This window comes from Pseudomonas sp. LB1P83 (assembly GCF_054897885.1).
The window spans coordinates 3693818-3751488 of record NZ_CM142709.1 but is presented as its reverse complement, the minus strand read 5'-3'; the positions used below and the strand labels follow the sequence as shown (position 1 = coordinate 3751488).

The 57671-nt window shown below is 60.1% G+C and carries 49 protein-coding genes and 4 pseudogenes (2 of these 53 running past the window's edge); 31 read left to right on the top strand and 22 right to left on the bottom strand.

Annotation, left to right across the window (positions count from 1 at the left end; translation table 11 throughout):
- Positions 1–7636: the 3' portion of a peroxidase family protein gene (locus tag ACYZTY_RS17355; RefSeq protein ID WP_461954744.1), read on the top strand. The gene continues 4247 nt to the left of window position 1, outside the view; only the last 7636 of its 11883 coding nucleotides appear in the window; its start codon lies beyond the left edge, outside the window; it ends in the stop codon at positions 7634–7636.
- A gap of 144 nt (positions 7637–7780) precedes the next feature.
- On the opposite strand, the gene ACYZTY_RS17350 is transcribed toward ACYZTY_RS17355, so the two are convergent.
- Positions 7781–8233: a winged helix-turn-helix transcriptional regulator gene (locus ACYZTY_RS17350; protein ID WP_461954743.1), complete on the bottom strand. Its 453-nt coding sequence runs from the start codon at positions 8231–8233 to the stop codon at positions 7781–7783.
- Positions 8234–8392: 159 nt separating this feature from the next.
- On the opposite strand from ACYZTY_RS17350, the gene ACYZTY_RS17345 reads away from it, so the two are divergent.
- From ACYZTY_RS17345 to ACYZTY_RS17310, 8 genes are all read left to right on the top strand, one after another.
- Positions 8393–9028: an NADPH-dependent F420 reductase gene (locus ACYZTY_RS17345; RefSeq protein WP_461954742.1), complete on the top strand. Its 636-nt coding sequence runs from the start codon at positions 8393–8395 to the stop codon at positions 9026–9028.
- Positions 9029–9080: 52 nt separating this feature from the next.
- Positions 9081–10019, top strand: a complete 939-nt coding sequence (locus tag ACYZTY_RS17340) for an SDR family oxidoreductase (RefSeq protein WP_461954741.1) — start codon at positions 9081–9083, stop codon at positions 10017–10019.
- 91 nt (positions 10020–10110) lie between these two features.
- Positions 10111–10731, top strand: a complete 621-nt coding sequence (locus tag ACYZTY_RS17335) for an NADPH-dependent F420 reductase (protein ID WP_461954740.1) — start codon at positions 10111–10113, stop codon at positions 10729–10731.
- A 63-nt stretch (positions 10732–10794) separates the two neighbouring features.
- Positions 10795–11211 (top strand): nuclear transport factor 2 family protein, encoded by a 417-nt coding sequence (locus ACYZTY_RS17330; RefSeq protein WP_461954739.1) that lies wholly within the window; start codon positions 10795–10797, stop codon positions 11209–11211.
- A gap of 187 nt (positions 11212–11398) precedes the next feature.
- Positions 11399–12412 carry an IS110 family RNA-guided transposase gene (locus tag ACYZTY_RS17325; protein WP_461954738.1) on the top strand — a complete coding sequence of 338 codons (1014 nt, stop codon included), beginning with the start codon at positions 11399–11401 and terminating at the stop codon, positions 12410–12412.
- Between the two features lie 594 nt (positions 12413–13006).
- Positions 13007–13444: a hypothetical protein gene (locus ACYZTY_RS17320; RefSeq protein ID WP_461954737.1), complete on the top strand. Its 438-nt coding sequence runs from the start codon at positions 13007–13009 to the stop codon at positions 13442–13444.
- 457 nt (positions 13445–13901) lie between these two features.
- The gene (locus tag ACYZTY_RS17315; RefSeq protein ID WP_461959343.1) at positions 13902–14954 is read left to right on the top strand and encodes an alpha/beta hydrolase family protein; all 1053 of its coding nucleotides are present in this window, start codon (positions 13902–13904) and stop codon (positions 14952–14954) included.
- Between the two features lie 242 nt (positions 14955–15196).
- Positions 15197–16552 (top strand): HEAT repeat domain-containing protein, encoded by a 1356-nt coding sequence (locus ACYZTY_RS17310; protein WP_461954736.1) that lies wholly within the window; start codon positions 15197–15199, stop codon positions 16550–16552.
- A gap of 93 nt (positions 16553–16645) precedes the next feature.
- Here ACYZTY_RS17310 and ACYZTY_RS17305 read toward each other — a convergent pair whose 3' ends face one another.
- Positions 16646–17242, bottom strand: a complete 597-nt coding sequence (locus tag ACYZTY_RS17305; protein ID WP_415760612.1) for a hypothetical protein — start codon at positions 17240–17242, stop codon at positions 16646–16648.
- Between the two features lie 584 nt (positions 17243–17826).
- Here ACYZTY_RS17305 and ACYZTY_RS17300 point away from each other — a divergent pair.
- On the top strand, positions 17827–18729 hold the full coding sequence (locus tag ACYZTY_RS17300) for a universal stress protein (RefSeq protein ID WP_461954735.1): 903 nt from the start codon (positions 17827–17829) through the stop codon (positions 18727–18729).
- A 597-nt stretch (positions 18730–19326) separates the two neighbouring features.
- The gene (locus tag ACYZTY_RS17295) at positions 19327–19686 is read left to right on the top strand and encodes a DUF6124 family protein (RefSeq protein WP_461954734.1); all 360 of its coding nucleotides are present in this window, start codon (positions 19327–19329) and stop codon (positions 19684–19686) included.
- Positions 19687–20035: 349 nt separating this feature from the next.
- On the opposite strand, the gene ACYZTY_RS17290 is transcribed toward ACYZTY_RS17295, so the two are convergent.
- The 5 genes and pseudogenes from ACYZTY_RS17290 to ACYZTY_RS17270 form a co-directional block, all read right to left on the bottom strand.
- Entirely contained in the window at positions 20036–21601 is a 1566-nt protein-coding gene (locus ACYZTY_RS17290; protein WP_461954733.1) for an amino acid permease, read from the bottom strand.
- 126 nt (positions 21602–21727) lie between these two features.
- Positions 21728–22888: an iron-containing alcohol dehydrogenase gene (locus ACYZTY_RS17285; RefSeq protein ID WP_461954732.1), complete on the bottom strand. Its 1161-nt coding sequence runs from the start codon at positions 22886–22888 to the stop codon at positions 21728–21730.
- A gap of 3 nt (positions 22889–22891) precedes the next feature.
- Entirely contained in the window at positions 22892–24283 is a 1392-nt protein-coding gene (locus tag ACYZTY_RS17280; RefSeq protein WP_461954731.1) for an aldehyde dehydrogenase family protein, read from the bottom strand.
- A gap of 10 nt (positions 24284–24293) precedes the next feature.
- Positions 24294–25667, bottom strand: coding sequence for a glutamine synthetase family protein (locus tag ACYZTY_RS17275; protein ID WP_461954730.1), 1374 nt, complete (start codon positions 25665–25667; stop codon positions 24294–24296).
- Positions 25668–25786: 119 nt separating this feature from the next.
- Positions 25787–25993: pseudogene (locus ACYZTY_RS17270) on the bottom strand (hypothetical protein); the annotation flags it as partial.
- Between the two features lie 13 nt (positions 25994–26006).
- Here ACYZTY_RS17270 and ACYZTY_RS17265 point away from each other — a divergent pair.
- From ACYZTY_RS17265 to ACYZTY_RS17255, 3 genes and pseudogenes are all read left to right on the top strand, one after another.
- Positions 26007–26354, top strand: a pseudogene (locus tag ACYZTY_RS17265) (cytosine permease); the annotation flags it as partial.
- 160 nt (positions 26355–26514) lie between these two features.
- On the top strand, positions 26515–27168 hold the full coding sequence (locus ACYZTY_RS17260; RefSeq protein WP_461954729.1) for a peroxiredoxin: 654 nt from the start codon (positions 26515–26517) through the stop codon (positions 27166–27168).
- Between the two features lie 20 nt (positions 27169–27188).
- Complete coding sequence (locus ACYZTY_RS17255; protein WP_461954728.1) at positions 27189–27647, top strand: GNAT family N-acetyltransferase; 459 nt, start codon at positions 27189–27191, stop codon at positions 27645–27647.
- A 218-nt stretch (positions 27648–27865) separates the two neighbouring features.
- Here ACYZTY_RS17255 and ACYZTY_RS17250 read toward each other — a convergent pair whose 3' ends face one another.
- Both ACYZTY_RS17250 and ACYZTY_RS17245 read right to left on the bottom strand, forming a co-directional pair.
- Entirely contained in the window at positions 27866–29326 is a 1461-nt protein-coding gene (locus ACYZTY_RS17250; RefSeq protein ID WP_461954727.1) for a M15 family metallopeptidase, read from the bottom strand.
- Between the two features lie 184 nt (positions 29327–29510).
- A pseudogene (locus tag ACYZTY_RS17245) lies at positions 29511–29954 on the bottom strand (FAD-dependent oxidoreductase); the annotation flags it as partial.
- Between the two features lie 149 nt (positions 29955–30103).
- Between ACYZTY_RS17245 and ACYZTY_RS17240 the strand changes: the two are divergent.
- Positions 30104–30439, top strand: coding sequence for a hypothetical protein (locus tag ACYZTY_RS17240; RefSeq protein ID WP_461954726.1), 336 nt, complete (start codon positions 30104–30106; stop codon positions 30437–30439).
- A 206-nt stretch (positions 30440–30645) separates the two neighbouring features.
- Here the strand turns inward: ACYZTY_RS17240 and ACYZTY_RS17235 are convergent, their stop codons facing one another.
- Genes ACYZTY_RS17235 through glcD form a run of 4 tightly spaced genes read right to left on the bottom strand, consistent with a single transcriptional unit; the run spans position 30646 to position 34852 of the window.
- Positions 30646–31047, bottom strand: a complete 402-nt coding sequence (locus tag ACYZTY_RS17235; RefSeq protein WP_461954725.1) for a heme-binding protein — start codon at positions 31045–31047, stop codon at positions 30646–30648.
- A complete protein-coding gene (gene glcF / locus ACYZTY_RS17230; RefSeq protein ID WP_461954724.1) occupies positions 31044–32285 on the bottom strand; it encodes a glycolate oxidase subunit GlcF in 1242 nt (413 codons plus the stop codon). The genes ACYZTY_RS17235 and glcF overlap by 4 nt, the downstream gene beginning before the upstream one ends.
- A 3-nt stretch (positions 32286–32288) precedes the next feature.
- On the bottom strand, positions 32289–33353 hold the full coding sequence (gene glcE / locus ACYZTY_RS17225) for a glycolate oxidase subunit GlcE (RefSeq protein ID WP_461954723.1): 1065 nt from the start codon (positions 33351–33353) through the stop codon (positions 32289–32291).
- Positions 33353–34852, bottom strand: coding sequence for a glycolate oxidase subunit GlcD (glcD, locus tag ACYZTY_RS17220; RefSeq protein WP_461954722.1), 1500 nt, complete (start codon positions 34850–34852; stop codon positions 33353–33355). Before glcD ends, glcE begins: the two co-directional genes overlap by 1 nt.
- A 234-nt stretch (positions 34853–35086) precedes the next feature.
- Here glcD and glcC point away from each other — a divergent pair, with 234 nt between their 5' ends.
- On the top strand, positions 35087–35854 hold the full coding sequence (gene glcC / locus ACYZTY_RS17215) for a transcriptional regulator GlcC (protein WP_461954721.1): 768 nt from the start codon (positions 35087–35089) through the stop codon (positions 35852–35854).
- 48 nt (positions 35855–35902) lie between these two features.
- Here the strand turns inward: glcC and ACYZTY_RS17210 are convergent, their stop codons facing one another.
- A complete protein-coding gene (locus ACYZTY_RS17210) occupies positions 35903–37663 on the bottom strand; it encodes a caspase family protein (RefSeq protein WP_461954720.1) in 1761 nt (586 codons plus the stop codon).
- 676 nt (positions 37664–38339) lie between these two features.
- Between ACYZTY_RS17210 and ACYZTY_RS17205 the strand changes: the two genes are divergently transcribed.
- From ACYZTY_RS17205 to ACYZTY_RS17185, 5 genes are all read left to right on the top strand, one after another.
- The gene (locus tag ACYZTY_RS17205; protein ID WP_461954719.1) at positions 38340–40343 is read left to right on the top strand and encodes an aminotransferase class I/II-fold pyridoxal phosphate-dependent enzyme; all 2004 of its coding nucleotides are present in this window, start codon (positions 38340–38342) and stop codon (positions 40341–40343) included.
- A gap of 29 nt (positions 40344–40372) precedes the next feature.
- Complete coding sequence (locus tag ACYZTY_RS17200; RefSeq protein WP_461954718.1) at positions 40373–41155, top strand: transporter substrate-binding domain-containing protein; 783 nt, start codon at positions 40373–40375, stop codon at positions 41153–41155.
- Positions 41156–41334: 179 nt separating this feature from the next.
- Positions 41335–42048, top strand: a complete 714-nt coding sequence (locus ACYZTY_RS17195; protein WP_461954717.1) for an ABC transporter permease — start codon at positions 41335–41337, stop codon at positions 42046–42048.
- Positions 42049–42053: 5 nt separating this feature from the next.
- The gene (locus ACYZTY_RS17190; protein ID WP_461959342.1) at positions 42054–42752 is read left to right on the top strand and encodes an ABC transporter permease; all 699 of its coding nucleotides are present in this window, start codon (positions 42054–42056) and stop codon (positions 42750–42752) included.
- Positions 42752–43759 (top strand): DMT family transporter, encoded by a 1008-nt coding sequence (locus tag ACYZTY_RS17185; protein WP_461954716.1) that lies wholly within the window; start codon positions 42752–42754, stop codon positions 43757–43759. The genes ACYZTY_RS17190 and ACYZTY_RS17185 overlap by 1 nt, the downstream gene beginning before the upstream one ends.
- On the opposite strand, the pseudogene ACYZTY_RS17180 reads toward ACYZTY_RS17185, so the two are convergent.
- Positions 43715–44200 (bottom strand): annotated as a pseudogene (locus ACYZTY_RS17180) (TetR family transcriptional regulator C-terminal domain-containing protein); the annotation flags it as partial. The gene ACYZTY_RS17185 and the pseudogene ACYZTY_RS17180 sit on opposite strands and share 45 nt — an antisense overlap.
- A gap of 173 nt (positions 44201–44373) precedes the next feature.
- Here ACYZTY_RS17180 and ACYZTY_RS17175 point away from each other — a divergent pair.
- Positions 44374–45390, top strand: a complete 1017-nt coding sequence (locus tag ACYZTY_RS17175) for a M14 family metallopeptidase (RefSeq protein ID WP_461959341.1) — start codon at positions 44374–44376, stop codon at positions 45388–45390.
- Between the two features lie 51 nt (positions 45391–45441).
- On the opposite strand, the gene ACYZTY_RS17170 is transcribed toward ACYZTY_RS17175, so the two are convergent.
- Entirely contained in the window at positions 45442–45624 is a 183-nt protein-coding gene (locus tag ACYZTY_RS17170) for a hypothetical protein (protein ID WP_461959340.1), read from the bottom strand.
- Positions 45625–45759: 135 nt separating this feature from the next.
- Here ACYZTY_RS17170 and ACYZTY_RS17165 point away from each other — a divergent pair, with 135 nt between their 5' ends.
- The 5 genes from ACYZTY_RS17165 (at position 45760) to ACYZTY_RS17145 (ending at position 49886) form a co-directional block, all read left to right on the top strand.
- Positions 45760–46140, top strand: a complete 381-nt coding sequence (locus tag ACYZTY_RS17165) for a RidA family protein (RefSeq protein WP_222587533.1) — start codon at positions 45760–45762, stop codon at positions 46138–46140.
- Positions 46141–46545: 405 nt separating this feature from the next.
- Positions 46546–47184, top strand: a complete 639-nt coding sequence (locus ACYZTY_RS17160) for a hypothetical protein (protein ID WP_461954715.1) — start codon at positions 46546–46548, stop codon at positions 47182–47184.
- Positions 47184–47615: a phage holin family protein gene (locus ACYZTY_RS17155; protein WP_461954714.1), complete on the top strand. Its 432-nt coding sequence runs from the start codon at positions 47184–47186 to the stop codon at positions 47613–47615. Before ACYZTY_RS17160 ends, ACYZTY_RS17155 begins: the two co-directional genes overlap by 1 nt.
- Positions 47612–48433, top strand: a complete 822-nt coding sequence (locus ACYZTY_RS17150; RefSeq protein WP_461954713.1) for a DUF3618 domain-containing protein — start codon at positions 47612–47614, stop codon at positions 48431–48433. The genes ACYZTY_RS17155 and ACYZTY_RS17150 overlap by 4 nt, the downstream gene beginning before the upstream one ends.
- Positions 48434–48734: 301 nt before the next feature.
- Entirely contained in the window at positions 48735–49886 is a 1152-nt protein-coding gene (locus ACYZTY_RS17145; protein ID WP_461954712.1) for a carboxylate-amine ligase, read from the top strand.
- Positions 49887–49977: 91 nt separating this feature from the next.
- On the opposite strand, the gene ACYZTY_RS17140 is transcribed toward ACYZTY_RS17145, so the two are convergent.
- Together ACYZTY_RS17140 and ACYZTY_RS17135 are read right to left on the bottom strand one after the other, a co-directional pair.
- The gene (locus ACYZTY_RS17140; RefSeq protein ID WP_461954711.1) at positions 49978–51684 is read right to left on the bottom strand and encodes an amidase; all 1707 of its coding nucleotides are present in this window, start codon (positions 51682–51684) and stop codon (positions 49978–49980) included.
- Between the two features lie 128 nt (positions 51685–51812).
- Positions 51813–52028: a hypothetical protein gene (locus ACYZTY_RS17135; RefSeq protein WP_461954710.1), complete on the bottom strand. Its 216-nt coding sequence runs from the start codon at positions 52026–52028 to the stop codon at positions 51813–51815.
- Between the two features lie 163 nt (positions 52029–52191).
- On the opposite strand from ACYZTY_RS17135, the gene ACYZTY_RS17130 reads away from it, so the two are divergent.
- The 4 genes from ACYZTY_RS17130 (at position 52192) to ACYZTY_RS17115 (ending at position 54568) form a co-directional block, all read left to right on the top strand.
- Positions 52192–52380 (top strand): hypothetical protein, encoded by a 189-nt coding sequence (locus ACYZTY_RS17130; RefSeq protein WP_461954709.1) that lies wholly within the window; start codon positions 52192–52194, stop codon positions 52378–52380.
- A gap of 48 nt (positions 52381–52428) precedes the next feature.
- Complete coding sequence (locus ACYZTY_RS17125; protein WP_461959339.1) at positions 52429–53145, top strand: NAD(P)/FAD-dependent oxidoreductase; 717 nt, start codon at positions 52429–52431, stop codon at positions 53143–53145.
- A 68-nt stretch (positions 53146–53213) separates the two neighbouring features.
- Positions 53214–54011 (top strand): transporter substrate-binding domain-containing protein, encoded by a 798-nt coding sequence (locus ACYZTY_RS17120; RefSeq protein WP_461954708.1) that lies wholly within the window; start codon positions 53214–53216, stop codon positions 54009–54011.
- Between the two features lie 164 nt (positions 54012–54175).
- Positions 54176–54568 (top strand): GFA family protein, encoded by a 393-nt coding sequence (locus ACYZTY_RS17115; RefSeq protein WP_461954707.1) that lies wholly within the window; start codon positions 54176–54178, stop codon positions 54566–54568.
- A 3-nt stretch (positions 54569–54571) separates the two neighbouring features.
- On the opposite strand, the gene phnE is transcribed toward ACYZTY_RS17115, so the two are convergent.
- The 4 genes in view from phnE to ACYZTY_RS17095 are tightly spaced (each overlapping or abutting the next) and all read right to left on the bottom strand, a layout consistent with a single transcriptional unit that may run on beyond the window.
- A complete protein-coding gene (gene phnE, locus ACYZTY_RS17110) occupies positions 54572–55339 on the bottom strand; it encodes a phosphonate ABC transporter, permease protein PhnE (RefSeq protein WP_461954706.1) in 768 nt (255 codons plus the stop codon).
- The gene (locus ACYZTY_RS17105) at positions 55336–56163 is read right to left on the bottom strand and encodes a PhnE/PtxC family ABC transporter permease (RefSeq protein ID WP_461954705.1); all 828 of its coding nucleotides are present in this window, start codon (positions 56161–56163) and stop codon (positions 55336–55338) included. Before ACYZTY_RS17105 ends, phnE begins: the two co-directional genes overlap by 4 nt.
- The gene (locus ACYZTY_RS17100; RefSeq protein ID WP_461954704.1) at positions 56157–56954 is read right to left on the bottom strand and encodes a phosphonate ABC transporter ATP-binding protein; all 798 of its coding nucleotides are present in this window, start codon (positions 56952–56954) and stop codon (positions 56157–56159) included. Before ACYZTY_RS17100 ends, ACYZTY_RS17105 begins: the two co-directional genes overlap by 7 nt.
- On the bottom strand, positions 56951–57671 hold the 3' portion of the coding sequence (locus ACYZTY_RS17095; RefSeq protein WP_461954703.1) for a putative selenate ABC transporter substrate-binding protein. The gene runs 131 nt beyond the window's last position; the window shows 721 of its 852 coding nt (coding positions 132–852); its start codon lies beyond the right edge, outside the window; its stop codon occupies positions 56951–56953. The genes ACYZTY_RS17100 and ACYZTY_RS17095 overlap by 4 nt, the downstream gene beginning before the upstream one ends.

Here is a 57671-nt window from a genome sequence, read left to right as displayed (position 1 = left end):
GCTACCTGCCGGTGACCTGGCGTTCCAGAGTGCCGACGGCACCTCGTTCAAGGTCTCTCCTGATCTCGCCGGGTTGTCGTTGCGGGTCAAGGCAATCTACCAGGATGGTCATGGCACCACTGAAGTAGTGTTCTCGCAACCGACAGCCGTGGTGGCTCCCGGCGCACCGGTTGTGCCGACGGCCCCGACACCCGTCGTCAATGCCACCGAGGGCGGCGAGGGCCTTCACATGGTCCGCTCCGACCTCAACTTCATTCTTGATCAGATCAAGATTGCCGAGGCTGACGCGGCCGGTCAGGACATCCTTTCGTTGATCCCGAATATCCGCGCACCCTTGGGCTTGCGTGCGGTCGATGGATCGAACAACAACCTGATGAACCTCAATGGCATCAATAACACCCAGTATGGTGCTGCCGATAACGTCTTTCCGCGGCTGACCGATCCGGTCTTCAATCCGGCCGAAGGTGCTCCTGCAGGATTCTTCGGCCCCGGCTCGCCGGCCATCCCGGGATCGTCCTATCAGCAAACCAGCGGGGCTGTGTTTGACTCGCAGCCGCGTACCATCAGTAATCTGATCGTCGACCAGACGTCGAACAACCCGGCGGCGTATGCCACGGCTTACGACCCGGGGGCGAACGGTCATCTCGACTTCGGCGTAGCGGGTAGCGGTAACGATGACGTGCTCAAGGATGGCGTACGGATCGTCGCCAGCCCCGGCATGGATGGTCAGTTCGGTACGGGCGACGACCACGATGTGTATCTGTTCGAGAACACCACCGCGGATGCGGGGTTGTCCGCGCCGTTCAATGCCTGGATGACCTTCTTCGGGCAGTTCTTCGACCATGGTCTGGACCTGCTCACCAAGGGCGGTTCGGGCACCGTCTACATTCCGCTGCAACCGGATGATCCGCTGTATGTACCAGGCGGCCACACCAACTTTATGGTGCTGACCCGCGCGACCAACCAGCCCGGGGCGGATGGCGTGCTCGGCACGGCCGACGATGTCCGTGAGCACACTAATACCACCTCACCGTTCGTGGACCAGAACCAGACCTACAGCTCGCACCCCTCGCACCAGGTGTTCCTGCGCGGTTATGAGATGACCGGTGACGGACCCATCGCGACCGGCAGACTGATCACTAACCGTGACCTGGGGGCGGATGGCAAGTTTGGCACCGCAGACGACACCGAAATCGGAGGCATGGCGACCTGGAAGGTGGTCAAGGCGCAGGCCAATGACATCCTGGGTATCCGCCTGACCGATGCCGACGTCAGTAACTCGCCACTGTTGGCGACCGACGACTATGGCAATTTCATCAAGGGGCCGAACGGCTTCCCGATGGTCGTGATGAAAGGGGCTGACGGTCTTGGCGGCACGGCTGATGACGTTCTGGTCGAAGGCAATCCGCTTGCTCCCGTCGACCTGACCAATGCGGTGCGCACCGGTCACCAGTTCCTCGCCGACATTGCCCACAATGCAGCGCCGGTGTTCAGCGGTGGCGTGCTCGTGCCTGACGCAGATTCCAACATAGGCAACGCAGTGCCGGTCAATCCGCAGACCGGGGCCAACCAGGCTTACGACAACGAACTGCTGGATGCTCACTACATCGCCGGCGACGGCCGGGTCAACGAGAACATCGGCCTGACCGCAGTGCATGCGATCTTCCACGCCGAGCACAATCGGCTGGTTGCGCAGACGATGGACACCGTCCTCGACTCGGCTGACCTGACCTTCCTCAACGAGTGGCTGCTGGCTCCGGTAAGCGGGTTGCCCGCCAACCAGGCCGAGATCGATGCACTGGTGTGGAATGGCGAGCGCCTGTTCCAGGCGGCCAAGTTCGGCACCGAGATGCAGTATCAACACCTGGTGTTCGAGGAGTTTGCACGGACCATCAACCCCCGAGTCGACCTGTTCTTCGCACCGACCCAAGTCTATGACGTCGACCTCGATGCCTCGATCGTTGCCGAGTTCGCTCACACCGTGTACCGGTTTGGCCACTCGATGCTGACCGAGACCGTCGATCGCTACGACGGCAATTTCAACGTGGTGGGCGATCCGAACAGCGCTGATCCCGATCAGCAACTGGGCTTGATCGCGGCGTTCCTCAACCCGTTGGCGTACGCCGCCAGTGGCGTGACGCCAGAGGACGCGACCAGTGCGATCATTCGCGGGGTGACCCGGCAAGCCGGTAACGAAATCGACGAGTTCGTTACCGAGGCGCTACGCAGTAACCTGCTTGGCCTGCCGCTCGACCTGCCGGCGATCAACATCGCCCGCGGCCGTGACGTGGGGATCCCCTCGCTCAACGCAATCCGCCGCGACATCTACAGCCAGACTGGCGATACCCAACTCAAGCCTTACACCAGCTGGGTCGACCTGGTGCAGCACCTCAAACATCCGGAGTCGTTGATCAACTTCATCGCGGCCTATGGCACGCATAGCACGATCACGGCGGCGACCACGCTGGAAGCCAAACGCGCCGCGGCGATGTTGCTGGTATTTGGCGATGGGGGTGTTAACGAGCCATCCGATCGCCTGGACTTCCTCAACGGCACGGGCACTTGGGCCAACGTGACGCGGGCCGGCAAGGACGGGGTACTGGGGACTGCCGACGATCTGAAAGGTGTGACTATTACGGGCGTCGATGCCATCGATCTATGGATCGGCGGCCTGGCCGAAGAGAAAACACCGTTCGGCGGCATGCTGGGCTCGACCTTCAACTTCGTGTTCGAGAACCAGCTGGAAAAACTGCAGGACGGCGACCGCTTCTATTATCTGGAGCGTACCGCTGGCCTGTCGATGAATGCCGAACTGGAAAGCAACTCGTTCGCCAAGCTGATCATGGCCAACACCTCGGCCACGCACCTGCCAGGTCTGGTGTTCTCGGACCCGGGCTTCTATCTGGAGAGGGACCAGTCCAAGCAATACAATGATGGCCTGGGCAATGCCGATCCACTTGGCGAGAACGGTGAGCAGGTGGTGTTCCGCGACAACCCGCTGACCGCAGGGCCGGACACCAACTACATCAAATACACCGGTGACGAGCACATCGTGCTGGGCGGTACCAACAACGCAGACATCCTCATCGCAAGTGAAGGCGATGACACCGTCTGGGGCGACGGCGGCAACGACCGCATCGAAGGCGGTGACGGCAATGACCAACTGCGCGGTGGCGCCGGCGACGACATCATCAGCGACCGCGGCGGCGACGATAACATCCAGGGTGGCGACGGCAACGACGTGCTGCACGGTGGCAACGGTGTCAACCTGATCATTGGCGGGTTCGGCAATGACTTCATCGTCACCGGTGAAGACGCCTCCGAGGCCATTGGTGGCCACGGCAACGACTTCATTCTGGGCAGTAAAGCCAACGAACAAGACATGGGTAACGAAGGCGACGACTGGATCGAGAAGGGCACCTCGGACGGTGCACCTGGCGACAATTTCGACCCGCTCGGCAACGATCCTATAATTGGCCACGATGTGTTCATCGGCGCTGGCGAAAACGACAAGTTCAACGGCGAGGGCGGCGACGACATCATGGTCGGCAGTCTCGGCTTCGGGGACCGCTATATCGGCGGCTCGGGCTATGACTGGGCAACCTTCAAGGACCTCGCCCAAGGCGTGTCCATCGATTTCACCGACCGCTTTTTCGATGTACCTCCGGTGCCGGGCTCGGGTGCCTCGGCGCTCGTGCGTTTCGACATTATGGAAGGGCTGTCGGGTTCGGCGCACGGTGACTTTCTGCGCGGTGATAACGAAGACGCAACTTCGCTACCCAGCGCAGGAGCGACCGGCAGTGTGCTGACCAACATCAACCTGATCGACGGCCTGGCGGATGTGCTGCCGGCCGGAGCGACATTCTTCGACGGCGGCAACATCATCCTCGGTGGCAGCGGCAGCGACCTTATCGAAGGCCGCGGTGGTGACGACATCATCGATGGTGACAAGTGGCTGAACGTACGCATCAGCGTACGGGCGAACGCTGATGGCACTGGCCCGGAAATCGCCACGTTCGACAGCATGGAACCACTGGTGCCGTTCATGCTCAACGGTACTTACAACCCGGGTCAGTTGATCATCAAGCGGGAGATTCTGACCGGCAATGACCGCTTCGACACCGCGGTGTTCTCCGGTAATTCGACGGAATACCTCGTCGAGGTCCAGGGCAATACTGTCATCGTGACCGACCTGGTGGCGGGGCGTGATGGTGTCGATCGCCTGACAGGCATCGAGCGTCTGCAGTTCTCTGACCTGGCGCAGTCGTCCGGCGTTGGCACTGCTTTGAACGAGGGCCCAGCGGGTCATCTGGCGATCCTCGATGATGCTACCGGTCTGCGTGACGATACGCCTGTGGCCGGCCAGTTGCTGCGCGTCAGTAATCGAGCGGTACACGACGTGGACAACGTAAGCGGGGTCAATACGACCGGCGCGGTGACCGGTGCGGTGGCTTACTACTGGCAGGTGGAAAACATTCCTGGCACGGGCATCTATGAAGACATCACCGTTATCGCCGCCGGCGAAGCTTCGCGGGCGACCGGCACCACCTACCGGGTGGCGGACGATGTGGCGGGTCTGAACATCCGCGTCCGGGCGGTGTATCAGGATACCAAGGGCACGCTGGAGATCGTCGACTCGTCGGGGAACAGCACACCGACCGCAGGGCCGACCGTAAACGGACTTTTAGTGCAGAACCAACTGTTGACCGCTGACCCGTCGAGCATCATTGACCTTGATGGTCTCAACAATCCGCAGTTCACCTACCAGTGGCAGGCGACCAATGGGGTGAGCTTCGTCAACATCGTCGGCGCCACCGGGAGCACCTTCACGCTGACTCAGGATCAGGTCGGCGATCAGGTGCGAGTGGTGGTCAGTTACGTGGATGACTTCGGTGTGGCCGAAAGCGTGGCGTCCGACCCTTCGGACCCGGTGGCCAACGTCAACGATGCACCGACAGGCGCGTTGCTGATCAGCGATACGACACCGGAACAAGGGCAGGTGCTGACCGCGCTGACGGCCGGGATTGCCGATGTGGATGGGCTGGGCACCTTCAGCTACCAATGGCAGCAAGGTACCGGCACTTCCTTCACCGACATTAACGGGGCGACCGCTGCGACTTTCACCCCTGGTGGGGCGCAGGGCAATCTGCAACTGCGGGTGATCGTGAGCTACACCGATGGCTTCGGCACGCTGGAGTCGGTGACCTCTGCGGCGACGGCAGTGGTACCGCCCGGCGTGGTGCTTACGGGGGACGCTGGGGCGAACATCCTCACAGGTGGCACGGGTGACGATGTGCTGAATGGCCTGGGCGGGAACGATACGCTCAATGGCCTGGCGGGTGCTGACCTGTTGTTGGGCGGCACTGGCAATGACATTCTCAACGGCGGAGACGACAACGACATCCTCAATGGCGAGGACGGCAACGACACCCTCAACGGCGGGCTCGGCGCGGATGCCATGAATGGTGGTGCCGGCAACGACACCTTTGTGGTCGACAACGTCGGTGACACCGTCACCGAGGCGGCCGGTGGTGGTACCGATCTTGTGCAAACCAGTCTGGCCAGCTACCTGCTCGGTGCCAACGTCGAGAACCTGGCCTATACCGGTGCCGGCAACTTCACCGGTACCGGTAATGCGCTGGCCAACAGCATCACTGGCGGGGTCGGTAATGACGTCCTCAGTGGCGGGGACGGCAACGACACCCTCAACGGCGGGCTTGGCGCAGATGCCATGAACGGCGGTGCAGGCAACGACACCTTTGTGGTCGACAACGTCGGTGACACCGTCACCGAGGCGGCCGGTGGTGGTACCGATCTGGTGCAAACCACTCTGGCCAGCTACGTGCTCGGTGCCAACGTCGAAAACCTGACCTACACCGGAGCCGGTAACTTCACCGGTACCGGTAATGCGCTGGACAACACCATCACCGGTGGGGTTGGTAGCGACGTCCTCAGTGGCGGGGACGGCAACGACATCCTCAACGGTGGGCTCGGCGCGGATGCCATGAACGGCGGTATCGGCAACGACACGTTTGTGGTCGACAACGTTGGTGACACTGTCAACGAGGCGCTGGGTGGTGGTACCGATCTGGTGCAAACCAGCCTGGCTAACTACGAGCTCGGTGCCAACATCGAGAACCTGACCTTTACCGGAGCCGGCAACTTCACCGGTACCGGTAATGAGCTGGCCAACACCCTCACCGGCGGGGTCGGTAACGACGTGCTCAATGGCGGTGCGGGTGCTGACCAGTTGGTGGGGGGAGCTGGCAACGATACCTACGTCGTCGATGCAGCGGACGTGGTGGTTGAAGCGGCGGGTGGCGGTACGGATACCGTGCAGACGACCCTGGCCAGCTACACACTGGGTGCCAACGTCGAAAACCTGACCTTTACCGGCGTCGGCAACTTCGCGGGCAACGGCAACGCGTTGAACAACGTCATCACCGGCGGTGCAGGTAATGACACCCTCAATGGTGATAGCGGCAACGACATCCTCAATGGTGGTCTCGGCGCGGATGTCATGAACGGCGGTGTCGGCAACGACACCTTTGTGGTCGACAACGTCGGTGACACCGTCATCGAGGCGCTGGGCGGTGGTACCGACCTGGTGCAAACCAGTCTGGCCAGCTACCTGCTGGGTGCCAACGTCGAGAACCTGGCCTTCACCGGGGTCGGTAACTTCACCGGTACCGGTAATGCGCTGGCCAACACCCTCACCGGCGGGGTCGGCAACGACGTCCTCAATGGCGGTGCGGGCGCTGACCAGTTGGTGGGGGGGGCCGGCAACGACACCTACATCGTCGATACAACCGCGGACGCGGTGGTCGAGGCGGCGGGTGGCGGTACGGATACCGTGCAGGCATCGCAGGCCAGCTACACGCTCAGCGCCAACGTCGAGAACCTGACCTTTACCGGAGTCGGCAACTTCATCGGCAACGGCAACGTGTCGAACAACGTCATCACCGCCGGGGCAGGTAATGACATCCTCAATGGTGGCAGCGGCGACGACATCCTCACCGGCAACGGCGGTAACGACACGCTCAATGGTGACCTCGGCAACGACCAACTGCTGGGCGGCATTGGCACCGATACCCTGAACGGCGACGCTGGCGATGACAGCCTCGACGGCGGTGACGGGAACGACGCATTGAATGGTGGCACAGGCAACGACACGCTGCTCGGCGGGCTGGGTGACGACAGCCTGGATGGCGGTACCGGCAACGATCTGCTCCAGGGTGGCGATGGCAACGACACGCTGCTCGGTGGTATCGGTAACGACACATTGTTGGGTGGCATCGGCAATGACTCCATCGATGGCGGTGCTGGCAACGATACGGTCACGGGTGGTGCCGGCAACGACCTCATGGATGCCAGCAGTGGCAACGATGTCTTCCTGTTCGCAGCGGGCTTCGGGGCCGATCAGATCTTCAACTTCGATGCCAACGCGGCGGGAGGCCAGGACCTGCTCAATATTTCCGCGTTCGGCGTCACAGCTGCGACCTTTGCCGCCACCGTCATCATCACCGATGTCGGTGCGGATACCTTGATCAGCTCCGCAGGAGCTGAGTCCATCCGCCTGGTAGGTGTGGCCGACGCAACAACAATCACTGCCACAGACTTCATTCTGGCTACTTGAGGTCCTGATCAGTATTAGCGCAGGGAGCGTGCACAGGGGAGGGGGGGCAATGGGTGCCCTCCCTTTTTTTCGACCATCTGAGATCGGCCCCGCTATTCGCTGCACCTTGTCGCGCGACGTGACAGGGCGCGCATCCCGTCTTGCTCATCCCTCACTCTCAGGAAAGATGCATCCGCCATTGCGGACCAGCGCCTTCACCTCTTCGCTCACCTGTATGGGGTTTTGACTTAGTCGAGCAACAAAATCCTCGCGGCGGTGCACGTACGACAGCGAATCGTGTGTCGCGCTCCAAAGCACTATGTTGAGCACGATGGGAATGAGGTCCAGGCCCTTCTCGGTCAGCGTGTAGAAGTCCTTGCGCCTGTCGTCGGGGCTGGGCGCCTTCGAGAGAATCCCTTGCGCCTCAAGAAAGGCAAGACGGGAAGCAAGGACATTTGTCGCGATTCCCTCTTCCGATTTCAGGAACCCTCCGTACGTCTTTTTACCAACGAAAATGATGTCGCGAATGATCAGGAGCGACCATCGGTCGCCGAAGATCTCCACGCCATAGTTCACTGCGCAGTGGGACCGAATGTCTTCTTTGGATGCTGTCTTCATGGCGCGATCTTAACATCGCTTGCATGTCGCAAGTAAATTTCGTAATTCACTTGCTTTATGCAAGTGATGCGACCAGCATGGCTCTTACGTTGAGCGCGGTCGCCGGATTGGGTCGGCATTCTGTGAATGTTCAACCCCCTATCTGTAAGGAAACTGCGCATGAGCACTATCAGCATCATCGGCTCAGGTGGCATGGCCGCAGCGATCGGTGGCCTTGCCGCCAAGGCCGGATACACCGTCGAGGTGATGAGTCGAGACGCCGCCAAGGCGCGGGCGCTGGCCGAGCAGGTCGGAGCCGGCGGGACCACCGGAACGTTCGGCGCAGTCCCGGCCGGGGATATTGTCATCCTGGCGGTTCCCTACTCTGCGGTTCTCGACGTGGTGAAGCAGTACGGCGAAGAACTGGCAGGCAAGCTTCTCGTCGACATCACCAACCCCGTGGCACCTGACCTCACGAGCTTTGTAACCCCTGAGAACAGTTTCGGCGCGCAGGAGATCGCCAAAGCCGTCCCGGCCGACGCCGAAGTGGTCAAGGCGTTCAACACCCACTTCTCCCACGTCCTGGCCGCCGGTCCTGTCGATGGCCACCCGCTGGACGTGTTCATCGCCGGGGACAACGTGCAGGCGAAGGCACGCGTCTCGGCGTTCATCGAGAACCTCGGACTGCGCCCGATGGACACCGGGCCGCTGCTCATGGCGCGAACGCTGGAGCACGTCTGCCTACTGTCGCTGGGCCTCATCGCCCACTCCGTCAAGCACACCCATTTCTCAATCGGCGTCAGCCATCTCGGCTGAGCGTTTCCTTATCACCACTTCTCGCATCACATCACGCACATGGAGCATTAACATGCACGTTTTAGTCACTGGCGGGACCGGCCATATCGGTTCGTACATCATCCCCGAGCTTATCGCCGCCGGCCACGAGGTCACCGGCCTGGCCCGGTCGGACAAGTCCGCGGCCGCGCTGTCCGCGCTTGGCGCCAAGGTGCGTCGCGGGGATATCTCCGACCTCGATGGGCTCAAGTCGGCGGCGGCGGAGTCCGACGGCGTCATCCACGTCGCGCACCGGCAAGATCTGCTTCCCTCCGGCGGGATCGACGCCGTGGCCGCTGCAGAGCTCCAGATCATGCTCGCGTACGGCGAGGCGCTGGCTGGAAGTGGCAAGCCGCTGGTCGTGTCGGGGAGCATCGGCGCGCCCGGTTGGGAAAAGCTGGGCCGGCCAGCCACGGAGGAAGACCCGTCACTTCCCGGCGGCGATAAGTACAAGGGTACCTTGCGGGTTCGTAACGCCGTCGAGCTCGCCGTCATCGGCCTCGCCGAGCGGGGGGTGCGGTCGTCGATCGTGCGGATTCCTACGATCGCGCACAGCACCACCGACGTCGCCTTCCTGCCATTGTTGATCGGGCTGGCGAAGGAAAAGGGCGTCATCGGTTACCCGGGAGAAGGCACGAACCTGTGGCCGGCCGTACACGCCCGTGACCTCGCCATCTTGTTCCGCCTGGCGCTAGAGAAGGGTGGGGCGGGCAAATATTGGCATGGGGTCGAGAGTGAGGGCATCCCGTTCCGCGAGATCGCCGAGGCCATTGGCAGCCGTCTGGGCGTGCCGGCCGTGAGCATTCCCGCGGACGTACTGATGCTGCCGGGATACTTTGGCTTCCTCGCGAATCTGGTCACGCTGGACCTCCCGGCGTCCAGCCTCATCACCCGCCAGACCCTCGGTTGGGAGCCTGCTCAGCCCGGCCTGCTCGATGACCTGGACAACGGCCATTACTTCCCTGCCGACTGAGTTGAGTTGAGGAGGGCGCCGGGTCGCAACGGGCCCGGCGGACAGCAATGTGAGGCAACAAGCAAAACTCTAATTCACGAGGAGACTCCACATGAGCACTATCAGTATCATTGGTTCAGGAGGCATGGCCGCGGCGATCGCCGGTCGTACCGCCAAAGCTGGACACACCGTTGAGGTGATCAGCCGCGACCCCGCCAAGGCGCAGGCGCTGGTCGACAAGCTTGCAGCCGGAGCGACCACAGGGATGTACGGGGCCGCGCCGGTCGGCGACATCGTCATCCTCGCCGTGCCCTACACCGGTGCAGCGTCGGTGGTGGCCGAGTACGGGGACGCGCTCGACGGCAAGGTGATCATCGACATCACCAACACGGCCTCTCCGGACCTCACGGGCCTCGTCTCTCCCGCCGGCAGTTCTGGTGCGGAGGAGATCGCCAGGATCGCCCCCGCCGGCGCGCATGTCGTGAAGGCGTTCAACACCCTATTCGGCCACGTCCTTGCCAAGGGTGGGCGCCTCGATGCGTTCATCGCCGCCGACGATCCGCAGGCCAAGGCGCGCGTCTCGACGTTCATCGAGAGTCTCGGGCTGCGTCCGTTGGATGTCGGCGGCCTGCACATGGCCCAGACGCTTGAGGCGCTCGGCCTGATGATGATCGGCCTGGCTAAAAACGGCGCTGGCACTTGGGACATCGCCATGAACGTCGATATCGGCTGAATCGCCGACACCCGTCTGGTCCATAGCGTCGCGATCAGAAGTGAGAGAAACGGAGAGATTTCGATGAGCGTGCAAGAGAATGTCCGGATTGTGAAGGATGCGTTTGCAGCGATCGGGCGCGGAGATTTGCAAGGTCTGCTGGCGTTATCTGCCGAAGATATTGAGTGGATCATTCCGGGCAAGAACTGGCCGCTGGCTGGCACGCGCCGCGGGCACGCAGGATTGGCGGATTTGTTTCAGACGCAATCCGAAACGATGGAAACTTCACTCATGGAGCCGCGCGAATTCGTAGCGCAGGGAGACCGGGTTCTGGTCGTCGGCTTCGCCAGGGGGAAAATTAAAGCGACGAACAGGACGTGGGAGGACGATTGGGTCTTCGCCATTACCGTGCGAAATGGAAAGCTGACAAACATCCGGGAGTATATCGATACGCAAGCACTGGCTCGGGCCTCCGAGAGGGACGCGAGCCCCTTACCCTGACCCGTCGAGCCCACCCGAAACAATTCGCTAAGTCAGCGCATACGTTGAACAGCGGCAAGACCAAAAAAAGGGACGGATTTATTTTCCCGGAAATAAATCTGAGAATCATCTAGCCGGTCTCCCCACCTTACGGAGGTGGCGCAAAACTCAAGGTGCGAACTTAGACTTTTGCTGTGAGGAGGCCGTGATGAAATTCTGTGGCATAGACCTGCATTCGAACAATAGTGTTGTGGTGGTTACCGACGAAACGGACCGGGTCCTGATCAGCCGGCGCTGTCCCAATGAGCTGACGCAAATCCTCCCGTTACTCGAACCGCATCGTGCCGAATTGCTCGGGGTCGTGGTCGAGTCGACGTACAACTGGTACTGGCTGGTCGATGGCCTCAAGGCGGCAGGCTTCGAGGTAAAGCTGGCCAACCCCGTGGCGATGCAACGCTACAACGGTTTAAAGCATTCCGACGATAAGGATGATGCGGCTTTCCTCGCGCATTTGTTGCGACTCGGGATATTGCCGACTGGCTATATCCATCCGCCGCAAGAACGGGGCCTTCGCGATTTGGCACGAAAACGGATTCAGTTGGTACGCAGCAGGACTCAGCACATTCTGGCCGCCGAAAACATCATGGCACGCCAGTTTGGTCACCGGCTGACCTGTAATGAAGTCAAAGGGCTGTCGGCCACATCCGTGGACAGACTCGGCCTGTCCACGGATGTGGCGCTGGCGATGAAAGCCAACGTCGCCATCGTTCAGGCATTGCAGGCTCAGATTGATGTTCTTGAGGACCGCTTGCTGCATGAAGCTACCCTGCGCCCAGAGTTTGGTTTATTAAAAACGATGCCTGGAGTGGGTGAAGTTCTGGCCACGGTCATCATGTTGGAGACAGGAGATATTGAGCGCTTTGCCGACGTCGGCAACTTCGCCTCTTATGCCCGATGCGTTAAGAGTGCGCATTACTCCAATGGCAAGAAAAAGGGCGAAGGCAACACCAAGAACGGCAACGCTTACTTGATCTGGGCCTTTATTGAAGCAGCGAATTTTGCTCGGCGTTTCAGTGAAGATGCCAAACGGTTTTTCGAGAAAAAGAAAGCCAAGACCAATGCCGTGGTTGCTACCAAAGCGCTGGCTCACAAACTGGCGCGGGCGAGTTTTCACATCCTGAAGGAGAAACAGCCTTTTGATGCCAAACGCTGTTTCGCCTGAAGGGCGAGTTAAGGTGATGGCCGATCAACCAAAAAGGGACTGGGCGTGAACCATAAAATCTGAGTGGCGGCCGGCTGTCACCGCCTGAGTGTGTTGTAACCGGGTCGTCTGCCAAGTGAGCCCGCTGGGACTGGACGTGTTTTTTCACGAGCCACAGTTCTGTGACACGTTTTGGACACATTGGCGGCACCAACGTTTCTCTGGGGCAGGTAACTGCCAGGGCGGTACATGCAATACGTTACCGTTTGATCCACATGGGTGTCAGGCACGACTCGGTCGTAGCCACTGATGAGAAAACGGGTACGACGGGTTCAACCAAGCAGGTTGAGATAAAGGGAAACCCTGCAGTGAAAAGCTACAGGGCGAGTTGGCTTTTAGCCTTGACTTGAGACCGGCTAATCCGTCCCCTTTTCGCTTGGTGCGAACGTTACTGGATCAGGCTCAGGAACCCTTAAAAGGCGGTGTGTGTTGGCGCACCGCTACCACGGCTCAGGGGCAGTTACGCGAGGGCAGCGGTTGACCGTTGTCCAGGCCGAAGGCAGTCAGGACGTCATACACGGTCACCGACCAGAAAGTGCAGCGGGTCCAGCGTCGATGAAGAACGGCTGGTCCCGCGTGATTCGTAGCTCAACGCTTTATGGCATCACACTCGTCACGCAAGTCGCTATCGTGAATGTTGCCGCAGCTTTGGCCATTGATTTTGGCCTCGCAATACGCGCGTTGATCGCTGTCGCCGATGTTGCCGCAACTTTGACCGTTCATTTCCGCCGAGCAACTGGCCCGAAGGTCACTGTTCTGGATATTGCCGCAGCTTTGGCCATTGATTTTTGCTTCGCAATACGCGCGTTGATCACTGTCGCCGATGTTGCCGCAGCTTTGACCGTTCATTTCCGCCGAGCAACTGGCCCGAAGGTCACTGTTCTGGATATTGCCGCAGCTTTGGCCATTGGTTTTGGCCTCGCAATACGCGCGTTGATCACTGTTGTCGATGTTGCCGCAACCAGCATAGGCGTAGGTACTCAACATCAATAACATCGCAATGATGACTCTCATCACTCTCTCCATGGGGTGTCAGGAAATAGCCTGACGCTGATTGATCCAAAATGACATTGTTGCGCGTGCAGTCAAATTGACATCATTTTTTGGGGAAGTTCCATGGGAGGATGAGACGATTCGGGCGTACAGTTTTTATGTTTACGGCGGCACCTGAATCGCGCCTGGTTTCGTAGACTTGCCGAGTGATCGCTTTTGGCCGATTTCTGCGTGTTGCATCGACCGGTTGAATCCACAGCCAAAAGCGGCCGTTCAGCCTTCTCATTAAAGACCGCGAATAGCGCTAACGATGAAAGTTATGCGCGGTGGTTCGAATGTGGGCTTTAATGTCCGTGCTTGCATGCAGCCAAATCAGCTTCGACTATGTACGAAGATGGATGCGCCTGACGGCGGGTTCAGGTTGCCATGCACTTGTCTAATCAAGGAAGAAACGACATTGAAAATAGCTTTCTGCGCCCTGTTGTTGAGCTGCCTGACTACCCTCGCACTCGCTGACGAGAACCCTGTCGGCTTCCAATCTTCCACACTGCCTGACTCGCAGAATGACCGCTCACTGGAGATGGTCGTCTGGTACCCCAGCGCAACTACCGCCGCCACGCAAATGATTGGCGATGATGTGGTGTTCGTCGGGGCTTCTGCCGCTCGTGACGCGCCGCCCGCTGCTGGCAAGCATCCATTGTTGGTGCTCTCCCACGGGTACAGAGGTAACTGGAGCAACCAGATCTGGCTTGCCAGTGCTCTGGCTCAAAGGGGTTACATCGTCGCCGCAATCAATCACCCTGGCACCACCACTCATGACCGTAGCCCTCAAGCTGCGGCGCAGTTATGGCAGCGGCCCGTTGATGTGCGCCGAGCCATTGATAGTGTCACGGCTCAACCTGAAAAATTCGGCTTGGTCGCCAATGACCGAATTGCCGTGGTAGGCCATTCACTCGGCGGCTGGACCGCCCTGGAAATCGCCGGTGCTCGTTTCGATCCAGACCGCTTCGCCCATGACTGCAAAGCCCACCCGCAGTTAGCAAGTTGCACCGTCTATGAAAAGATAAACCCTGCAAGCACCTCAGAATCAAAGGCCGCGTTGACCGCCGATTTGCGCGATAAACGCGTCACCGCCGTGGTTACATTGGACTTGGGCCTTTCACGGGGCATGACCGATGAAAGCCTGGCCGCGCTGCCGATACCAGCGCTGGTGATCGCCGCCGGCGTACCGTCGCGCGAACTCCCTGCTGAGTTGGAGTCCGCCAACCTCGCCAAACGCTTGCCTCCGGCGTCAAGCCGTTACGTCGAAATCAGTGACGCTAGCCACTTCAGCTTCTTGTCGGTGTGCAAACCTGGCGCGGAAGCAATGCTCGAAGAAGACGTACCAGGCGATGGCATCATTTGCCGGGATGGCGACAGCGCCCGCCCGCGTGGGGTGATTCAACAGCAGGTTGCATCGCTGATAGCAGAGTTTCTTCAGTCGTCTATCTACAAAGAAGGTCGTTTGTAGAATCGTGGTGGGAGAAGCGCGGTAGCTCAGCAAAAAAAACGGCGGAGCAGTTTCAGCGCCTGCGCAAACTGTCAGAACGGTTGGCCAGGGGGGAGCGCTCTGGGTTGGAAGCGGCTGGTTTCGAATAGCTGCTTTCGGCCAGAAGCGGTCACTCAGAATGCTACAGCTGCCGCCCCGATATACGTGACCACGATCTACTGTATATTTCGGTTCAGATGGAAATGTTGCGAAAGGATTGAAGCGTGGTAGCAATACGGGAATGGTTATCTCGACTGCAAAATCATCAGGCGCCCGTCACGCAATGGGCGGCTCAGCGTCGTGACGAAGCTGCGCATCTGCTCGGCAAAGCAGAGGAGAGTGGAGACTGGATAGCGCTGACTACCCACTACAACGGCTTCATTCGCGAAGTCGCCGTCAGGGCGCTACGTGACCAACCCTCTCCCGAAGCATTAGCAGCATTGATCGAGCGGTTGAACGATTGGGTGCCACAAATTCGCGATCTGGCAACGGAAAGCCTAAATCATTATCTATCGCCCTCCCATGTTCAGGCCTTGTTGTTCGCGCTCGAACCCCTCATGGCGCTGGCTTCGCGTCACCGTGCAGACCATGGCCCTACTCTGAGGGCAGTGCGCAACATCCTTCAGGCGGCCGAGGTTCACTCTGATGTCTACGCAAACTTCCTGGCGCGACAAGGCAGCGCGGCACGCTACCTGTTTAAATTGTTGCTGGAAAAAGATATCGATAAGCAGACGCTTCTGCGAGACGCGCTGGCCCATCGAGAATTAACTGTACGCGTGGCAGGCGTGGCTGCTTGCCAGGCGCTGCCAGATGCGCAAGCACTGCAATTGCTACAAGAAGCCCTTCCACGTCCAGGGGCGAAGGTACGAGTCTGCGTAATGCGTGCCCTGCTGCCGTTGCTGGAAAATCCACAGCCGTTGTTGTGCGCGGCCTTGCTGGATGACTCGCGGTCCATCCGCAGTCTGGCGCGCTGGGTAGCACCGAAGCACGATATTGATGCGCGGGCCATATTGGCAGGACGACTGACGGAAGCCTTCCCCAAAGCAAAGCGCGGTTGGCTGGGTATCCTCGGGCTGGCAGCAGAGCTTGATGTCGAACTCGAACAACGCTGGTTGATGGCAGCTGTACGATCCAATTATCCCTCCGTGCGACAAGCCGCTATGGGTCAACTGAGCGAGGGACAATCGGTTGAGCTGCTTGCGGCACTCGACGATCCATCGGACACCGTGTTTCTTGCAGCTGTCGCCCAACTGAACAAACAATCGTGGGCTTCATTGCATACCGGGCTGGACGCCAAACTTGACAGGGATTGGTATGAGCTATCCGATAAGCGCCGTCATGCCCTCATGCAACTGCGTCCGAAATGGCAACAAGTAGCTTACCTGCTGGCACGGTTGACTACAGAGCCCACTGTTCAAGTGTGTTGGGCAAAAAAGGTCAACCTGTGGTGCGAAGAGCAATATCAAATTGTCGATCCGGTCACGTCCAGGTCCGAGCGGGGGGAACTGATTGAGCAGCTCCGAGGCCTGGCATCGGAAGGACTTATCAGCAGCACCAATTTCGCACGAATCTCGAAATGATGGGCGAGTGTGGCATAGAACATAGCGGCACCTTCCGGCCAGGAGCAGCCAGTCAGATGTGTTTGGATAATCTGGAGTGATCCGGAGTACCGATTAATGCTTGCATGGGTTGAATGCCTCCAACTCCCCACGGGGAAGAGGTACTCCGATGTCCCATGGGGCATAGTTGTTCGGCAAGGGGACATTGGAAGACCAGTTTCCGGTTGCACGAACAAACAAGCCGTCTTGTACGGTAAGCAACGGTATGTGTTGGGACTGTAAATACCGAACTACTTGCGCCCTTTTTTTCACGTCCATTGCTCCTACAGTTTCGCCTAGGCTCAACGCGTAAAAATGCTCCGCCTCGAATAGGTGCACAGGCATCGTGTCCTGCTCCCCCCTCCAGATGTAACCGCATTGCACCTTGGGCGCGCGAAGTTCGCCAGCTTGCCGGTAGTGCTTATTGTCGAATATTACCAAACGTAAACCACTACGCTCCGAGACAAGCAGCCCTTTTGTCGGTTCAGCTGGTTTCGTAACCCCATAGGGCACAGACATCCAGTTTGCCGGCACAACAAGTTCCGGCACTCCATCAAGTGCAAGGTCGCTCACCAGTTGAGAGGTAGCCTCTGGAGTTCCATAGGGCGCCTGGTACGCACATCCAGCAATCAGCGAGGTGGCAAAGGCCAGAGCAAACAAATCCTTCTTCATACGACCCTTCCTGAAAAGGCTCGTATTCAACACCAATTTCCCGTCTATCACCACTCGCCTATTTTGCAGAACGCGGCAGCCACATCCGCATAAATGTCTCTAGTCAGAAGCCGCAATCGTTGGATTCAGGTTAGTCGTCACATGCAGAAATTGGCCGTTAGCTACCTTGCGCGAAAGGCAGCTATGGGTCGTTTTTAGCCGGTCGCGACAGGCAGAAAAACGGCCAAAAACCGGTCATTCTCAGAAGTCGAAAGTCATTGGAGGGCCGACCATCATCTTGTTCTTGCCAATAGCATTTGACGCCTCAATGTGCCGGTTCAGTAGGTCGTCGACAGACTAAAGCAGTCCTGAATCTCCAGAAAATCGTCTTCGGGGATTGGCTTGCATAGGGCTGACATGTGCGCATCCAGGGTGATGGGGTGGATAGGTGTGCAGGTCGACTCGCTACGCGCGCGTTTACCGAATGCAGGCGTATATTGGTATTGTCGATCAGGGAAATCGAGGCGGTAGAAAGTCGCCAATAGTGTGGCGTAAGAGAGTGCCGGCGCAAACTAACGGATAACCCAGAATGCTGGAGGTGCGACATGAGCCAATATGAACGCCTATTTCTGATTGTCGGTCCAGCCATGCGTCACACGCCAGCGTTAGAGCGGGCAGTCGCACTTGCCAAAGCCACTGGTGCAGTGCTGCATATCGCGGTGTTTATCGAAGATGTCGGCATTTTGGGGCTGATGAGCGGGAATAAGCAATTTCGCGAGATCTGTCAGCAAGAGAACCAGAAATGGCTGCAAGATGAAGCCCAACTGATACGCGGCAATGGCATTACGGTGACCACCGAGGTTGCATTGGCTCGGAACGTACTGCAAGAAATCCTTCAGCATGTGACAAACTTGCAACCGGACCTGGTTATCAAAGACGTACACCACGAATCAGCGCTCAAACGCGTATTCGTCACGCCTCTGGATTGGCACCTGATACGCGATTGTCCGGTTGCTGTTCATTTGGTCAGCGAAGTCAGGTGTCCACTTCCACGGGTGGTGGTGGCAGCAGTGGATTTGTCGCATCCAGAGCACCAGATCACTGATATCAACGATCACATCATCCTGGCTGCGCAACGGATGGCAATCCAGTGCAATGCCGAGCTGCACCTACTGCACGCCTTCGATCCATCGCAAACACACATCTCTGACGCCGGCGCCGGTGCCGTGACGATGCCAGGCTTCAGCAACGAAGTACGTCGGTCACTGCATAAGTCCTTCATTACGTTAGCTGACAGCTACCACGTACCCTCTGAGCGACAGCACTTCATTGAAGGGTCGCCAACCAAGGTGATGTCCGACTTCGCAGCTCATAGCCGAGCCGATGTGCTCATAATGGGAGATATGCATCGAAAAGGGCTGCACAAGCTAATTGGCAGTACTACAGAGCACGTGCTGTATAAGGTGCCCTGCAATGTTTTGGTTATAAAGGGGCAAGTAGATCAGTAGGAACAGTCTTCAGGTTTGCACTTTGATGCGGGCAGCAACTGACTATCACGGCCTTGTTTTACGGAGAATGTTGACGAGGTGAACACGGCTGGCCGTCTGCTTTTGGCCAATAGCCGACTGATTCAAGACACCATGTTGCTGCCACATTTGTGACAGTCAGCCTTACAAATACGGCAGTGGCTTCCTGAATTTTTTCTGAGCTTTCACCGCCTGTAGGAAGCGTGCGTCAGCTTATTCAACAACTCTTGAGGGCGCGCGTTTAAACGCCCTCAAGGTTACGTCCTGAAAGCTACAAAACCTTGCGCCGTTGCCTACGACTGCACCAGAATCCGCCGGCTTGTGCGCTTTTGGGTCGGTCGGTAACTTGATTCCCGTCACTGCCCTTCAGTGATCGGGTTTAGCAGCCCGGGGTTACAAGCAAGCTGCACGAGCTCTTGTCAGTCAGGCATTCCCACGCCTGCACTTGATGGTGGTTGTGCGCAGGGCGCCTTCGGGCGCGCCGGCTTTGCTAGCTTCCCCGGTCTGCTAACCTGCGTACAGCTGCCTCCCTCTCGTTTAGCAGCAAGAAGGTTGGCACTCAATTTGAGAAGCGAGCTTATGTTCAAAATTACGCCCAACCCACCCGACACCGATCCAGTTTCCCCCTACGAACCCGATTCAAAAAAACTCCACGAAGCCGCCGAACGCGCCCTCGACTTCCACTTCCCATCAAACGCCGATATCAAAGCCACCCCGCGTACATCCAGCAAGCTGTTTTCCGTGGACCCGGAAGCCACTGCCGAAACCCTGGCGGTTTTTTTGGTCGAGACGCTGGCGTCGGTGGATGTGATGGTCCATCAGTTGGTGGATCATTTGGAGGGGGAGTCGCGTTATGCCTTGTTGGGCATTTCGAACAGCATCATGGTGGCGGAGATTACGGCGAACCGGGTGTTGGATAAGGTTGAGCCGGCTAAGTAGTTGCTGTTGTGTGGAGAGGGGGTTTGCTTTCACTTAGCGGCGATGTGGCCCTGACAGATGGGCCTGCTGCGCAGGCCAGCGGGAGCAAGCTCCCTCGCCACAGGTTGTTCATCGTTCTATCTATGTTCATAAAAACGGGGCGCTCAGCGTTAATGCCAAGCGGTTAATGCTGAACGCGATCTGTAGCAGCTGGCGGAGCCTGCGTTCGGCTGCGTAGCAGTCGTGAAATCAGGCGATGCGGTGTTTCAGGAAGACCGCATGCTTAGGGTTTACGACTGCTTCGCAGCCGAACGCAGGCTTCGCCAGCTGCTACAAAGGACCGCGTTACGGCAGAAATTGCTCGGTGGTATTAGCCTCCGGCGCGTTTGTTTAGCGCCTCTTCAGCCGCAGCAATTTCAGCCTGGCGTTTGACGATCAAATCCCCCATCGGCGGCCCCTGAAAACGGCGGGCTTCAAAGCCGAACCAGACGATGGCCGTCAGCACCAGAAAGCCGATGGTGATGTACAGCGCCCAATCGTTCGGTGGCTGGATGCCGATGATGAAGATGATCACCATCGAGAGGATCGAGAGCAGGGCGAACACGGTGTACCAGAAGCGCCCTATGTTCCACGGTCCCATGGTCGGCCACTTTGATGTCCCGTAGGCAAACAGGCCGAGGATGATGGGGATGACGAAGGAGAAGAACAGGAAGATCACCGTGCAGGACACCACGATGGTATAGACCGGCGTTTCACCGATCGAGATCACCGACGATCCCCAGACGAACAACACCGCGAGGGTGGCGCCGGTCCAGATCGCGGCCACCGGGCTGCGCAGGGTTGGCGAAACCGAGGCAAGTGCTTTGGAGAAGGGCAGGCCGCCGTCGCGGGAGAAGGCGAAGATCATGCGTGAGACCGAGGTCACGGTCGCCAGTCCGCAGAGGAACTGCGAGATGAAAATGGCCACGTACAGCGCCGTTTTTACCGTCGGGTTCACTTGCGTGTCCATTGCCCAGAAAAACACGCTCCAGCCATGCTTCGCGGCTTCGTCCATGCTCGGCAGCATCAGCACAAAGGAGCTGAGCATGACCCAGCCGAACAGCAACGACCAGACCACCGACATGACCATGCCGCGTGGCACGGACATCGCGGCATTGCGGGTCTCTTCCGAGGTGTGCGCGGAGGCGTCATAGCCGGTGATGGTGTAGATCGGCAAGAGCAGGCCGAGCATGAAGATCCAGCCGTTCGAGACTTGTGGCCAGACGCTGCCGCCCGCTTCGCCGGAGTAGTTGCCGAAGGTCCATAGCCGGGCGAATTCATAACTGGGTGCAGAGATCAGGCAGACGATGGTCAGCGCCAGTGCCGTGGCGAAGATCAGGTACCCCGAGAAGTCGGTGAGCTTCGCGGTGAGGCCAATGCCCAGGTGGTTACACAAGGCCTGGATACCGGTCAGAATCGCGAGGAAAATCATCCGTGTCGTGATGGTGTCTTCCATGCCCAGTCCCGGTCCGAAGGCGCCGAAAAAGAAGTAGTAAGTGCCGACGTTGATCGCGCCCAGCACGGTCACCAGCCCCAACAGGTTGAACCACGCCGTCAGCCAGCCGGTGAAGCGGTTACCGAGAATCGAGCCCCAGTGATAGAGGCCGCCAGCGGTGGGGTAGGCTGAGGAGATCTGCGCCATGGCCATGGCAAAGACCCCGGAGATCAGGCACCCGATTGGCCAGCCGATGCCGATGGCCGCACCGCCCGCGCCCGAGGTGCCTTGGGCGAGTGAGTTGATGCCACCCGAGAGGATGCAGATGATCGAAAAGGAAATGGCAAAGTTGGAGAAAACGCCCATGCGTCGCGAGAGCTGCTGGGCGTAGCCCATGCTGTGCAGTACCTTGACGTCATCGTCTTGCGGCGCGCTCGTGCCGGGCTGACTTGCTGGATTCATGTTGTGTGCCCCTTCAGGTTTTGATACGCATCCACCCGGGTCCCGGATGGCCTGGCCTTCAACCCCTTGTCGTACTGCTCCTTTTCCAACCGATACAACCTGTCCATGCACGGACAGGCAACTGCTCTAAAGACGGCCGTGATACGCCGCGTCGAAAATCTGTGCCGCGCCGGCCCGCGTCAATGGCAGCGGGTTGCCGCCGGCAGACGGGTCGACAATCGCCATGTCCGCGATCAGCTCGGCCTGGCGATCATCCACGCCCAGCTCAACCAGCGTGTGCGGCACGCCGATGTCCTTGCGCAGTTTGAGGATGAAGGCCAGAAAACTGTCGAAACCCGGCGAGGGCAGGCGTAAATAAGCCGCCAGGCGCGTGATGCGTTCTTCGATGGCTGGGCGATTGAACTGCAAAACGTAGGGCATGAAGGTGGCGTTGGTCATGCCGTGATGTGTGTCGTACAGCGCGCCGACCGGATGCGAAAGGGCGTGCATCCCGCCCAGGCCTTTCTGGAAGGCGGTAGCGCCCATCGCGGCGGCCGCGAGCATTTGCGCGCGGGCGTCCAGGTCGGACGGGGTGTGGACGGCCCGCACCAGGGCGCTGGCCACCAGGCGTATGCCTTCCACCGAGATGCCATCGGCCAGTGGGTGAAAACCGGGCGCGCAGTAGGCTTCCAGGCAATGCGCCAACGCGTCCATGCCCGTGCCAGCGGTGATTTTTGCCGGCATGCCGACGGTCAGGGCCGGGTCGCTGATGACCACGCGCGGCATCATTTTTGGGTGGAAGATGATGCGTTTGGTGTGGGTACGCTCGTCGATGATCACCGCTGCGCGGCCCACTTCAGAACCGGTGCCTGCGGTCGTCGGCACCGCGATGACCGGGGCGATCTGGCTTTCGTCGGCGCGTGTCCAGTAGTCGCCGATGTCCTCGAAATCCCATACGGGTCGGGTCTGGCCGCTCATGAAGGCGATGAGTTTGCCCATGTCCAGGCCGCTGCCACCGCCGAAGGCGACCACGCCATCGTGCTTGCCGGCGCGCCAGGCATCGAGCCCGCCGGCCAAATTGGCTTCGACCGGATTGGGCTTGAGGTCGCAAAACAGCGCGACGCCAAGGCCGGCGGCGCGCAAGGCGTCAACCGCTGCCGTGGTGATCGGGGCGCGGGCCAGGCCGCTGTCGGTGACCAGCAACGGTCGCTGGATACCCTGGCTGCGACAAACCTCGGCCAGCTCGCTGATGCGGCCGACACCGAAGCGAATGCTTGTGGGGTAGTTCCAGTTCCCGGTCAGGCTCATGGCTCAGATCTCGTGGCGCAAATGGAAGGATTTTGCTCGGGTCAGATTCTCGTAACCCAGGCGCGACAGCGTCACGCCGCGCCCGCTGTTTTTCACGCCGGTCCAGGCCAGGGCCGGGTCCAGGTAATCGCAGCGGTTCATGAACACGGTGCCGGTGTCGATCTCGTTGCCGAGGCGTTCGGCGGCGGCGAGGTCCTGGGTCCAGAGGGAGGCGCTGAGTCCGAACTCGCTGTCGTTCATCAGGGCGATGGCTTCGTCGTCGCCGGCCACCGGCATGATGCCGACCACCGGGCCGAAGCTTTCCTCGCGCATCACCGACATCTGATGGGTGACGTCGATCAGCACCTGCGGCGCGAGGTAGGCGCTGCCCGGTGCGTCGAGGGGAAAGGCCTTCGGATCGATCAGCGCCTTTGCGCCCTTGGACAGCGCATCGGCGATCTGTCCGCGCACGAACTCAGCGGCGCCCGGGTTCACCAGCGGACCGAGCGTGGTGGCTTCATCCAGCGGATTGCCCAGCACGTATTGATTCGTGAGTGCGACGAATCGCTCGACAAACGCCGGGTAGATTTTTGCATCGACATAGATCCGTTCGATGGCGCAGCAGCTTTGCCCGGAGTTGAAGAAGCTGCCGTCCACCAGGTTTTCCACTGCATGTTCGAGATTGGCGTCTGCGCGGACGTAGGCCGGGTCCTTACCGCCGAGTTCCAGGCCCAGGCCGAGGAAGCGGCCCGTGGCGGCGTTTTCCATGGCCTTGCCGGCGTCAACCGAACCGGTGAAGTTCACCTGGTGCACGCGGCCGGAGGCAATGATCTCGCCGGTCTGGCGATGATCGAGCAGCAGGTTCTGGAACAGTCCTTCGGGCAGATTGGCGCGGCGCATGGCCTCGGCAAACCGTTCACCCACCAGCAGCGTTTGCGAAGCGTGTTTGAGGATGACGCTGTTGCCGGCCATCAGCGCCGGAATGATCGTATTCACTGCCGTCAGATAGGGGTAATTCCACGGCGCGACGACCAGCACCGTACCGAGCGGTTCACGTTTGATGTGCCGTCGAAAACCGGCGACAGGCGTCGGTTCAACCGCTGCCAGCGCTTCAGGCGCAAGGGCGATCATATGCCGGGCGCGCTCTTCGAAACCTCGCAGTTCGCCCGCGCCAAAGCGCACCGGGCGGCCCATTTGCCAGGCCAGTTCCGGGACAATCTCGTCCTTCATGGCCAGCATCGCATCCACCGCCGCGCTGCAAAAAGCGGCGCGTTCGCTCAGTGGTCGGCGTTTCCATTTCGCCTGGGCCGTTGCGGCAGCCGCCAGCGCCTGCTCGATCTGCGAGGCATCGGCACAGCGACGTTCGGCGTAAATCCGGCCGTCGACCGGTGAGATGAGTTGAATCGTTGCAGTCATGATGGCGGTCTCAATAGCGCTCGAAACCGCGCTGCAATTCCCAGTCGGTGATGCGTCGGTCGTACTCTTTCTGCTCCCATTCGGCGGTGTGCACGTAGTGGTCGATCACTTCATCACCGAACGCTTCGCGCAACATCGTTGAACTCTGGAGTGCGGCGCTGGCTTCGCGCAAGGTCTTCGACACTTCCGGCAAGTGCTCGTCTACGTAAGCATCGCCTTCAAAGGGTGGCACGAGGTTGAGCTTCTCGTCGATACCGGCCAGCCCCGCAGCGATCAAGGCAGCGAAGGCCAGATAAGGGTTGAGGTCGGCGCCGCCGATGCGACATTCGATACGGATGGATTTGCTGCCTTCTGCGCACAGACGAAAGCCTGCGGTGCGATTGTCCCGGCTCCAGACCGCCCGTGTCGGCGCAAACGTACCGGCCTGAAAACGCTTGTAGGAATTGATATAGGGCGCGAGAAAGCAGGTGATGTCGTTGGCGTATTTAAGCTGCCCAGCCACCCAGGCGCGCATCAGTTTCGACATGCCGAACTCGGCCTTGGCGTCGAAGAACAGCGGCTTCTTGGCGTTCTTGTCCCACAGCGAATTGTGGATATGGCTGCTGGAACCGGCGGCGTCATACCGCCACTTGGCCATGAACGTGATCGCCTTGCCCTGCAACTGCGCGATCTCTTTGCAGGCGTGCTTGATGATGACGTGGTGGTCGGCCATGGTCAGCGCATCGGCGTAACGAATGTTGATCTCTTCCTGGCCCGGGCCCCATTCACCCTTGGAGTTTTCCACGGGAATGCCGGACGCTTGCAGATGCTTGCGAATCGCCCGCAGCACCGGCTCCTCGCGGGTGGTCTGGAGGATGTTGTAATCCTCGATGTAGTGGCCGGCGGTCTTCGGCTTGTGGTAGTTGCGCTCGTGGATCGCCTCGTAGCTTTCGTCGAACAGATAGAACTCGAGTTCCGAGGCGAACATGCCGGTGTAGCCGCGTTCACGCAGTCGCTCGATCTGCTTTTTCAGGATCGCCCGCGGGCTGTGCGGCAGGTCGCGCCGATGGTGATGATCGAGCACGTCACACAGCACCAGCGCCGTGCACTCGAGCCAAGGCACTCGCCGTAACGTCGACATGTCGGGCTTGAGGACAAAGTCGCCATAGCCCTTGCTCCAACTGGCAGCGGCGTAACCCGGCACGGGTTCCATGTCGATGTCGTCGGCCAACAGGTAATTGCAGCAGTGGGTTTCTTCATGTCCGCTGTCGATGAAAAACTCGACCTGGAATCGTTTGCCGACGAGTCGGCCTTGCATGTCGACCATGCACACCAGAACGGTATCGATCTCGCCGGAGGCGGCAGCACGCTTGAGTTGGTCAAAACTGAGGAGAGGCTCGGTCATCACGTAGTCCTGCGTGAAATGGTTGGGCCGGTCTGAAATAGCTGTTGCAGACGCTCTCCAGAAAACCCCAAAACCTGCAGACGCGAGCATCGTGTGCAATAAGCTGCTCTTAGCTTAGCTTAAGGCCGATAAACGCAAGTTTCGGTGATCGAAACTTGATTCACTGCGCACCAGAGTTGACGGTACGCACCCACCAGTTGATCGAGAGTGAACGCGAGATTGCGCCCACTCGGATTGGGCAATACCCAGACTTGGGCATTGCCGAAGGTTTTAGATTGAAGCCCCCAGGCAATCTCTCGCTGGCCGGATAGCGCGCCATACGCCGATCAACCACAGCCGTTCAAGTACTTCATCCTGTTTCTGCTGACCTTTTGCACGCCGTGGAGCGCGATCAACCTGGTGGTTTACTACTTCATCAACAAAGAGCGCTATGACATTGCGGCGTTGTCGGACCCGGCGGGTCGGTATGGTCGCTGGAACGTGCGCGGGATCAGCGTGTATGTCGTGGGTGTGTTGATCCAGCTGCCTTTCGTCGACACGCATTTCTACTCCGGACCGATGGTCGCGCAGCTCGGCGGTGTCGATATTTCCTGGATCGTCGGGCTGGTGGTGCCGGGCATTCTTTACTATCTGCTGGCGAGGACATCAGCGCTGGCGGTGTTGCCTGAGCAGCCTTCAAAGGCCTGAATCAAGGACTTACAAAGTGAATACGCCGGTCACCGGCATGTCTTGAAGTGTCTCCTATACTGATCCGCGTTGACCGGTTCAACACAGATCCCGAATGCCGTTGGAACAGCCACATTCGTTCTGAGGGCTTCCCTACGGACTCACAGTCAGGAGAACGATCATGACCATCCGCATTGGCGACGAAGCGCCGGACTTTACCGTCGAAAGCACCGAAGGCACGCTGCATTTCCATGAGTGGATCGGCGACAAGTGGGCGATCCTGTTCTCGCACCCCAAGGACTTCACCCCGGTGTGCACCACTGAACTCGGTTATATGGCAGGGCTCAAGCCGGAGTTCGACAAACGCAACACCAAGGTCGTCGGACTCAGTGTCGACCCCGTCAGCAATCATGCGAGCTGGGCCAAAGACATCGAAGAAACCCAGGGGCATGCGGTCAATTACCCCATGATCGGCGACGAGAACCTGGTGGTGGCCAAGCTCTACGACATGATCCATCCGAATGCCAGCGGCGGCGCACGCACTGCCGTGGACAACGCCACGGTGCGGTCCGTGTTCATCATCGGACCGGACAAAAAGGTCAAGGCGATGCTCATCTACCCAATGAGTGCCGGACGCAACTTTGATGAAGTGCTGCGCTTGCTCGATGCGCTGCAATTGAACGCCAAGCACACCGTTGCCACGCCGGTTAACTGGCGTCCGGGCGAGGACGTGATCATTCCGACTTCGGTGTCCGACGAGGACGCGAAGAAGAAATACCCGGATGGTTATAAAACGGTGAAACCTTATTTGCGCACGGTGGCGCAGCCGAAGTAGCCCATACGGAGACCCCAGGCATGGCCGTCCAAGTCTTGCGCGTCGACGCAACGCACATCGAAAAAATCGCCAGCCTCTTCGACGATTATCGAGGCTTCTACGGCCAGCCCTCGAACCTGCAGCAGTCCCGGGATTTCATCGCCGAACGTATCGATCGGAATGAATCCGTGATCTTTTTCGCCTCTGACCTGTCCGGTGATGCGTTGGGGTTCGTCCAGTTGTACCCGACATTTTCCTCCATCGACGCCCACCGCACCTGGCTCCTCAGTGACTTGTTCACCGCCCCCGAGGCCCGGGGGCAGGGCGTGGGGAGGTTACTGATGAACGCTGCCCGAGACTTTGCGCTGTCGACCGGCGCCAAAGGCATGGTGCTGGAAACCGCCACGGATAATTTCACGGCGCAGCGGTTGTATGAATCATTGGGTTACGTGCGCGACCCAGGTTATTACACCTACTGCCTCGATTTGAAGCACGGCTGACCAAAGCCCGCCGAACCCCATTATCAGCAACACCAACGTTCCTGCAGCAGCGCGAGGCTGCGTTCGGCGACGCAGTCGCCGTAAAACCTGCGCATGCGGTCATCCTGATGCACCGCGCGTCCTGATTTCACGACGACTGCGTCGCCGAACGCAGCCTCGCGCTGCTCGGCAGTTGCTACAGGGGCTCCGTGGTTACCCAGCTGGAACGTAGTGGTCCATCAACGCTGCGGCAACTTCCAGCGTCCACGCAATTGCTCATATTGCGCCTCAGGCATCTGCACCAGCATCGGAGACTCACGAGGATCCAGCCACTCAAACAACCGCGAAATATCCCCCTGATCCATCGCCGTGCACCCCAACGTAGGCGATTCAGGCCCCCGCCAGATATGGAAAAAAATGCACGAACCTGAACCCGCAGACGCCGGCGTGTTGTGCTCGATGAAGATGCCTTTGCGATAAAGGTCCTCGCTGCGCATATGCTCAGAACTGTTCCAGTCCTTGGCCATCGTCGCCCCGTCGACCAGCTCGTTGTAACGTTCGGATTTGCTGTCATCCACGCACTCGGTGGTTGATGTCAGTGAGAGATAAGGCAGTTTTGTATCGGCTGTCGTGTCGTAACCAAACGCAGTACCAAGTTTGAAGACACCGGCGGGCGCTTTTCCATCACCTTCACGTTTGGTCGGACCTTCACCGGGCTCAACATTACCCAAACCCTTACCCCACGCCATCCCGTTCTTGCCAACCACCACGGCAAACCCATCGCCGATTTTTCGAAAACTACCCCCGTCTCGTTCATAGCGCTGGGCAATGCCCTGAATGTCATCCCAGTTTTTTGAAGTGACCACAATCAGCTGGTGACTGTTGTCCAGCACTTCACTGGCACTCAGCGGCGTAATGGGAAAATCCATCACGTTCTTCGGCGCTCCCTCGCCACCAAAAGTGAAGTGCCACCACTCTTTCGAGTACCCGGCAAATCCCTCTTTTTCCATCGCGCTGCTGAGTCGCTGGCGGTTTTCTTTGGCGGTCGCGTTGATCGTCGGGTTTGCGGTATGCGCGCGCTCATCGAAGCAATCGAACCCGGTGCCCATGTCGAGGGCGCCGTCGTGCCAGCGCTGGGCATAAGGCGCTGTGCAATCGACTTGCGCGGCCGAGGGTGTCCAGGTGTCGGCGGGCAGTGCTTTGGGACCGGTCAGCGTCAGGTCCACGGTTGAACCTCTGGAGTGATTCGACACCCGCGCCACATACCCCAGCCGCCAGAAGTCCTGTTTGTCCACGCGCGGATAGAACTCGGCCTTGCGCGGGTCTCCCGGCTCAGTCGCGAAGCGGCCCATATCAGCCACAGCCCGGCTGGGTCGATAGCAGTCGAACACCTTCAAGCCGTAGCCTTGTGCTTGAAGTGCCTGTTGCACTCGGGCGAGGGCCTTGGCGGTGTCCAGCGACAGCAGACACTCGGAAGCGGCGTAACCGTCGAGTGAGTGTCCGGTGAAGTTGTGGGCGCTGGCGTAGCGAATGTCTTGCTCGATGGTCGGATCAATCGTGCGCAGGTAGACCATGTGTTCTGGCCTTGGCTCGGCACTGGCCATGCCCGGAACGATGAGGCTCAGCAACAGCAGTGACCGCAGCCACGGGCGGGCGAGCAGGCGGGAAAATTGAACCGGGAATGGTAGCGAGGAGGGCATACGAACCTTCAGTTTTAAGCGCATGAAGTTTTTGTCGATTCCGGAGAACACTTCAAACGGATCTTAAACCATGACCGCCAGTGTCTGGCTGATTCTAGTCGGGGAACAAACATTACGAGCGAAAACAAAGGCGCCCGCGATGCTGTCGCGGGCGCCACGTTCAGGCCAGGTCTCAGGCCAGGTCTCAGGCCACCGGAATCATCGGGTCAGCCGCTGCCAGGGCGGTGGCCCGATCAGCGGCCAGCGGGTAGATCCAACTGGGTATTGATCTGCGTCTTGAGCTCCTTGGCCTCGTCCTTGACCAGTTTGCGTCGACGTGCAAGCGCCCCTGGGGATCGCGATCGCTGGTCAACTGTTCGGTCAACGGGCTGGCGCGGAAACCGACGGTCCAGATCACCGTTTGGGCCTCGATGTGGCGGCCATCGGCGAGGGTCACGCCGTTGGCGTCCACCGCCGCGACACTGGCATTGACCACCCACTCGACGCCCAGGTGTTCGGACGCCTCGATGATGGATGGACGAATCCCGTCACCCATCGTCGCGCCGATCTGCGGTGCACGGTCGATGATGATCACGCGCACGTCCACGACGGCGCTGAGAATCGGCTGCATCGTGCTGATTCTGGCCGGCGTGATCGGACTCAGGCTGGTCTCGGGAAAGTTGAGGCTGGTGGCGGGCGGCATCCGATAAATCCATAAGGTGCAAAAGAGGCATTTTGCTGGCCCCGAAGCTTCAAAGTTGTCGCCAAAATCACTTCACTTTCAGGTGGTTAGGCGGAATGCAATTGCGAAGTGTATTTGTCACGATGATCTCGTTCGCCCTGGCGAGTCTTGCAGTCGCTGCCCAGGCCAGGGACTTGGCATCCAATGATCGGTATATGTGCAGCTGGGGGGCGGGGACGGCGGCGAGGGCCCAGGAACTCAAGCTGGCCGGGGTCTCTCTGTATGCCGCTCGTCAGAAGTTACAGGCTTACAAATTCAGCAAGGCGTGGATGCGCATGATGGCGATGGGCATCACCGAGCAGACCTACGACAGCAAGTCGCGGTTCAAACCGGCGGATGTGCGTGAGAGTTTTTATGAGGAGTGCGTGCGGTACAAGTTGGCGCGTAAGTGAAAACCTGATGCCAGTCAGTTAACGATTTCTGCGACGACACATTTTCTGTAGCAGCTGGCGAAGCCTGCGTTCGGCTGCGCAGCAGTCGTAAAACCTGAATTTGCGGTCTACCTGAAACACCGCATCGTCTGATTTCACGACTGCTGCGCAGCCGAACGCAGGCTTCGCCAGCTGCTACAGGACCGCATTGCAGCGATGTGTGATCTTCACTTCAGGCACTGCGCTCCAGCCTTGGCCACTTGCGCATCCTGTTCGGCTTTAACGCCGGACACACCCACCGCGCCGATCACCTGCCCATCGACAATAATCGGCACGCCACCTTCAAGGGAGGTCAGCAACGGCGCTGACAAAAACGCGTGGCGGCCACCGTTGACCATCTCTTCATAACCTTTCGACTCACGCCGACCCAAGGCAGAGGTGCGGGCCTTTTCGGTGGCGATGTACGCACCGATAGGCGCGCACCCGTCGAGGCGCTCCAAGGCCAGGGGATGGCCGCCGTCATCGACAACCACGATGGTCACGGCCCATTGATTGTTCTGTGCTTCGCTGCGTGCGGCGCTGAGAATCTGGCTGACTTCGGTCTGGCTCAGTACGGCTTTGCTTTTCATGGGAATACTCCAGGGCTCGATGGGGGCAACGCGGCTTCGACCAGTTCGATCCAGTGGCGCACCGGGGTTCGGCCCGCACCGTCGAGGTGTGACTGACAGCCGATATTCGCCGTGACAATGACGTCGGGATGACCGCTTTCCAGCGCATTGAGTTTGTTGTCGCGCAGTTGTCGGGACAGCTCGGGTTGGGTCAGCGAATAGGTGCCGGCCGAGCCGCAACACAGGTGACTGTCAGGAACGAACGTGAGGTTGAAACCCAGTTTCGTCAGCAGCGTTTCAACCGCACCGCCGAGTTTTTGCGCGTGCTGCAAGGTGCAGGGGCAATGGAACGCCAGGCGCTGATCGCTGTGGATGCCGAGCTTTTCCAGCGGCTCGTCGCGCAGCACTTCAACCAGATCCCTGGCCAGCGCACTGACCTTTTTCGCCTTCTCGGCATACGCCGGGTCGGTGCTGAGCAGGTGGTCGTAGTCTTTGATAAAGGCACCGCAACCGCTGGCGGTTTGCACAATGGCCTCGGCACCTTGTTCGATGCTCGGCCACCACGCATCGATGTTGTGGCGGGCGCGATCAAGGCCCGCCTCCTGTGCGTCCAGGTGATAATCGACGGCGCCGCAGCAGCCGGCCTCGCGAGTCGGTGTGACGCTGATCCCCAGTCGATCGAGGACGCGCGCGGTGGCCGCATTGGTGTTCGGCGACAGACTCCGCTGCACGCAACCTTCGAGCATCAGCACCTGCCGCGCATGGCGGGTGGTCGGGCGTTGCCTGGCCGGATACACGTGGCGCGGCAACTTGGCTCGCAGCGTATTGGGCAGCAACGCACGGAACACCTGACCGCTGCTGACCAGTGCTTTGAACAGTCCCGGATTGGGCACGACGCTGCGCAAGCCTTCGCGCAACAAGCGCTGCTCAAGTGAACGCGGCACGGCCGCATCGACCACGGCGCGGCCGATGTCGAGCAAGTTGTGGTAGTCGACGCCCGAAGGGCAGGTGGTTTCGCAATTACGACAAGACAGGCAGCGGTCCAGATGCTGCTGGGTCTTCTGGGTGACCTCGTTACCTTCCAGCACCTGCTTGATCAGGTAGATGCGCCCACGCGGCCCGTCCAGTTCATCGCCGAGCAGTTGATAGGTCGGGCAGGTGGCATTGCAAAAACCGCAGTGCACGCATGTGCGCAGGATGCTTTCGGCTTCTTCGGCGCGGGGCAGTTGGCGGGCTTGTTCGCTCAAGGTGGTCTGCATGGGTCAAAGCTCCGCGTACAGGCGACCGGGGTTGAAGATGCCCCGTGGATCGAGTTGGTTCTTCAAGTTGCGGTGGTAGCGCATCAGTGCCGGGGGTAACGGTTGGAACGGGCTGTCGATCAGGCCGTGGCTGTAGCAGGTCACATGCCCGCCGACCTCATCGACGACCTTGCGAATGAACGCTGCTTCGGCGTCGGATTTGAGCCAGCGCTGGGCACCGCCCCAGTCGATCATTTGCAGGCCGGGCAGGGAAAGCCGGGGCGTGTTGTGCGGGACGGACAAGCGCCAAAGCGGCTGGTCTTCATCAAAGAAACTCAAGCGATGCTCGTTGAGATCCGCCCAATACGAAGCGTTCAGCAACTCGCCACCCAAGCGCTCATGCGCCGCCTTCACCGAGCCTTCGCCACCCTCAAGCCGCAGGTGCAGGCGCTGACCGTCGTGACATGCGGCGCTGATCGGCAGCGGTTGCTGCCCCCATTCCGCGAGGCGTAGCAAGGCGCGATCGCTGTCCATTTCCAGGCTGATGCTTAGAGCTTGCCGAGGTTTGGGCAGGACTTTGAGCGAGACTTCGGTGATCACCCCCAGCGAGCCGTAACTGCCGGCCATCAGGCGCGAAAGGTCGTAGCCGGCGACGTTTTTCATGACTTCGCCACCGAAGCGCAAATGCTTGCCGTGTCCGGTGATGACCCGTGTCCCGAGGACGAAGTCCCTGACCGATCCTGACCAGGGGCGCCGTGGTCCCGACAATCCGCTGGCGATCATCCCGCCCACCGTGGCGCCGTCACCGAAGGAGGGCGGTTCGCACGGCAGCATCTGCTGCGCGGCGTCCAGCACTTCGGCCAGTTCTGACAACGGCGTGCCACAGCGAGCGGTAATCACCAGTTCGGTCGGGTCATAGCTGACAATGCCGCGATGGCTGCGCGTATCGAGCACTTCACCCGCCACGATGCGCCCCAGAAACGCCTTGCTGTTGGAACCCTGGATGCGCAGCGGCGTTGCGTTTTGCAGCGCCTGGTTGACCTGCTCCAGCAGTGCGCCGCTGTCATCGATATCGTGTTCGCTGCGCATCAGAAACGCTCCAGGTCCGGGAAGGGCAACTGACCCATGTGAACGTGCATCGCGCCGAACTCGGCGCAGCGGTGCAAGGTGGGAATGTTCTTTCCGGGATTGAGCAGGCCGCCCGGATCGAACGCGGCTTTGACGGCATGAAACAGCGTCAGCTCATCACTGTTGAACTGCGCGCACATCTGATTGATTTTCTCGCGGCCGACCCCGTGTTCACCGGTGATGCTGCCGCCGACTTTTACGCACAATTCGAGGATCTTGCCGCCGAGGGCTTCGGCGCGATCGAGTTCGCCGGGTTGGTTGGCATCGAACAGAATCAGCGGATGCATGTTGCCATCGCCGGCGTGGAAAACGTTGGCCACGCGCAGGTCGTACTCGGCCGACAGCGCGGCAATCGCTTGCAGCACGCCGGGCAGTTCGCGGCGCGGGATCGTCCCGTCCATGCAGTAATAATCCGGCGAGAGGCGGCCCACCGCCGGGAACGCATTCTTGCGCCCGGCCCAGAAGCGCACGCGTTCGGCCTCATCGCGGGCCTGGCGCACTTCGGTGGCGCCGGCCTGTTCCAGCACCTGGCGCACGCGGTCGCAGTCATCGTGAACGTCGGCTTCAACGCCATCGAGTTCGCACAGCAGAATGGCTTCGGCGTCGACCGGATACCCCGCGTGGATAAAGTCTTCGGCGGCGCGAATGGCCAGGTTGTCCATCATCTCCAGGCCACCGGGAATGATCCCGGCGGCAATAATGTCGCCCACCGCGCGCCCCGCTTTTTCCACGGAATCGAACGCCGCCAGCAGCACCTTGGCGGTCTGAGGTTTGGGCAGCAGTTTGACCGTGACTTCGGTGATGACTCCAAGCATGCCTTCGGAGCCGGTGAACAACGCCAGCAGATCAAACCCGGGCGAGTCGAGCGCCTCGGAACCCAGGGTCAGGTGTTCGCCATCGACGGTGAGGATGTCGACCTTGAGCAGGTTGTGCACCGTCAGACCGTATTTCAGGCAATGCACGCCGCCGGCGTTTTCGGCCACGTTGCCACCGATGGAACAGGCAATCTGCGAGGAGGGGTCCGGCGCGTAGTACAAGCCGAACGGCGCGGCGGCCTGGGAAATCGCCAGATTGCGCACACCCGGCTGCACCCGCGCCGTGCGCGCGGCGGGGTCGATGTGCAGGATGTTGTTGAAGCGCGCCATCACCAGCAGCACGCCTTTCTCCAGCGGCAATGCACCGCCGGACAAACCGGTGCCGGCGCCGCGAGCGACCACCGGGACGTGAAACTCGTGGCAGAGTTTAAGCACGCCCTGGACTTCGTCGATATGACGCGGCAGCACCACCAGCATCGGCGTGGTGCGGTAAGCGGACAGTCCGTCGCATTCGTACGGTTTGAGTTCTTCCTGCTGATGCAGGACTTCCAGGTCTGGCAGGCGAGCGTGCAGTGCCTGGAGCAGGGCCGCTCTGTCGACATCAGGCAGAACGCCGTCGACGCGTTCGTCGTAGAGGATGTTCATAGGCGGTTGACGACCCTCAGTTGTTTTTATTAGAGGTCTGTTTCCGGTGACAGCTAACTTGCATCATTGGCCTGACACGTCCTACTGTCTATGCGTTGTTTGACTGGTCGAACCAGTTCTTCCGGGGCTATTTATTTGTTTCTGGAAAAAACGACCGCTTAAACATGCAGTTAGGGTTGTATTCGAGCGTATAGGGTGTTGCCGGCTAGGCTGGTCATACCAGTCGGAGGTTCGATGGACAGTGCGCAAATGACCCGTAATCCACAAGTTGCAGACGTGGTGTGTGAACGCATAGAACGGCTGATCGTGGACGGCGTACTCAAGACCGGGCAGCTATTGCCTTCGGAACGGCGCCTGACCGAAAAACTCGGCGTATCCCGCACAGCGCTTCGCGAGGGCCTGAAGTTGTTGCGCGCCCGGGGGATTATCAAGACGGAGCAGGGCAAGGGATCGTTTGTCGCGGATCTGTCGGGCCACGGTGCCGCATCGCCGCTGATGCACCTGTTCAGCTCACAGCCGCGCACGCTTTACGACTTGTTCGAGGTCCGCAGCCTGCTCGAGGGCGAGTCCGCTCGCCTGGCTGCACTGCGCGGGACCGAAGCGGATTTTGTCCTCATCACCCGAAGCTATGAAGCGTTGCTCGATGCCCACACACGGTCGATGGAAGCGAGCGAACACGCCCGGCTCGATCATGCGTTTCATCTGGCGATCTGCGAGGCCTCGCACAACCCGGTGCTGGTGCAAACCTTGCGCTCGCTGACAGACTTGCTGCTCAACACTGTGTTTGCCTCGGTCAACAACCTCTACCACCGCGCCCCACAAAAACGTCAGATCGACCGCCAGCACGCCCGGCTCTACAACGCCGTCACCGGCCGCATGCCGGAGCAGGCGCGCAAGGCAGCCATCGCGCACATCCAGAGCATCTGCGAGAACCTCAGGGAAATCGAAAGCGAAGAGCAGCGCCTTGTCCGTGCGACGTTGCGACTGGAAGGGTGGGCGTGAAGGCTACCGACCCTTCGCTGCTCCTCTATATCGCCAGAGGCTGGCCACTCAGGGAACGACTTTGCCGAGCAATTTCGCCGGCCCGACGATCGCCGGTTTCTGGTCATAACCCAGCTCGGCCAGGAGCCTGCCCGTTGCGCGAACCAGGGCATTGAACGTCGGACGCTGTTTGGATGAGCGCAGCGTCTGGGCGAGCGCGTAGGTGAACGCTCCGTACGAGATCACGCCGTGACGGTATTCATACGACAGCTGGGATTCGCCGCAGGCGTACATGAGGATCGGCAGAAACGGCCCATCGTGCTTATACGCGGCGCGTCGTTTGTTGTAGAGCTTGTCGTCGTAACCGCGCACCGCGATGGCCTGGCCGACCCGACGGATACCCTCGCGATTGCTCACGGTGTTGGCTGCTTCAGCCTTTTGCGAACTTTTGCGCGCCCGTTTCACCCAGTCACGCTCGACCCACATCTGCAGCTGAGGCTCCCAGCGCAAGGCGCGATGACGGATGTCATCCGGCGGCGTCAGCCCGCGAGCGCGCCGTGCGCCCTCACGCGTCATGCCGCCGGAATGGCAGCAATCGAAGATCGTGATGAACTGCGTGTCGTACGGAAGCTGGATGTAGAGGTCGCGAAAGTCGTTGTCGACGATGGCGCGTGCAGGCGTCCAGTCGAAGTCCCACGGGCACAGGCATTCGTCGATGCGGTCGGCTTCGCCCGCGGCATTGGTATTGGGAATCTGCGCACCGTGCCCGGAATAGAAGAGCACCCGACGATCACCGGCCTGGGCGTCGTCGAGCAGCCAATGCAGGCGATCTCGAATGCCGGCAGCGGTAGCGCGGTCATCGAGGACGACGCGGATATCGTCCGGCGAAAATTTCGACTCTTGCAGCAGTGAGCTCATCAGGAAAACATCATTGACGCAGCCTTCGAGCCGATCCTCGATATTGGGGTAGTTGTTGATACCGATCAGCAATGCCTTGTCTCGCGAGCGGCGCACCGTGCCTGCCTTGGGGACAGCAATGCCCAGCGACTTGTCGACGGCGGCGAGCCGTTTGTCGAAGCCCTTGGTCAGGCCTGCCTGCAACAGCGGCCCCCAGACATTGGCCGCGGTTTCCGCGTGGCCGAGGTAGAACGTCGCGTCATGATTGAGCGCATCGCCCGGTTTGTCGAACGGCGTCATGACCTGGGTGAAGTTGGTGTCGCGCAGGTACAGAGGGGCGGTAAAAACGTGATCGTGTTCGTTGTAGAGGTGGTACCACTTGTGCGCACTCGCGATGCCTTCGATGCGCCCGCCGAACGTCTCGCGAACGGCGGGGTTGGCAATCTGCGAGCCGAAGGTGATCAACACCCGCTTGCTCATGAGTGAGGGGTCTCTACGGAACGTGTCGTAGGCGACCAGCGTCCCCAGGCTGTGCGCGCAGACGATGTCCGGTTGCGAGTCGCTGATGTGGCGGGTGAGGTCTTTGCGCAGCGTAGTTCGTAGTGCCTCGTCCGCGGTCCACTGGGCAACCATGCCGGCCGTCCAGCGCAGGCGGTCGGGAAACTGTCCGATGCCGCGATTGCGCCGGAACAGATCGCCAACCGAATGGATCACCGAGCTGGTCAGCAGGCGCAGGGTTGCCTCGGCAATTTGCGGCGCACCCAGGCCACTGGAAGCAAAGCGCGCATCAAACTCAAAGTAATCCAGTTCGACGACGGCATTCGGTGCCACACGCAGCACTGCGTTGGTAATCGACCTTTGCCAGGATTGCTCGAAGCTCTCGTCCGCCTCTTCGTGGCCAATCCCATGGATGCACAGAATTTTGATCTTCATTTCCATTTCCCTACAGTAATGTCGAACTGGCTGACGTTACATTCAAAGCAGTCGAACATGGAGTAATGGTTGCTGGAGGTGCCGGGGAAACTTACAGTTAGCGGGATGTAGTTTCTGTGTGTTGAGCATATTAGATGGTCAGAATTCGTCCGGGCTTTTTTATGATTTGTTGGAATTAAGTGTTCGTTTTTAATCGAGGCTTGGTGGCGGGTTAAGAGTGTCGACATTTGTGGTCCGGTGCCAGGATGCCGGAGCTTAGGATTAATCAGGGGTGGAAAGGGCAGATAATTATTTGTGCCTGTAAAACGCTTTTAGGCAAATGGGTTGCGCCGTTTTAAGAGTGGGTGCTTGCAAGTGTCTTATTTGCGTTACAACTGCGTGCTGGTTGTTTTTTTTGTTTCGAATGTAAATCCAACTATTTCCCGCCGATTTTTATCTTCTGGATAACTGTTTTTGCGATCAGCCTGAAGCGACGAAACCAACGTTTCGCAGGCGCGAGTGCATGGCGATTTCACCGCTGAAAGCGGCACGACTGTCGTAAAAACGACCTGTTTACGCTGAACGCGAACCCTGGTCATTTTTCTGTTGAACGAGTGTTCAGCTTCGATTATGTTCGTTCCACCTCCCCGGCTGGTTGCGCGGGCTTGCGTTTCTTCTATTCGAACGAGGCACTGGCATGCGGTTTTCACCCTTTGTTGAGCGGATTTCAGGCGACGGCGTTGCCGCCTGGGATATTCACAATGCGGCCTTTGAAGCCCAGCGCCGTGGTGAGGATGTGATCATTCTCAGCGTCGGCGACCCGGATTTTCCCACTCCTGACTTCATCACCGATGCCGCGATTCATGCGCTGCGTGAGGGAGACACCCACTACACCGAGATCGCCGGCCGCCAGGCGTTGCGCGAAGCCATCGCCGCTCGGTACAGCCAGCTGTTCGACCGTGAGGTGACAGCACCAAACGTCATCATCTCGGCGGGGGCGCAGAACGCGCTGTTCATCACCTCGATGTGCCTGCTCACTACCGGCGACGAAGTGATTGCCCTGGACCCGATGTACGTGACTTACGAGGCGACGCTCAAGGGTTCCGGCGCCACGTTGGTTCGCGTGCCGTGCTCGGCGGATTCAGGTTTCCGGCTCGATGCCGCCGTGCTGGCCAAGGCCATCACCCCGCGCACCCGGGCGATGTTCTTCTCCAATCCGAATAACCCCACCGGCGTGGTGCTCAACCGCGAAGAGCTGCAAGCCATCGCCGACCTCGCCATCCAGCATGACCTGTGGGTCGTGGTGGACGAGGTCTATGAGAGCCTGACCTTCGAGCGTGAGCACCTGAGCCTGGCGGCGTTGCCGGGCATGGCCGAGCGGTGCGTGGTGATCGGCAGTCTGTCGAAATCCCATGCCATGACGGGCTGGCGCACTGGCTGGATCGTCGCCGATGAAACCCTCGTGGCGCACGCCGAAACCATGGTGTTGAGCATGCTTTATGGCTTGCCGGGTTTTGTCATGGAGGCTGCGCTTAAAGCCGTGCAAGCCCATGAGGACGTGACCCACGGCATGTGCGATATCTATCGTCGGCGTCGCGATCTGGTGGTGAGCAGCCTGTCGGATTGCCCGGGAATTTCAGTGCTCAACCCCGATGCCGGCATGTTCGTATTGATGGACGTGCGTGACACCGGCCTGACCTCGCTGGAATTCGCCTGGCGTCTGCTGCGTGAGGCGCGTGTATCGGTGCTGGATGCGGCGGCTTTCGGCGAGCCGGCCCAAGGTTTTGTGCGGCTTTCGTTCACCCTCGGTGAAGAACGACTGGCCCAGGCCTGCCAGCGTATTCGCGACTTTGTCCTGGTATTGAAAGGCGAAGCGCCGCGCCCGGTGATCAGCCGTGTCACCTGCGAGTCGGTGGTTGCACCCGTCACGACCAAAACCATGATCGAAGTCGATGGCCTGCACAAACGCTTCGGTAATATCGAGGTCCTCAAAGGTGTTTCCCTGACGGCCCGCGAAGGCGATGTGATCTCGCTGATCGGTGCCAGCGGCTCGGGTAAAAGCACCTTGCTGCGCTGCATCAACATGCTCGAAGTGCCGGACCAGGGGCGCATTCTGGTGGACGGCGAAAGCATTCACCTGAACTTCGACCGTCCCGGCGCGCCGCTGGTAAAGGACGCCAAGCAACTGGTGCGCATCCGCTCCAGCCTGGGCATGGTGTTCCAGAACTTCAACCTCTGGCCCCACCGTACGGTGCTGGAAAACCTCATCGAGGCGCCGACCCAGGTCCTGCGTGAAAGCCGTGCGGAGGCCACTGAACGGGCCGAAGCCTTGCTTGAGCGCGTCGGGCTTGCGGCCAAGCGCAACGAGTACCCGGCGTTTCTCTCCGGGGGACAGCAGCAACGGGTGGCCATCGCCCGCGCCTTGGCCATGCGGCCCAAGGTCATGCTGTTCGATGAACCCACCTCGGCACTCGACCCGGAACTGGTCGGCGAAGTGCTGCGGGTGATCCGCTCCCTCGCGGAAGAAGGCCGGACCATGATCCTGGTGACTCATGAAATGGCGTTCGCCCGCGATGTCTCTTCCAAAGTCGCCTATCTGCACCAAGGGCTGATCGAGGAAGCCGGTACGCCGGACGAAGTGTTCGTACACCCACGCAGCGAGCGTTGCCGGCAATTCGTCAACGCTCATCAGACTCGCTAATAACATCATAAAAAGACGGGGCAAAAATCATGGGAAATCGACGTTTGGCAAACTGGATGACGGGCGTGGCCTGCGTGTTGCTGGCCGGGATGAGCGCGGCCCAAGCGCAGCCGATCAGGTTCGCGGTTGCGGCCGAACCCTATCCGCCGTACACCGAGAAGCAGGCCAACGGTGAATGGAAAGGCTTTGAAGTCGACCTGATCCACAAACTGTGCAGCGAAATGAATGCCGAGTGCGAGATCAAGGAAGTGGCGTGGGACGGGATCATTCCGTCGCTGTTGTCGAAGAAGATCGACGTGATTTTCTCCTCCATGTCGGTGACCGAAGAGCGCGAAAAACAGATCGCGTTCAGCAAGGCGTATTACGACTCGGTGATCGCTATCGTGGGGCCGAAGGGCACGTCGGTGAAAAAGTATCCGGATGACCTCAAGGGCAAGATCATCGGTGTGCAGAACTCGACCGTGAGCGCCAGCTACCTCAAGCAGTACTACGAAAAAATCGCCGACGTTAAGTATTACGACACCCAAGACTCGGCCAACGCCGACCTGATTGCCGGTCGCATCGACCTGATGATGGCGGACGGCACGGCCATGGCGGCCTTCGTGCAGACTCCTGATGCGAGCAATCTGGAATACCTCGGCGCCGTGCCGTATGACCCGATCTTCGGCAAGGGCGTGGGCGCCGGCCTGCGTAAGGATGACGCGGAACTCAAGGCAAAGCTCGACAAGGCCATCACCTCCTTGCTGGTCAGCAAAGACTATGACGACCTGTCCCAACACTACTTCGGTACCAGCGTGAAACCTGCCTTCTGACGACGAAGTATCGGCCACTGGAAAAAATAGTGCGCCGACTACCCCCTTGTAGGAGTGAGCCTGCTCGCGATGGCGGTAGTTCAGCTTGCATTGATTCTGAATGTTCAGACGTCTTCGCGAGCAGGCTCACTCCTACAAGGGATTGCGTCAGACAGTGATTGCGCCAACTGGAGACTCAAATGCCAGCCATGTTCGAATTGATCAACTTCAGCGAAACAGGATGGGGCGGTGCGCTGTTGAAGGGTCTTTGGATGACCCTGCAAATATCCGCCGGGGCCTTCGTGGTCGGGCTGCTCATCGGTCTGGTGGTGGCCTGCCTGAAGCTCGGCGCGCCAAAACCCATCGCGGCGCTGATGCGCGGTTACACGACCTTGTTCCGCGCGATTCCGGAGTTGCTGCTGATCCTGTTGCTGTACTACGTCGGCTCCATGCTCCTCAATTCGCTGATGACCCAGATGGGCTACGGCGTCATGAATGTCAGCGGTCCGCTGGCCGCCATCATCGTGCTGGGCCTGGTGCAGGGCGCCTACGCCTCGGAGATTTTCCGGGCGGCGATCCAGGCGATTCCCTTTGGCCAGATTGAGGCGGCGAGGGCATTCGGCCTGAGCGGTTTCGGCCTGTTCCGTCGCGTCACGCTGCCGATCATGGCGCCGTATGCGATGGCCGGGATGGCCAACCTGTGGATCAACCTGATCAAGGACAGCGCATTGATCAGCGTGGTTGGCACCAACGAGCTGTTGTACACCGCCAAGCAAGGGGCGGGTTCGACGCGTCATTACTTGTTGTTCTACCTCACGGCCGCAGCGATGTATTACGCGGTGACGTTGGTGTCCAACTACCTGTCTGGACGGCTCGAGCGGCGTATTCGTCGCTGGATGCCTTTGGCTGAGTGAATGAAATGATTCCAGCGTGGATAGTTGAATACGCGGCGCTGTTGGGCCGGGGGCTGCAAACGACCATCACCATCCTGTTGATTTCCAGTGTGTTCGGTTTCGCGTTGGCGGTGCTGGTAGCGCTGGCGCGGATCTCGAAAAACAAAGTGATCGCCAAGGCCAGTGTGTTCTACACCAGCGTGTTGCGCGGTACGCCGTTGCTGATCCAGATCTACATTTTCTACTACGGGCTCGGCAGCCTGTTTGCGCAATTCCCGCTGATACGCGGCAGTTTTCTCTGGCCGTATTTGCGCGACGGATACTGGTACATCGTATTCGCGCTGGTGTTGTCGGTAGGCGCGTATGTCGGTGAAGTGATTCGCGGCGGACTGCTGGCGGTGCCCAAAGGCGAGATGGAAGCGGCCTCGGCGTTTGGCATGACACCGCGCCAATCGCTGCTGCGGGTACGCTTGCCTCGGGCGCTGCGGTTGCTGTTGCCGACACTGGCCGGGGAGACCGTGATGTTGCTCAAATCCACAGCTTTGGCCTCGACGATTGCGATTGTCGATCTGCTGGGCGCGGCCAACGTGGTGCGGGCGCAAACCCTGCAGGTCTATGAGCCGCTGTTGCTGGTGGCCGGGGTTTATGTCTGCCTGACGTTCCTGATCGAGGCGCTGTTTGCTTTTGCCGAACGGCGCGGGACGCCCGTGCGCAGGTCGGTGTAATGAGCACGTCAGGGGTCGTCGACCGGTCGCTGCAGGGCATTGGCCTGTGCACGTTGGGGTACGCGTTCCTGGCGTTGCAGGACGCTGTCATTAAGTGGCTGGTGGCCGATTATTCGGTGGTCACCATTCTGTTCTGGCGCAGCCTGGTGGTGGTCGTTGCGTGTCTGTTGGCGGGACGCCTGCGTGTAGTCCAGCGGGCCTGGCGTTCGCCGAGCCGACGCTTGCTGGTGGTGCGCGGTTTGTTGTCGATTGTCGCCTGGCTGCTGTATTACACGGCCGCGCGGGACCTGACGCTGGCAGAAATGACCACCCTGTATTTTTCCGCGCCGATCATGGTCACGGTGCTGGCGGCGGTGATTCTCAAGGAGCGCGCCAGCGGCTGGCAGTGGTTTTCCCTGATCATCGGTTTTGTCGGGGTGATCATCGCTTGCCGACCGAGCAACATCGCCGATCCGTGGCCGATTGTGCTGACGCTGCTGGCGGCGATGTGCTGGGCGTTCACTTACATCCAGTTGCGTCAGGTGGATGACCAGACCTCAGTGCTGGAGCAGATGCTGATCACCAACGTGGTGTTTGTGCTGTGCATGACGGTCGCGTTGCCCTGGACGCACACCCCGTCACCGACCCCGGCCTGGCTGGGCATGCTGGTTGCCGGCCTGGTGGGCGGTATCGGCCAGTTCCTGCTGTTCGCCAGTTTTCGACGGGCCACCGCGACCTTGCTGGCGCCGTTCGAATACACCGGGCTGATCTGGGCGTTCCTGCTGTCGAGTCTGATCTGGGGCACGTTGATGGACGTGTCGCTGATGATCGGTGCCGGCCTGATCGCGGTCAGCGGCACCCTGGCCATGATCTTCGGTCGTCACCCATCACAAGACGTCGTCGGCGCTGAATGCTCCGTGACGCAGCCCCTTTATCCAGCAACGACAGATATGGAGGCCGTTGGCGGGGCTGAAGGTTTCGGGGTTGAGGCACCACTCGATCCAGAGTCCGTCGAGCATCGCCGATAAACCGATGGCGGCCAGGCGCGTGTCGTGGATCACGAAACCTTCGCTGGCCGCCATGTCATCAAGCAGTTGGCGCAGCAGGTCGAGGTAGGCGCGGTAGCTTTTTTCGTGGGACAGGCTGACGTGTTCGGAGTGACGAATCAGGCTCCAGAACACCACCCAGACACTCAGCAATTGCGGGTCCATGACCCTTGGCGAAAAAGAGCCTTTGAGAAACGCGTCCATCTTTTCCGCCGGGGTGCCGACCTGCTGGATCTCATGGAGCAGGGCGGTGGTCAGTTCGTTCGCGATCTTCTGGTAAGTGTCGGCGATCAACGCATCGATGCTGCCGAAATGGTGATTGAGCAGGCCGACGGACACCCCGGCTTCGGTGGCGATACGGCGCACGGAAATGCCCGCGTGACCGTCACGCACCAGGCAACGCACCGTGGCGGCAACCAGCATTTCACGGCGCTCATCGGGTTCTGCGCGACGGTTCTTTGGAGAGGGGGTTGTCACAAGGGAATCCTTGGGTGCAGTGCCTGGTTGGCGAGCTTAGTTGAACATGCGTTCAATCTCCAGTGCCGGCCGCCGCGATGCACCGGTTTTTAACGTTCATGACGGGGGAGGACAAGCAGATGGCGCAGGATATTTCGTTCAGTGTTCGCAACAATAACGGCGACGCGGTGCCGGTCGGCGCGTGGCGTTTCGAGGGCGACGGCAGAGGGCCGAAGGTGCATTTGCAGGCCGGCGTGCATGCCGATGAAATTGCCGGGATGCTGGTGCTGCATCTGTTGATGCAGCGGCTTCACGTCGTCGAGTCCGAGGGCCGGCTCAAGGGCCGTGTGACGGTGGTGCCGCAAGCCAATCCCCTGGGCATCGGGCAGTTTCGCCAGGGGCGGATTCTCGGTCGCTTTCACGACGCGACCGGGCATAACTTCAACCGCTCGTTCGACCAGTCCGCCGCGATGGAGCGACCTTCGACCAACGTCCAGGAATGGCAAAAAAAACTGGTGCAACTGGCGGCCACCGCGGATGTGATGCTCGATCTGCACACCGATGACGAGGCCTTGCCGTACCTCTACGTGCACCGTAGTTTCTGGCCCCGAGGTCGCGAACTGGCGGCAGCGATGAAGATGGACGTGGCGATCATCTGGGATGACGGCGGCGACGGCTCTTTCGAAGAAACCATCATTGCGCCGTGGCTGCGCGATGGCGTCACCGACCAGCGCATGGCCGCGACCCTGGAGTTGCGCGGGCAGGGCGATGTCAGCGACCGGTTTGCCGAGCAGGATGCTGCGGGACTGTTCGCCTGGCTGTGCAGTTGCGGGGTCATCGACGAAGCGTTGACACCCGGTGACTGGCCCGTCGAGGTGATGGAAATGGGCCAGATGGAGACCATCCTCGCCCCGCAACCCGGGGTGCTGATCTTTGAAAAGGAACTGGGCGATTTCGTCGAAGAAGGGCAGCGCTTTGCGCGGATTCTGCGGCGCCCCGGTGATCCGTCTTCCGAAGTGGTGTTGGTGGCCGAGCAAGCAGGGCGGATGGTGACACGCTACCGGGACCGGCTGGTGCCGCAGGGCATGGTCGTGGCGAAATTCACCGGGAGCCAAGTGTCGCGTAACTGGAAGGGCGGGTTGCTAGACCCGAACTAGGTGCAGAGCATTGGCCACGCCCGCTGATCACGAGCGGACGTGGTCCTCACGCTAGTTTCCATCCGCTACTTTGCGTTCTATCTCGGCTATTTTCCGCCTCAACGCCTCTGCTTCCTCCTCTTCGGGAAGCGCTGCTGGATCGACCTCTTCGGCGTCCCTGTCCTTCCGATCCCTTTCGGTGTCATTGACACTGTCATCGCTGTTCATCTCGTGTACCTCCGTTGACCTACACATTGGATGCAGCGGCAGGGAGGGAGTTCGAGATTTTTTCCCAGGGTTCAGGCGCACACGCAATCCCGGCTCCGGCCTGTAAACTGTCCGCGCAAAAGGCATCGACCGCCTCGTTACTACTTCAAGAAAGAGATCCCCATGGCCAACCAAGACATCACCTTCACCCCCGATCCCGACGCGGACTCCATCTCCTCCGACGTCGCCGGTTTCGGCGGTCTGCTGGTCTCCACGCAGATTCCAACCCACGCCGACGGCAGCCTGGAACTGGGCGATATCACCCTGCAAAGCGAGTGCACGCTGCAGGCGCTGAAGGTCGCGCTGGAGCGCGCCGGCAGTTCCATGGACCGGGTTCTGCACCTGACCATCTACCTCACCGACATGGCCGACCGCGCCGCGTTCAACGAGGTCTACAAGCGCTTCTTCGCCAAACCGTGGCCGGTTCGCGCCGCCGTCGGCGTGGCCGCGCTGGCGGTCGAAGGCATGCGCGTGGAAGTCACCGCGATGGCAGCCAAAGCCTGACGTTTCGGGTCAGGTGCGATGAAAATCCGTCTGACCCAGTTTCAAAAACAATGACGACTCATGTCTCTGTGCGACAAGCCTTATCCCGCTACGAAAGTTTACGCAATGGCAAGTCGAACACCGATGCTGGGCAGAATGTGGATCAGAATCGCTTCATCATTAACTACACGTTTTCGCTGCTGTAACCATGGTAGTTGACGGGGTGGGGGCATATCCATTACCGCAGAAATGGATATACCCCCCCCTTGAAGTCAGCAGCCACCCCCCCCAGGCGACGAACTGAACGCATCACTCATCATTCCGTTGGAACTCCCCATCACCCCCCTCCGTCATCTGCAGTGAGGGAGGCTGCACTCACTGCGAACTCCCGGAACGCTTGTTTACAGACAGAAGGCGAGGGATGACATGAATACTTCAGACAGCACGACCGGGAGTCAGCCAGATAAGCCCGATTCCGCAGGGCCGGAGCCAGGCTTTGGACACTTGAAGGAGGACGTGACAGAAGCACTTGAAGGCGCGCGACAACAGGCGGACGCCCAGTTCGGCCAGTACCGCGACACCGCAGCCGATCAGATCGAGGCCTTGGCGAAGGGAGCGAAATCAGTCGTCTCCGAACTTGAAAGCAAGGACACGCTCGGCATGTCCGATTACCTGGCAGACATGGCGGACTCCATGAGTGGCCTGGCCGGAAACCTGCGCGGCAAAAGTGCCGAACAACTGCTCCATGACGGGGCCGAGTTGGCTCGCAGCAATCCTGGGCTGTTCATTGCCGGCAGCATTGCGCTGGGCTTCGGCCTGTCGCGGTTCCTGAAAGCCGGCAGTTCCCCAGCTGCAACATTCCCCGATGCCGACAACCCGGCAGCCGGTCACTCCATGCCACCGTCCGGCGGTTTTGGTGCACATCGGCCCTATGAAACCTCCGTTGCATCACGCAACGATCCAAGCCCTGGCATTACGCCGGCCTCACCGAATGAGCAAGACCACCCTTCGAACTTTGCGACGACCTCGACACCGGGTTCGACCAACTTCAATGGAGCACTGTGATGAACAGAGAAGAACCAGATTTTCCGGGCTCAAGACCCGTGTCTGCGCCTGATCATGACGCTTCGGTCGTCGGGTTGTTACGCCAGTTATCCCGTGAAGTGCCCGCGCTATTCACCAAGGAACTGGCGCTGGCCAAAGCCGAACTTCAAACCAGTCTCTCGACGCTCAAAGCAGGGATTGCCGGTGTTGCCGGCGGTGCAATTGTGCTGCTGGCGGGGCTCATCATTCTGTTGATGTCCGCGGTCTACGGCCTCAGCACCGTGATGGCGCCGTGGCTGGCAGCGCTGATTGTCGGCGTGGTGGTGATGATCGTCGGGTACGCCATGCTGCAGTCCGGAAAAAAACAATTCGAACCGTCCCACTTCAAGCCTGATCGCACGCTGGATGCCTTGAACAAAGACCAGGAAGCGCTGCGGAGGAAAGTCTCATGAACAGTGAATTCGACATCGAAGCGGCAAAAAGCCCTGAAGCCATCGAGCGTGAAATCGATGCGCAGCGGGCGAGTATCGGCAACATCGTCGATGCGCTGGAAAGCAAGTTCACCCCTGGCCAGATGTTCGATCAGGCGCTGACGCTGATGCAGAGCAACGGCACGACATTCCTGAGCAACCTGGGCACCAGCGTTCGCAATAATCCGGTTCCCGCCGTCCTGACATCCGTCGGATTGCTGTGGTTGATGATGAGCCAGAATCGCCCACCGTCACCCCGTCCAGGCTATCGCGCTGGCCCGGATCAGAACACCGTCGGAGAGTGGGCCGATGGCTTGGCTGACGGCATCGACAGTGCCCGCGACCATCTGCACCAGACGGCTGACACGCTCAAGGACGGTTATCAGAACGTCAAAGGCAAGGCAGCGCACCTGGGCGACAATTTGGGTGCCGCCACCGAAAACATCAGCCATGCCGTGCATGACGTCAGTGACCGATTGGTGCGCAATACGCAGGTGCTGGGCAATCAGTTCAGTCAGTTGTTGAAGGAGCAACCGCTGATGGTCGCCGCGGCGGGCATCGCGTTAGGCGCCATGTTGGGCGCCGCATTGCCTTCGACAGCGACCGAGCAACGCTTCATGGGCAAAACCAGCGCAGACCTTGCTGACAAGGTAAAGCAGCAGGCAAGGGAAGGATTCGAAGCTGTGCGCGACACCGTGACCAAAACCACCGATCACTCGGACGTAGAGACGAAACCGGAAGGGGAGTACCGCGCAGCCTCCGATACGCCAGCCGATCTGTCCCGAGGTTTGGGCACATAAAGGGCTGCATGAAAGGCGGGAAGTCTGGCACAAACTTCCCGCTTTTCTAACGGTTGCCGAGGCCCGTTAAGCAAGTTCAGCCACGACGCAATCTTTGTAGCAGCTGGCGAAGCCTGCGTTCGGCTGCGAAGCAGTCGTGAAATCAGACAGTGCGGCGTTTCAGGTAGATCGCAAACACAGATTAACGACTGCTGCGTCCGAACGCGGCCCGAGCCGAACGCAGGCTTCGCCAGCTGCTACAAAACCGGGTTTGCGCAGAAGTGGGTATTTGGCCGCAGTGCGCAAGCCGAGAAGAGCATCGATGGACAGACACCTGAAGTTTGGCATTGAAGAGGAATACTTCATCACAGACCTGGACACCCGACGCATGGCCGAGAGGCCTCCTGACGCTTCCATCGCAGCGTGCCAGGTGGTGTTGGGCGATTGCTTCGCGCACGAGATGTTCCAAGGGCAAATCGAAGTCGCTTCACCCATCTTCACCAGCGTCGAGCAAGCAACGGAGTACCTGTTTTCCGCGCGCACAAGGTTGCGGCAAACGCTGGAAGGGTACGGTCTGGGACTGCTCAGTGCCGGGAGCCATCCTTTGGCTGACTGGCGTACGCAACAGGCCACGGACCAACCTCACTTTCTTCAACTGTTCGAAGACTACCAGCGCGTGGCAAGGCGCAGCCTGCTGTCCGGCCTGCACGTGCATGTTGAAGTGCCAGGGCACCTGGATCGCATTCGGGTGATGAACGAAGTCTTGCCGTGGATGCCATTGTTGTTGGCACTGAGTACGTCTTCACCCTTTTGGGGCGGCGCCGACAGCGGCTTTATGAGCTACCGGCAGACGGCGTGTGATGAGTGGCCGCGGATGGGCATTCCGGAGTTCTTCGAAGATCAAGACGCCTATGACGCCTACGTCGCCTTGCTGATCCGCACCGGCACGATCAAGCAGGCGGGCGATTGCTGGTGGGGGCTGCGACCCGCCGCGAAGTACCCGACGTTGGAGATGCGGATGACGGATGCTTGTCCACGCCTGGATGACGTGTTGTGCATTGCCTCATTGTTTCGATTACTGGTTGCCCATGCCATTGATCAGCCACGTCCGGGATCGAGCTATTCGCAAGCGTCGCAATGGATCCTCAAGGAAAATCGGTGGCGGGCGAAACGGTCCGGTATCCACGCAGCCTTCATCATTGAAGGTTACGACCGGCCGTTCTCCGCCGGGCAATGGCTGTTCAGGGCGCAACAGATCCTAGGGGACACGGCTCGGAAAATGGGCGTGGAGAACGTGTTTGCCCAGGCCCGCCGGATTCTTCGGGATGGGACCAGTGCAGATCGGCAGCGGAGCGCCTATGCGCGAGCCTTGCGTGGTGGGAAGGATGTGCAAAGCGCTCTGTCGGACGTGGTGGGGCAGTTGCTGATGGAAACGTCGCAAGCGCCGTGCATCAGTGAAGTGGCGCTTATCTAAGCGCGGGCACTTGGCGAGAGGGCTTTTGTGGCGAGGGGATAAATCCCCTCACCACAGGGGACTTGTTCGGCTGAAGTCCGCTCGTATCTTTTCAGCCCAACAACGGCGGGGTCCGCGGCGGAACCAATCGCTTGGAACCAACCGACTCAAACGCCGAAGCAAAGCGCAGCAGCGCTGAGTCGTCATAGGCACGCCCGGCAAATGTCAGCCCGACTGGCATGCCGATGTCCGCCATGACACCCATCGGCACCGTGACCGTCGGAACACCCAGGTGGCGGATGGCGAGGTTACCGTTGGCGACCCACACCCCGTTACTCCACGCGATGTCCGCCGACTGCGGATCGACATCGGCATTCGCCGGCCCCACGTCGGCCACTGTCGGGAACAGCACCGCATCAAGGTTCAACTGATCCATCCAGTCTTCAAGGTCGATTCGACGGGTCTCTTCCAGTCCGCGCAAGCCGTCAGGCACCGTGACGATCCGGTCCCACGGCGTGATGCCGCGTTCGGCCATCTTCACGTATTCGTCCATACCCGCGGCAAGGTCGTCTTCGCGATTGGGCAGGGTGCCCGGGTCGTGGGGGAAAATCAGCGGTCCGTCGACGTCGGCCAGACGGTTCAGTTTCGGATCACCGTTGGCCCGCAGGAAATCATCGAACGCCCAGGCCGACAGGTCCCACAACTCATGGTGCAGGAACTCCTTGGACACCAGGCCGCGAGTGAACACGGTCGGCGCGCCAGGACGATCACCTTCGCAATTGGAGACCAGCGGGAAATCGACCTCGATCACTTCGGCGCCTGCGGCTTCGAGTGCCTTGCGCGCGTCTTCCCAGAGGCTGATCACGGTCGGACGGGTGTTGATTTTCTGCCCTGTCGGGCCACCGATGCCCGGCGCCTCGCTGGTGCCCGCTTCGGGGTCCGCGTTGATGTAAATGCGCGGAACGCCGAAGCGTTTTCCAGCAAGCACATCGGACTTTACGGCCAACTCGGCATAGGACGCGGGGCGCACCGAAGCAACACTCGGAATCGGCACCCAGGGTTGCATCCGCCACAGATCGCCCCGTGTGTCGGGATCATCCGCCACCACCACGTCGAGCACCTCGAGCAGGTCGGCCATGGTTCTGGCGTACGGCACCACCACGTCCATCGTCGGCGTCAGCGGCCAGTTGCCGCGCACCGAGATCACCCCACGCGAAGGCGTATAGGCGCACAAGCCGTTGTTCGAGGCCGGGCCGCGTCCGCTCGACCAGGTTTCTTCAGCAAGGCCGAATGCGGCGAAACTGGCGGCGGTGGCAGTCCCGGCGCCGTTCGAGGATCCCGAGGCAAAAGGGGCTGTCAGGTAGTCAGCGTTGTACGGGCTCTCGGCACGGCCATAGACCCCGCGTTGCATGCCGCCATTGGCCATCGGCGGCATATTGGTCTTGCCCAGGCAGATCGCCCCGGCGGCGCGCAGCCGTTCGATGGTGAACGCATCGCGATAGGCAATCAGGTTCTTGAAGGCCGGACTTCCAGAAGCTGCTGTGAGGCCCTTCACCAGATAACTGTCCTTGGCCGTGTAGGGAATACCATCCAGCGGACCAAGCGTTTCGCCCTTGGCCCGACGGGCATCGGACGCCTGCGCTTCGGTGAGCGCTTCGGGATTGCGCACCACCACGGCGTTGAGCGCGGTGGGCGTTTCGGGGCCGTCGTAGGCCTCGATCCTGGCAAGATAGGCCTGGACCAGCTCAACCGCACAGGTCTGGCCAGACTCCAGCGCCGCACGCAGTTGGGCGATGGAAACTTCGGTGACTTCGATCATGCTGTTGTCTCAAAATGGGTGTTCATATCGGTTTCTCGTTGCACGGCAATACGCGACAGGGTCTGGACTTGGAGCCTGGGCGTTCTATTTAGCACCAAGGCGGGCGCAGAAGGAAACGGTGAAACGGTTTAGGCACTGTTTCGGGGTTGGCCGGGCACTACCTGTTCCAGCCAGTCGAGGAACTCGCAAAAGCCGCTTGAGCGCTTCACCCGCTTTGGATAGACCAGCGTGTAACGCCCGCCCGTGATGATGCGGCCCGCATGCACGCGGGTCAGTTGCCCGGTGAGCAATTCATCGTGTGTGAGCACGGCGTCGACGAGCGCGATGCCCTGACCGCATTTCACGGCGACGATGGCCGACTCCAGCGTATCGAACGTCAGATGCGCGTTATCGGCCCCGGTCGAGCCTGGGTAGTACCTGATTGGCTGGGGCGCCTCGGGCCGTAACGGCGGCGGGTGTTCGCATCACCACAGTCCGCTGTTTCTCGAAGAGCAACGACTGTGGCCGATGATGGACGAATTGCTCGGTTACCCGACCGAATATCGCCCGGACCGCATCAGTATCGATCTCACCGAACACCAGTTGTCACTCGACAAAAAAGTCGTGGACGAAGCCAAGTATTATGGGTTGCGCGCTGACCTCCTGAACCCTCAGGAGGTGCGGGAACTCGTGCCCTTCGCGGGCGATAACGTGTAGGCGGGCTACTACTACCATTTCGGCGGCCACGCCAATCCGCACCGCACGCTGCAGGCCTATGCATGGGCGCTGCAAAATCTCGGCGGTCGCGTTCTCGAGCACACGCCCGTCGTCGCCATCGAACGCCAAGGCGACCGCGTGACGGGCGTGCGCACGGCACAAGGCCTGATCGCCTGCGACCACCTGGTGATTGCCGCCGGCCCGCATACCGGTGAATTGGCGGCGCAACTGGGCGTAGACATTCCGCTGGTCACCGCTCGCGCCGAAATGATCGTGACCGAACCGCTGCCTTTACTGGAGGTGGGTGGTGTGGATGGCAATGGTTTGTATGGCCGGCAAACCCTGCGCGGCAACCTGGCATATGGTGGCGGCCCGCATGAATGGGTCGAGCTCGCCGATCTGCGTGGCACGCGTCCGCAGTCGACACCCCTGCAATGCAATATCGCCAAACGACTGGCCGAACTGTTCCCCAAAATCGCTCACAAACGGGTGATTCGCAGTTGGGCAGGATTCATCGAAAACACACCGGATGGACGTCCCGTCATCGATCGTCCTGCGGCACTGGGTAACGTCACCGTCGCGACGATGTCCGGTGTCGGTTTCGGGCTCTCGCCGGCGAGCGGTCATGCCATCCGCGATCTGGTTGTTGACGGTGAGTGCAGTTTCGCCGACCTGTCCACGTTCTCGCTCTCACGTTTTGCGGCCCTCGAGTCAGATTGGCAAGCGATCCAGGGATGGCTGCCGTTGCCCGTACTCGGGGCTTAGAAAGGCTTTTTTGTACTGATGTTGAATCGTTCTGTTCGCAACCATCCTCCTGAAAAAAAGGATCGACCATGAAACGAATATTCCGCAATCTGGTTTTACTGGCCTCAATCGGCATGACGTTGAGTTCCTTTACGGCCCCGGCCAGCGCAGCGGACGACAAGCTGCGTTTCGGTGTGGCCGCCGAACCGTATCCGCCGTTTCTGGTCAAGACACCCACCGGGCAATACACCGGTTTCGAGCCGGACCTGATCCGGGCGCTCTGCGAGCAGATGAAAGCCGAGTGCGAGATCAAGGAAGTGGCCTGGGACGGCATCATTCCGGCACTGCTCGCCAACAAGTTCGACGTGCTCTTCAACTCAATGGGCATCAGCCCGGAACGGCAGAAAGTCATCGCCTTCTCGCGTCCTTACTACGAGACGACAGGGATTTTCGTCGCACCGAAGGACGTCAACCTGACGCTGACACCGGAAGGCCTGGCCGGTAAATCCATCGGTGTGCAGGGCTCGACCACCAACGCCGAGTTCATCCGGACCGCTTACGGCAAAGCCTCGAACATCCGTATCTACACCACGCAGGACGACTGCAACGCCGATTTGCTGGCGGGTCGTATCGACGTCATGTTCCTCGACAAGCTTGGCGACATCGATTTTCTGAAGTCCCAGGACGGGTTGGCGTACGAAGAAAAGGGCACCGGCAGCGTCAAGATGGACCCGTTGCTCTATGGCCTGGGTATCGGGGCGGGCTTGCGCAAGAGTGACACCGTACTCAAAGAGCGAATCGATGTGGCGCTCACGCAGTTGCATGCTTCGGGCAAGTACACGAAAATTTCGCAAAAGTACTTTCCGGTCGATCTCTGGTCACACTGACATCCAGCAGCGGGGGAGACCTTAATAACGTCTGATTTTATCTAGCGACCGGCCGCTGCATCTGCCAATGCAGCGACCACTTGTTTCTCGATGTCTTTCTCGTCCGAACGCCCGACGGCGCTCCTTGTAAACACTTCGACCGCTTGATTCAGAGGAGACGCAACATGGACCGATTCACCGGCGGCTGCCTGTGCGGCAATGTTCGAATCGAGGCGTCAGGACGGCCTTATCGGGTCGGCCTTTGTCACTGCCTCGACTGCCGCAAGCATCACGGGGCTCTTTTCAACGCCAGCGCGATATTCCCTCAGGAGGCGGTGAAGATCGAGGGCGAAACACGTGACTACGCCGGGCGGCATTTTTGTCCTCGCTGCGGCTCGTCTGTTTTCGCACGCACCGACGACGAAATCGAAGTGAACCTGGGATCTCTCGATGCCCCTGACCAACTGATGCCAACCTACGAAAGCTGGATCGTGCGTCGCGAGTCCTGGTTGCCGGCGTTTGCGCTCATCAGACACTACCCGCACGATCGTGAGTCCACGGGGCGTTCTGAGGAGTAACCATCAAGCCTTGACCCAGCGTTGGCGGCTCCAGCTGCTCAATGAATCGACGGCGAAGACCAGGAGCAGCATGGCCAGGATCACCGTGCTGGCTTGAGCTTCCTGGAACAGGCTGAGACTCACATACAGCATTTGCCCCAAACCACCAGCGCCGACGAAGCCCAGCACACTGGCCATGCGGATGTTGTTTTCCCAGCGGTACAGGATGTAGGCCAGTAGCTGTGGCAACAGGTTGGGCAGTGTGCCGTAACAGAACGCCCAAACGGCATTACCGCCCTGCAGGCGGATGGCTTCGGCCGGTTCTGGCGGGGTGTTTTCCAGTGCTTCGGCAAACAACCGACCGAGCACGCCAGTGGTGTGCAGGGCCAACGCGAGAGTGCCGGCGTTGGGGCCGAGTCCGGCGGCCAGGACCATCAGTGCGGCCCACACCAGTTCCGGAACCGCGCGCAAAGCGTTGAGCACCAGGCGCGACGCACTCTGAAAAGGCCAGCCGAAACGGCCGGCCGCGGGCAGTGCCAACAGCAGACCGAACACCGCCGCGAGCAGGGTGCCAAGGGCTGACATGGCAATGGTTTCCAAGGCACCGTGGCCGATGGCTTGCAGATGACCCGCGCTCAGGTCCGGGCTGAGAAAACGTTGCGCATAGGCCCCCATCTGCTTCAGGTTGCCGGCGGCACCGAGCTCGCCAAGGTCGATGTTCAAGTAGTTGAAAGAAGCGACAACCGCGATGCCGATCAAAAGGATCAAGGCCAGGTTGATCAGGCGATTCATGCCAGCCTCCAGCGCAGCAGGCGGCTGAGTTGATCGGCGAGCAGCACCAGTAAGAGAAACGTCAGCAACAGACTGGCCACTTCACCACCGGCGAACATGCGCAACGACAGATCCATTTGTTGGCCCAGACCGCCGGCACCGACGAAGCCCATCACCACCGAGGCGCGGATGGCGCACTCCCAGCGGTACACCGTGTACGACATCAGCTCCGCCGCCACATTGGGCAGGATCCCGTAGCAAAACGCCGCGAGCCGACCGCTGCCTGAGCGCAGTAACGCGTGGGCCGGACGCTGGTCCACCGACTCGAAGATTTCCGCGTAGACCTTGCCCAGCATGCCGCTGTAAGTAATGGCAATGGCCAGCACCCCGGCCGTCGGGCCGAGGCCGACGGCACGCACGAACAACAGGGCCCAGACGATTTCCGGCACGCTGCGCAGGAAGATCATCAACCCGCGTACGGGCCAGCGCAGCAGTTGGCCGCCATAGCTCGGGCGACCGGCACGGGAGGCAGCCGACAGTGACAGGGCGCGACTGGCCAGCAGGCTGGCGGGGACGGCCAACAGCAACGCCAGGGCCATGCCGGCCGTTGCGATGGCCAGGGTCTGCAAGGTGGCTTGCAACAGCAGCTCAATGAACTCCTCGCCATGGGCCGGTGGCCAGAAAGCCGAGACAAATCGGCCCATCTCGCTCTGACTGTCACTCGTCAGCAGGACGCTGAGGTCCAGCTCGCTGTAGCGGATACCCGGCCACAGCAGAGCGATCGCCAGCAGGCTGAGGAGCAGACGGGGCAGGGCGGCAGGATCGCGGGTGGCAGACGTCAGCATCGGGGAATCTGCACACTCAAGGACACGGGAAGCACCGGCGAGGATTGCAGTTGTTCGTTGGCGTAAAGCGTGTCGAGCAGCTCGCGGTCGACCTCGTTGGCCGCAAGGTCGAACAGGATCTGCCCGTCACGCAGGCCGATGATCCGCGAAAAGTGCGCCAGGGCCAGCTCCACCGCATGCAGGCTGGCGACCAGGGTGACGTTGTGCTCACGGGCATGACGACACAGCACCGACAGCGTGTGCTCGGCCAATACCGGGTCCATCGCCGATACCGGCTCATCGGCCAGCAACACCTCGGGCGCTTGATACAACACCCGGGCAATGCCCACGCGCTGAAGCTGTCCGCCCGACAGTTGCTGGCATTGCGCGAACAACTTGTCGCCGAGGTCCAGCCTGGCCAATGCCGCGCGGGCGCCCGGAATATCCAGCGGATGCAGCAGGTTCAGCAGGCTCTTGCCCAGGCCCCACTGACCCAGTTTTCCGGCCAGCACCGCGGTGACCACGCGCTGGCGCGGTGGCAGGGGCGGCGATTGGTGGATCAGACCGATGCGCGCGCGCAGTCGCTGTCGCTGGCGGGCAGACAGTTGCCACGCTCGCTTGCCAAGCACCTGCAGTTCGCCCTTGTCCGGTCGCAAAGCGGTGGCCAGCAGGTTGAGCAGGCTCGACTTGCCAGCGCCGGACGGGCCAATGATGGCAACCTGTTCGCCTGCACGGATGTGCAGGTCCACGTCACGCAACGCCTGGACGCCGTTGATGTGAGTCAGGCTGGCCTGGGTCAGACGCAATGTCATTTCAGCAATTCGGCGGCGCGTGCGGCTTCCTCGATGCCTTTGTAATTGTCAGGGCTGGTTTCGATGAATCGGCTGGCAGCCTGCAAATCGAGAATTTCCTTGTCCTTCGGGTTCGCCGGATCGAGCGCGAGGAAGGCTGCCTTGATCTTCGCCGCCAATGCCGGGTCGAGGGTCCCGCGCACCGTCCAGTTGTAGTCGAAGTAGGCCGGGGTGGTCGCAAACACCTTGACCTTGTTGGTGTCGACCTTGCCGGCGGCGACCAGTTTTTCCCACACGCTGGCGTTCAGCACCCCGGCGTCCACCTTGCCGGCCTGGACCCAGGCAACAGTGGCGTCATGCGCGCCGGAGTAGCCCACGCGGCTGAAGTAGGTTTCCGGCTTGATGCCGTCCTTCAGCATGTAATAACGCGGCATGAGACTGCCCGACGTGGAGGACACCGAGCCGAAGGCAAAAGTCTTGCCCTTGAGGTCGGCGAGGGATTTGACGTTCGGGTCGGCGGTGATGAATTTGCTGGTGAACTGGGCGTCCTGTTCGCGCTGTACCAGCGGAATCGCATTGCCGGTTTTCAGGCGCGTCTGCACAAACGTGAAACCGCCCAGCCAGGCCAGGTCGATGCGGTCGGTGGCCAGCGCCTCGACCACGGCCGGATAGTCGCTCACGGGTACGAACTCGACCTTCATGCCCAGTTTCTGTTCGAGATAAGCGCCAAGCGGCTTG

Excerpts from the sequence above, each read along its gene's own strand:
- ACYZTY_RS17155 (WP_461954714.1), top strand. The coding sequence starts at position 47,184 with ATGAACAGAGAAGAACCAGATTTTCCGGGCTCAAGACCCGTGTCTGCG.
- ACYZTY_RS17195 (WP_461954717.1), top strand. The coding sequence starts at position 41,335 with ATGCCAGCCATGTTCGAATTGATCAACTTCAGCGAAACAGGATGGGGC.
- ACYZTY_RS17190 (WP_461959342.1), top strand. The coding sequence starts at position 42,054 with ATGATTCCAGCGTGGATAGTTGAATACGCGGCGCTGTTGGGCCGGGGG.
- ACYZTY_RS17210 (WP_461954720.1), bottom strand. The coding sequence starts at position 37,663 with ATGAAGATCAAAATTCTGTGCATCCATGGGATTGGCCACGAAGAGGCG.
- ACYZTY_RS17140 (WP_461954711.1), bottom strand. The coding sequence starts at position 51,684 with ATGATCGAAGTCACCGAAGTTTCCATCGCCCAACTGCGTGCGGCGCTG.
- ACYZTY_RS17165 (WP_222587533.1), top strand. The coding sequence starts at position 45,760 with ATGGCCAACCAAGACATCACCTTCACCCCCGATCCCGACGCGGACTCC.
- ACYZTY_RS17130 (WP_461954709.1), top strand. The coding sequence starts at position 52,192 with ATGATGGACGAATTGCTCGGTTACCCGACCGAATATCGCCCGGACCGC.
- ACYZTY_RS17100 (WP_461954704.1), bottom strand. The coding sequence starts at position 56,954 with ATGACATTGCGTCTGACCCAGGCCAGCCTGACTCACATCAACGGCGTC.
- ACYZTY_RS17340 (WP_461954741.1), top strand. The coding sequence starts at position 9,081 with ATGCACGTTTTAGTCACTGGCGGGACCGGCCATATCGGTTCGTACATC.
- glcF (WP_461954724.1), bottom strand. The coding sequence starts at position 32,285 with ATGCAGACCACCTTGAGCGAACAAGCCCGCCAACTGCCCCGCGCCGAA.
- ACYZTY_RS17250 (WP_461954727.1), bottom strand. The coding sequence starts at position 29,326 with ATGCCCTCCTCGCTACCATTCCCGGTTCAATTTTCCCGCCTGCTCGCC.
- ACYZTY_RS17320 (WP_461954737.1), top strand. The coding sequence starts at position 13,007 with ATGAAGAACGGCTGGTCCCGCGTGATTCGTAGCTCAACGCTTTATGGC.
- ACYZTY_RS17115 (WP_461954707.1), top strand. The coding sequence starts at position 54,176 with ATGGACCGATTCACCGGCGGCTGCCTGTGCGGCAATGTTCGAATCGAG.
- ACYZTY_RS17285 (WP_461954732.1), bottom strand. The coding sequence starts at position 22,888 with ATGAGCCTGACCGGGAACTGGAACTACCCCACAAGCATTCGCTTCGGT.
- ACYZTY_RS17275 (WP_461954730.1), bottom strand. The coding sequence starts at position 25,667 with ATGACCGAGCCTCTCCTCAGTTTTGACCAACTCAAGCGTGCTGCCGCC.
- ACYZTY_RS17150 (WP_461954713.1), top strand. The coding sequence starts at position 47,612 with ATGAACAGTGAATTCGACATCGAAGCGGCAAAAAGCCCTGAAGCCATC.
- ACYZTY_RS17185 (WP_461954716.1), top strand. The coding sequence starts at position 42,752 with ATGAGCACGTCAGGGGTCGTCGACCGGTCGCTGCAGGGCATTGGCCTG.
- ACYZTY_RS17205 (WP_461954719.1), top strand. The coding sequence starts at position 38,340 with ATGCGGTTTTCACCCTTTGTTGAGCGGATTTCAGGCGACGGCGTTGCC.
- glcD (WP_461954722.1), bottom strand. The coding sequence starts at position 34,852 with ATGAACATCCTCTACGACGAACGCGTCGACGGCGTTCTGCCTGATGTC.
- ACYZTY_RS17120 (WP_461954708.1), top strand. The coding sequence starts at position 53,214 with ATGAAACGAATATTCCGCAATCTGGTTTTACTGGCCTCAATCGGCATG.
- ACYZTY_RS17330 (WP_461954739.1), top strand. The coding sequence starts at position 10,795 with ATGAGCGTGCAAGAGAATGTCCGGATTGTGAAGGATGCGTTTGCAGCG.
- ACYZTY_RS17325 (WP_461954738.1), top strand. The coding sequence starts at position 11,399 with ATGAAATTCTGTGGCATAGACCTGCATTCGAACAATAGTGTTGTGGTG.
- ACYZTY_RS17160 (WP_461954715.1), top strand. The coding sequence starts at position 46,546 with ATGAATACTTCAGACAGCACGACCGGGAGTCAGCCAGATAAGCCCGAT.
- ACYZTY_RS17255 (WP_461954728.1), top strand. The coding sequence starts at position 27,189 with ATGGCCGTCCAAGTCTTGCGCGTCGACGCAACGCACATCGAAAAAATC.
- ACYZTY_RS17300 (WP_461954735.1), top strand. The coding sequence starts at position 17,827 with ATGAGCCAATATGAACGCCTATTTCTGATTGTCGGTCCAGCCATGCGT.
- ACYZTY_RS17260 (WP_461954729.1), top strand. The coding sequence starts at position 26,515 with ATGACCATCCGCATTGGCGACGAAGCGCCGGACTTTACCGTCGAAAGC.
- phnE (WP_461954706.1), bottom strand. The coding sequence starts at position 55,339 with ATGAATCGCCTGATCAACCTGGCCTTGATCCTTTTGATCGGCATCGCG.
- ACYZTY_RS17345 (WP_461954742.1), top strand. The coding sequence starts at position 8,393 with ATGAGCACTATCAGCATCATCGGCTCAGGTGGCATGGCCGCAGCGATC.
- glcE (WP_461954723.1), bottom strand. The coding sequence starts at position 33,353 with ATGCGCAGCGAACACGATATCGATGACAGCGGCGCACTGCTGGAGCAG.
- ACYZTY_RS17200 (WP_461954718.1), top strand. The coding sequence starts at position 40,373 with ATGGGAAATCGACGTTTGGCAAACTGGATGACGGGCGTGGCCTGCGTG.
- ACYZTY_RS17280 (WP_461954731.1), bottom strand. The coding sequence starts at position 24,283 with ATGACTGCAACGATTCAACTCATCTCACCGGTCGACGGCCGGATTTAC.
- ACYZTY_RS17295 (WP_461954734.1), top strand. The coding sequence starts at position 19,327 with ATGTTCAAAATTACGCCCAACCCACCCGACACCGATCCAGTTTCCCCC.
- ACYZTY_RS17335 (WP_461954740.1), top strand. The coding sequence starts at position 10,111 with ATGAGCACTATCAGTATCATTGGTTCAGGAGGCATGGCCGCGGCGATC.
- ACYZTY_RS17305 (WP_415760612.1), bottom strand. The coding sequence starts at position 17,242 with ATGAAGAAGGATTTGTTTGCTCTGGCCTTTGCCACCTCGCTGATTGCT.
- ACYZTY_RS17175 (WP_461959341.1), top strand. The coding sequence starts at position 44,374 with ATGGCGCAGGATATTTCGTTCAGTGTTCGCAACAATAACGGCGACGCG.
- ACYZTY_RS17145 (WP_461954712.1), top strand. The coding sequence starts at position 48,735 with ATGGACAGACACCTGAAGTTTGGCATTGAAGAGGAATACTTCATCACA.
- ACYZTY_RS17350 (WP_461954743.1), bottom strand. The coding sequence starts at position 8,233 with ATGAAGACAGCATCCAAAGAAGACATTCGGTCCCACTGCGCAGTGAAC.
- ACYZTY_RS17105 (WP_461954705.1), bottom strand. The coding sequence starts at position 56,163 with ATGCTGACGTCTGCCACCCGCGATCCTGCCGCCCTGCCCCGTCTGCTC.
- ACYZTY_RS17290 (WP_461954733.1), bottom strand. The coding sequence starts at position 21,601 with ATGAATCCAGCAAGTCAGCCCGGCACGAGCGCGCCGCAAGACGATGAC.
- ACYZTY_RS17235 (WP_461954725.1), bottom strand. The coding sequence starts at position 31,047 with ATGAAAAGCAAAGCCGTACTGAGCCAGACCGAAGTCAGCCAGATTCTC.
- glcC (WP_461954721.1), top strand. The coding sequence starts at position 35,087 with ATGGACAGTGCGCAAATGACCCGTAATCCACAAGTTGCAGACGTGGTG.
- ACYZTY_RS17170 (WP_461959340.1), bottom strand. The coding sequence starts at position 45,624 with ATGTGTAGGTCAACGGAGGTACACGAGATGAACAGCGATGACAGTGTC.
- ACYZTY_RS17240 (WP_461954726.1), top strand. The coding sequence starts at position 30,104 with ATGCAATTGCGAAGTGTATTTGTCACGATGATCTCGTTCGCCCTGGCG.